Below are 57,671 nucleotides of genomic sequence, written 5' to 3'. Positions count from 1 at the left end.
TAATTCGACCCCACATGCGCGAACGGACGGTGTTCATCAGTCAACCCAGGCGCCGTGGCTCCCTGAACGCAAAAGATCAGCATGAAGTCGAATTTGAAACGTTTTGCCCAAGCAACTGCGATCCCCTCGCTCTGGACGGTAACCGCTACGTCGGCGAACGAAGGGATGTGATCACAGGGCAGGCAAACCCTTCCTGTAGAAGCGCAGCCCGGTCCGAACTGAACTATGGTGGCAAGGAGCAAGAACACGTACAGCGCCTGCTGCCCGACATTGCCGGGAAGATGTGGTCTGTGGTTGGACCGCTCCCAAGCTGATCGACCTCGCCGCATCGGCAAAGACGCCGACACGATTTACGCCGCGACTGAAGGAGGCCTGTCGGTCAGTAGGAACGGAGGCCTGATCTGGGAAACGGTCGTCGATGGCGCGCCCGTCAATCTCGGAGCTGACGGCCGACGGTTCCGTCTAGGCCCTCCGTGCCCTTATCGCCGATGATATAATGGAGACCTTCGACCACGTCCGATCCGAGGAGGTCTTCAAACTGTTTGGTGAGATGGCATGTGCCGGTCAGGTGATCTACCTGACGCATCACCGACACCTGTGCGAGATCGCCAAGGCAGCTATTCCCAGCGTGACGATCCATGAGCTCGGACAGTTGTGCTCGTTTTCCGTTGGTGCAAATGACCGCCTTGGGGTCGTTCCAAGCGTATCAGCAGAAATGGCCGCCAAGCCTACGGTAACAGTTGTGACGTCTGGTGCGAAGAAGCAAACCTCGCGATCGAGAAGACAAAGGCTGAACCGCACGGGATCAAAAGCAGCCTGGAGCGATACACAGCTACGCGTGGACCGAAGACTCTGCAGCAGGTCTCTCGACCGAAGCGCCTTAACTCGCTGCTCCAAATTGCTCCGGACACCGAGGTCAACCTGTAGCGGTCTCGAGCAGCGCCATCGAATCTTTCTGTCGCCTTTGTCGTGTCCGCTACACGGGCTTGTTCCGACAAGCACTGTTTGCCCTCAGGCTAAATAGCTGAAAAGCAACATCAAAATTTTTCTTGTGTTCGATCAAGCCAATTGGCACGCATCTTGAGACCCTTTGGGTGTGAGGCGGCGAGAGCTGCCGACCGGCATGTCGCGGGCAGCCGCGATGGATGGAACGAAGGAAGGAAAGCTACATGTCAGGTCTGCGTCAGATCGCATTCTACGGCAAGGGGGGCATAGGCAAGTCCACCACCTCCCAAAATACGCTCGCCGCACTTGTCGACCTTGGGCAGAAGATCCTCATCGTCGGCTGCGACCCCAAAGCCGACTCCACCCGCCTGATCCTGAACTCGAAGGCGCAGGATACGGTCCTGCACCTCGCGGCAGAGCAAGGTTCGGTCGAAGACCTCGAACTCCAGGACGTGCTCAAGGTCGGCTATAAAGGCATCAAGTGCGTGGAATCCGGCGGTCCCGAGCCGGGTGTCGGCTGCGCCGGGCGCGGCGTCATCACCTCGATCAACTTCCTCGAGGAGAACGGCGCCTATGACGATGTCGACTATGTCTCCTACGACGTGCTCGGGGACGTGGTGTGCGGCGGCTTCGCGATGCCGATCCGCGAGGGCAAGGCCCAGGAAATCTACATTGTCATGTCCGGCGAGATGATGGCGCTCTATGCCGCCAACAACATCGCCAAGGGCATTCTGAAATATGCCCATTCGGGCGGCGTGCGGCTCGGCGGCCTGATTTGCAACGAGCGTCAAACCGACCGCGAGCTCGACCTCGCCGAAGCACTGGCTTCCAGGCTCAATTCCAAGCTCATCCATTTCGTGCCGCGCGACAACATCGTCCAGCACGCCGAGCTCAGGAAGATGTCGGTTATCCAGTATGCGCCGGACTCCAAGCAGGCGGGGGAATACCGCGCGCTGGCGGAGAAGATCCATGGCAATTCGGGGCAGGGCACCGTGCCGACCCCGATCACCATGGAGGAGCTCGAGGACATGCTGCTCGACTTCGGCATCATGAAGACCGACGAGCAGATGCTTGCCGAGCTTCAGGCCAAGGAAACGACGAAAGCGGCCGCCCAGTAACGAGCGCTGCCGCCACGAGGCGCCGCGTTGAGCTGACGCGCCTTTCAAAGAACGGCGCCTCGTCGGTGAGGCGCCACTCGAACCTTTAAAGGGGTCCCATGAGCCTGGATTACGAGAATGACGGCACTCTCCATGCGAAGCTTATCGAGGAGGTGCTGTCGCAATATCCCGACAAGGCGGCGAAGCGCCGCAAAAAGCACCTCAGCGTCGCAAAGAGTGGGGACGAGGCTGGCGAGGAAGGCGAGGTCGTCTCCGAATGCGACGTCAAATCGAACATCAAGTCCATTCCGGGCGTGATGACGATTCGTGGCTGCGCTTATGCCGGCTCTAAGGGCGTGGTGTGGGGTCCAATCAAGGATATGGTCCATATCTCGCACGGCCCGGTCGGCTGCGGGCAATATTCCTGGTCGCAGCGCCGCAACTACTATGTAGGCACGACGGGCATCGACACGTTCGGGACAATGCAGTTCACCTCCGATTTCCAGGAGAAGGACATTGTTTTCGGCGGTGACAAGAAGCTGGAACAGATCATCGACGAGATTGAGGGACTGTTTCCCCTCAACAACGGCATGAGCGTGCAATCCGAATGCCCGATCGGCCTGATTGGCGACGACACCGAAGCAGTATCCCGCAACAAGGCCAAGGAGCACGGAAAGACGATCGTGCCGGTGCGCTGCGAGGGCTTCCGCGGCGTCTCGCAATCGCTCGGCCACCACATCGCCAACGACGCGATCCGCGACTGGGTCTTCGAGAAGAAGGACGTGGAGTTCGAGGCCGGCCCGTACGACGTCAACGTGATCGGTGACTACAATATCGGCGGCGACGCCTGGGCCTCGCGCATCCTGCTTGAGGAGATAGGGCTGCGCGTGGTCGGCAACTGGTCGGGCGACGCCACGCTCGCCGAAATCGAGCGCGCGCCGAAGGCCAAGCTCAATCTCATCCATTGCTACAGGTCGATGAACTACATCTGCCGGCACATGGAGGAAAAGTATGGCGTCGCCTGGATGGAGTACAATTTCTTCGGCCCCTCCCAGATCGAAGCCTCCCTGCGCAAGATAGCCAAGCATTTTGGCCCTGAAATCGAGGAGAAGACCGAGAAGGTCATCGCCAAGTACAGACCGCTTGTTGATGCCGTCATTGCCAAGTACCGGCCGCGCCTCGAAGGCAATACTGTGATGCTCTACGTCGGCGGCCTGCGCCCCCGCCACGTCATCACAGCCTACGAGGACCTCGGCATGGTGATCGTCGGCACAGGCTACGAGTTCGCCCACAACGACGACTATCAGCGCACAGGCCATTACGTCAGGAACGGCACGCTGATCTATGATGACGTGACCGGTTACGAGTTGGAGAAGTTCATCGAGGGGGTTCGCCCCAATCTCGTTGGCTCGGGCATCAAGGAAAAATACCCCGTGCAGAAGATGGGCATACCGTTTCGTCAGATGCACTCCTGGGATTATTCGGGACCGTATCACGGCTATGACGGCTTTGCCATTTTCGCCCGCGACGTGGATCTTGCCATCAACAACCCGGTCTGGGGCCTTTACGACGCCCCTTGGAAAAAAAGCCCGAGCCGTGGGCGGGCGATGGCTGCCGAATAACACCCGGCCTTAGCCTGGTCTCCTCAAGGGAGACGACGAACGCCCGCGGCCCCGTGGCCCGCGGGACACCTGAAACGTCTCGACGTCCCTGAGCTGCCTTATGGGGCGGCCAGATGAAAAGAGGTAATCACCAATGCCGCAGTCGGCTGAAAAAATTCTCGACCACGCTCCCCTGTTCCGCGAGCCGGAATACAGGCAGATGCTCGCGGAGAAGAAGCTGAATTTCGAATGTCCGCACCCGGATCAGATCGTTACCGATCAACGCGAATTCACCAAGACGTGGGAATACCGCGAAAAGAACCTCGCCCGCGAAGCGCTTGTGGTAAACCCCGCCAAGGCCTGCCAGCCGCTCGGCGCGGTGTTCGCGGCCGCCGGCTTCGAACGAACCATGTCCTTCGTTCACGGCAGCCAGGGCTGCGTGGCCTATTACCGCTCACACCTGTCGCGCCATTTCAAGGAGCCTGCTTCGGCGGTTTCCTCCTCGATGACCGAGGATGCGGCAGTATTCGGCGGCCTGAAGAACATGGTCGACGGGCTCGCCAACACCTACCAGCTCTACGATCCGAAGATGATCGCCGTCTCGACGACTTGCATGGCGGAGGTCATTGGTGACGACCTGCACAGCTTCATCGAGAACGCCAAGGACGAAAACTCGGTCCCGCGCGACTTCGACGTGCCCTTCGCCCACACGCCCGCCTTCGTCGGCAGCCATGTCGATGGCTATGACGTAATGGTCAAGGGCATTTTGGAGCACTTCTGGAAAGGCCAGGAGCGCACGGAAGCCGGGGGAACCATCAACGTCATTCCCGGTTTCGACGGCTTCTGCGTTGGAAACAACCGGGAACTCAAGCGCCTGCTCGATCTGATGAGCGTATCCTACACCTTCATCCAGGACGCCTCCGACCAGTTCGACACGCCATCGGACGGTGAATACCGCATGTATGATGGCGGTACGAAGATCGAAGACGTGAAGGAGGCACTCAACGCCGAGGCGACACTTTCGCTGCAGCATTACAACACCCGAAAAACGCTGGACTATTGCGAGCAAGTCGGGCAGGCGACGGCCTCGTTCCATTATCCGCTCGGCGTCCAGGCGACGGACGAATTCCTGATGAAGGTCTCGGCGCTTTCCGGCAAGGAGATCCCCGAGACAATCCGCCTTGAGCGCGGCCGACTGGTTGATGCCATGGCCGACAGCCAGTCCTGGCTGCACGGCAAGAAATACGCGATCTACGGCGATCCGGACTTCGTCTACGCCATGGCCCGCTTCGTCATGGAGACCGGCGGCGAGCCGACCCATTGCCTCGCCACCAACGGCAGCTCGGCATGGGCAGCCGAGATGAAGGAACTGCTTGCATCCTCGCCCTTCGGCAAGGACGCCCAGGTCTGGGCGGGCAAGGACCTTTGGGCGATGCGCTCGCTGCTCTTCACCGAGCCGGTGGACCTGTTGATCGGCAATTCCTATGGCAAGTATCTGGAGCGCGACACCGGCACGCCGCTGATCCGGCTGATGTTCCCGATCTTCGACCGGCACCATCACCATCGCTTTGCGCTCATGGGCTACCAAGGTGGGCTGCGCGTCCTGACGACGATCCTCGACAAGATCTTCGACAAGCTCGATCGCGAGACCAGCGAGACGGGTGTGACGGACTATTCTTATGACCTCACCCGCTAGCAGCGGCGGCCGGTTTTTCGCCGAGGCTGGCCGCCTTCCAATGCACTTTTGGAGACCGACGCAATGTCCTCGCTCAGCGCCAAAATCCAGGATGTCTTCAACGAGCCCGCCTGCGATAGAAACCGCGGCAAGGATGCCAAGGCGCGCAAAGAGGGCTGCTCGAAGCCGCTGACCCCTGGGGCGGCAGCCGGTGGCTGCGCCTTTGACGGCGCCAAGATCGTGCTGCAGCCGATCACCGACGTCGCGCACCTGGTCCATGCGCCGCTGGCCTGCGAGGGCAATTCCTGGGACAACCGCGGAGCGGCTTCGTCCGGGGCAACGCTTTGGCGCACAAGCTTCACAACCGATCTGACCGAACTCGACGTGGTGATGGGGCAGGGCGAGCGCAAGCTTTTCAAGGCGATCCGCGAGATTAGGGAAGCATATGCGCCGCCAGCGATCTTCGTCTATTCGACCTGCGTGACGGCGTTGATCGGCGACGACATCGAGGCCGTGTGCAAGCGTGCGGGGGAAAAATTCGGCTTGGCCGTGGTGCCGGTCAATGCGCCGGGCTTGGCCGGCTCCAAGAACCTCGGCAACAAGCTCGCCGCCGAGGCGTTGCTCGATCACGTCATCGGGACGGTGGAACCCGACGACGCCGGGCCGTACGACATCAACATCCTTGGCGAATTCAACCTCTCCGGCGAGTTCTGGCTGGTGAAGCCGCTGCTTGATCGGCTGGGCATCCGGGTGCGCGCCTGCATTCCGGGCGACGCGCGCTACCTTGACGTTGCTTCCGCGCACCGCGCCCGGGCGGCTATCGTCGTGTGCTCGACGGCACTCATCAATCTTGCCCGCAAGATGGAGGAGCGCTGGGACATCCCGTTCTTCGAAGGCTCCTTCTACGGCATTACCGACACCTCGGAAGCACTTCGCAACATTGCTGAGCTGCTCGTGAGGAAGGGTGCCGATCGCGAGATCCTCAACCGCACACAGACGCTGATCGCAGTGGAAGAGGCGATTGCGTGGAGGAAGCTCGAAGCCTACCGGCGGCGGCTTCAAGGCAAGCGCGTGCTGCTCAATACAGGCGGCGTGAAGTCCTGGTCGATCGTCCACGCGCTGATGGAGATCGGCATGGAGATCGTCGGCACCTCGGTCAAGAAATCCACAGTCGAAGACAAGGAGCGCATCAAGCAGATCCTGAAGGACGACAACCACATGTTCGAGCAGATGGCAGCGCGCGAGCTTTACGCCATGCTCTCAGAACACAAGGCCGATATCATGCTGTCGGGCGGGCGCACGCAATTCATCGCGCTCAAGGCCAAGACACCCTGGCTCGATATCAACCAGGAGCGCCAACACCCTTATGCGGGCTATGACGGCATGGTGGAACTCGTACGCCAGATCGACCTCGCCATTCATAACCCGATCTGGTCCCAGGTGCGCGTGCCGGCACCGTGGGATTGCCAGCCTGCGGTCGAGGACGAACTGCCGGGCACGAAGAGCGAGACCGCGACGTTGCACGCTGTCCAGGAATTTGCCGGCACGACGGCCGACGATTGCGGCGAGCGTTGAGGAAGCCTATGGCCCGCATTCTTTCCCAGACCAAATCGGCAGCCGTCAATCCGCTGAAGTCGTCACAGCCGCTGGGTGCGGCCTTGGCCTTTCTTGGGGTCAAGGGCGCGATGCCACTGTTCCACGGCAGCCAGGGCTGCACCAGCTTCGCGCTCGTGCTCTTCGTGCGGCATTTCAAGGAAGCGATCCCCTTGCAGACCACCGCGATGGACGAAGTGACGACGATCCTCGGCGGGGCGGACAATCTGGAAGAGGCGATCCTCAACCTCAAGGTCCGCACAAAGCCAAAGCTGATCGGGGTCTGCACGACGGCGCTGGTGGAAACCCGTGGCGAAGATTGCGCAGGCGATATCGCCAGCATCAGGCTGAAGCACGCGCAAGAAATCGCCGGCACGGAGATCGTGCTGGCCAACACGCCGGATTTCGACGGCGCGATCGAAGAGGGCTGGGCCAAGGCTGTCACGGCGATGATCGAAGGCATTACACGGCCCGGTGAACAGGCGCGGCAGTCAAAGAAGATCGCAATCCTGCCCGGTTGGAACCTCACTGTGGCTGACATCGAGCATTTGCGTGAGATGGTTGAAAGCTTTGGGCTGAAGCCGGTGATTTTGCCGGACGTTTCAGGCTCGCTCGACGGCACCGTGCCCGACCGCTGGGTCACGACCACCTATGGCGGCACCAGCGTCGAGGACATCCGCGAGCTTGGCACGGCCGAACACTGCATCGCCATCGGCGAGCATATGCGCCGCCCGGCGCAGGTGCTGCAGAAGTTGACCGGCGTGCCTTACGTGCTGTTCCAGTCGCTGACCGGATTGAAGGGCGCCGATCGGTTCGTCTCGCTGCTGTCCGCGATTTCGGGCGCGTCGGCGCCGGCCGGGGTGCGCCGTCGCCGGGGCCAATTGCAGGATGCGTTACTCGACGGACATTTCCATTTCGGAGGCAAGAAAATTGCGATCGCTGCTGAACCAGACCAACTCTATCAACTCGCGACTTTCTTCATCGGCATGGGCTCCGAAATCGCGGCGGCGGTCGCCACGACCGATATGTCGAAAATTCTGGAAAAAGTACCGGCGCAGTCCGTTCAGATCGGCGATCTCGGCGATTTGGAAGCTCTTGCCGCCGGCGCTGATCTTCTCGTCACCCATTCCCATGGCCGCCAGGCCGCGCAGCGCCTTTGCATTCCGCTCATGCGCGTCGGCTTCCCGGTCTTCGACCGGCTCGGCAGCCAGCACAAGCTCACAATCCTCTATCAGGGCACCCGCGACCTGATCTTCGAGGTTGCCAACATCTTCCAGGCCAACCAGCACGCGCCGACGCCTGAGGCACTTGATCCACTCCGTAAGCGAGAAATGCCAGATGAGCTCCGTTCGTCGCCTCTCACTCGTCACTGACGAGGTTCACGCACCGATGCCCGAAAGACGAGCAGGCGCATTGCGCGTGGCCATCGCCACGCAAGACATGAAGGACCTCAATGCCCATTTCGGGTCGGCCAAGCGCTTTGCTGTCTACGACGTGACGCGCGTGGAATGGAACCTCGTGGAAGCCGTGGCCTTCGATGACGTTTCCGACGAGAGCGGGGAGCATCGGAGCGAGGGCGATGACCGCATCACGCCGAAGGTGGAGGCGCTGAAGGGCTGTCATCTCCTGTTTTGTCTGGCGATCGGCGGGCCTTCGGCGGCCAAGGTAGTTTCGGCAAAAATCCATCCGATCAAGGTGCCGCACCCCCAACCCATCCAGGAGGTGCTGTTGCGCACGCAGATGATGCTCAGGACGTGTCCTCCCCCCTGGCTGCGCAAGGTGCTGGCGGAGGCAGGCGTCGCCGAGAAGAAACCGTCCTTCGAGGACGACTGAAATGAGGAGAAGGCGAAATGTCAGATACCGCGGCTAGCACTGCTGTCGCCGAGGACGAGGCGGCGCTTGCCACCCCGTTCGTCAAATGCCTCGTGCGGCTGATCCGTGCTCAGGATTCCTACGGGTCATGGGAAGGCAAACCGGATGCCGAGCTTCTGGGCGACTTCATCATCACCAGGGAACAGCGCCGTGCGATCCCGATCATCGGCGATCCCGATCCGGACGTGCTGTGGAGGCTCGATAAGTTCTATGCCGCCGTCGGGCTTGCGATCGAGGAGCGCTGCGGCCTGATGGCATCGCCGATGATGGAGATGAGCCATGAGGGCTTTGGGCGCGTGCTCTTCACGGCCGGACGGCTGGTCGTGCTTTCGAAGACCCTGCGCGACGTCCACCGGTTCGGCTTCGAGACGTTCCGGAAGCTCGCTCAGGCCGGCACGAAACTGGTCGGCGACGCAATCGCTACCATCGAGACCTATCCCGAGGTGGCGCGTGCGTGATGAAGCGGATCTTCGAGCAAGGGGGCCATGACAATCTTGAGCGAGCGCGATAGCCAGCCCACGGAAGCCGAGGCGGGCCAGGTCGATGAGGGGGCTCTTGGGGTAGCGCCGATGAAGCCACTCGTTTTGATCTGTTCGCAAGATGCGGAGTTCTATCTGAATTATAGCCACATTCTGGAGGCGGACCGCTTCGCGAGTGAGCAGGCAGGCTGCGCGAAGGAAGCATTTGTATTGGCCGAACAACGGGAGTTCCACGCCGTCGTGCTGGACTGCGTGCCAGCAAGCGCGACGGGAGCCACAATCTGCGCCCGCCTCAAGGAGGAGCCGCGGACGGCCGACCTGCCCGTTATTGCCCTGATCGCGCGCGGCGCCGATGACCAGCACCTCGATCTCCTGAAAGCTGGCATTGACGAGATCTTTGTGCGGCCGATCGACCCGGCCAAGCTGCTCGACTGTCTACGGGCGAGGCTGGCGCTGCCGAAGCGGGGCGCAAATGGTCTTGAAAACGGCGGCTGGCTCACCTGTGGCGGCCTCGAGATGAAGCTCGATGCCCGCCGGATTCGCGGCAATGGCCACGACATTCACCTCGGACTCATCGAGTTCAACGTGCTGCGGCTTATGATTGAAGCTCCCGGCAAGGTCTTCAGCCGGGAGGAGCTTATCGGCAGGGCCTGGGGGGACAACATCCATGTCGAACCACGCACCGTCGATGTCCATATCAGCCGGATCAGAAAAACCCTGAAGTCAGCTTCGCCCGACAGCGACATTCGCACCGTCAGGTCGGCCGGCTACTCGCTCGAGAAGCCGGCCGACTGAATCAAGTGCCGGGTGTGGTGGCACTCCCACCCTCGCCGTGAGCCGGTCTTGCGGCCTGAAACGCCCCTAAACGCATACTCAGGAAGAAGCAGGCAAATGGGTTTTAAAACCGTACTCTGTGTGACCGGCGCCGACCATTCCGATCAGGACATCAGAACTGCTGCCGGCTTGTGTGCCGAAGTCGGCGCGCACCTTTCCGTACGGATTATACCGGCTCCGATGCTCGCTATGTCATATCCGCCGATCGGAGATGGTATCCCCGAGTGGCCTACGGGACGTGGACAGACAATTGCCAGATTGAACAATCGGTTTCGGCAAATCGACAGGTTTTCACAGGAGGTGGCCAGACAGGAAAAGCGCTCCAAGGATATCCAGAAGCTGCTGAGAGCCTTGTGCCTTTCCTATGACGTCGATACCGATTATTGCGATGCGACCGGCGTGGGTGAGGTTGTGCGACAGCGGGCGCTCTGCGCCGACCTGACAATTGTTGGCCCCGCACTTCTCAACGACAGTATTCTCGGACCTCTTGTTATAAACGGCAGCTTATTCGATACGGGAAAGCCGGTGCTTATTGTGCCGAAGGGCGCTGAGGCGACCCTGTGGCCACGGCGCGTCCTGGTCGGTTGGGATTCACGACTCGAGGCGTCCCGTGCTGTTCGGGAAGCGCTGGGTCTCCTATGCGTTGCTGAGGAAGTTCGTGTCGCCCTGGTCGATCCGAAGGCGAACTACAACGGGAACGGCGCGGAGCCTGGAGCCGACATCGCTGCCTATCTCACTCGGCACGGTGCTCGGGTGTCGGTTGACCTACTGCCAAGTGCCGGCAAACCGGCGGCCACGGTGCTTGCGCAGCACGCAATCGACATTTCTGCCGACATGATAGTCATGGGCGTTTATGGCAGCCGCCGGCTGCGTGAGCGGCTCTTTGGCGGTGCGACGAGATGGATCTTTGAGAAGCCGACATTGCCGCTGTTTTTGGCTCGATGACTGGTTCGGGAGTTGCACCGATGCTGTTCAAAGCTCGACTCTCCTGGTCACCGATCCTGCTGCCAATTGGGAGAAGGGTCACGGCAAACGCGGGAAATTTCGCGAAGCTCCTCGGAGCCAATGTGCACGCGCCGTCGCCGAGAACATCCCGGACGTGTCTAGCGCGCGCTCGGGGGTTCTGCTCGCCCGAGGTGATCCGTACGCGGAGACCACCCGCCGCGCAGAGGTAGAGGCGCTCCTCAATAGAGCCAAAACAGCGGCTTCGCAGGTCGGCGTCAGGAGAGAAGGAGAGCCGTTTCAGCGGCAGGCCGAGTTCGGAGCCGTAACGGCATTGCATGCGCGCTATCGCGATCTCCTTCACTATTGGCTGGGAGCTGAACGACGCAAAGACCGTGCCGTGGCCGAGGCTCTCAACTTCAAGTCGAGACGGTTGTGCTCTTGGCCGTAGTCGGCGTGAATCGATGGCATCAATCACGTTGTCATCGCCTGGGAGGGTAGCCACTAGCGGCGAGGACGGCCGCATCTTCAGCGTTTTCAGCCGGTCCGGCCCGACCGCGTGGCGACTGAGCGGTCTTTGGGCTGGTCAATTCCGACAACGCTCACATCCGCATCAGGCGGTCCCTGTGGCGCCTGTGCACAGGCGCCACCGAAGATAACGACACGAAGCAGGAATCTCGGGGAGTTCACCGGCCGGCACATGCCGGCATTCATCCGCGCCTGTCGCCACGAGCATCATCGTCAATCTTACGATGGTGGCATTCGCGAGCCGCAGCTGGACCGGCTTGTTGTGAAGAACTCCTATGCCGCCAGCTAGGAATTCAATCGCAGGGCGGAAGAGGGCAGGAAACAGGCCGCGCTCGGATGAAGCGGCACCTTGCAATCGCAAATGGCGGGATGCGCTACCGCCTGAGGGACCCTAACGGCAAGAGCTCAGGCCAGGTGGCGTGAAGCGGACGATGATAAGAGCATGGCGGTAGCCCGCGCAGTCATGATGTCCATCTGCTCGTCCCTCAATCCGAATATATGTTGCGTCGTCCGAGGCCACGCTTTTTCCGGCGGCGCGAAGCGCGTGATGCGTGTCCAAAACCTGACAGCGGCAGAAAACATGTCGGGTTCAATACAACCGGACATCTTGGACATTTGGAGGTTTTTCAAAGCGCAATCATGGGCTTATTGCGCGCTGAGCGTGCTGGCACGGCCTTTGCGAATTGAGATGCGGCAACACTGAGTGAAGGCTGACTGCATGCAGACGAACAAGACGAGCGATGCTCTCCTTTCCTTGAACCTTCTGCCCCGTCTCTACCGGGGAAACAAGCTCGCGCATAAAGCGCGCAATCTTTGGCAATAGCTTTGGAGAACAACATGGTGTTGCGTATGGAGTCCCCGGCTCCTCCCATCAAAGTGGACGACTGGCTGCGTGGCGAGCCCCTCACGAACTTCCAGCCCGGCAAGGTGTACCTCCTAGAATTTTGGGCGACTGGGTGCGGACCCTGTGTGGCGGCGATGCCTCATCTGATGCAGCTGCAGGGAGAAATATCGAGACAGCGGATTTGAGGTCGTCGGAGTCGCAGCTAGCGAACAGGGCCCGACCGCGGAGGAGGCGCGGACCAGCTTGGATGCTTGGCTGACCGAGAGGTTCCCGAATCTGAACTATCGGATCGCGTTCGACTACACAGGCGAAATGAACAAGCTTTGGATGGAACCCAGCTTGTCTGTCGGGATTCCGGCCTCGTTCGTGGTCGACCGGGACGGCCACATCGCCTTTATCGGCCACCCGGCGGACCTCGAGGACGTTTTGCCGAAGGTTCTTAACGGCAGCTGGCGCAGCAGCGATGAAGCGAAAGCCGCCGATACACGGCGAGTCGCTAGTGACCAACGCACAGCGCGCGAACTATCGCTGACCATGCCGATATACGCCAAACTTCGGCCGGCGATGGAGGCCGAGGATTGGATGGCGGCACTCACGGCCATCGAAGAAGGCCTCGCCTTAATGCCAGATGATAGCGGGTTCCGGGAAACTCATGCGAATCTACTGCTTCACAAGCGGCGCGACATGCGGGCCGGCTTGCCAGCCATGCGCCAATTAGTCGAGGACGCGATCGACAAAAAATTCGTGGCCGTGTCTTGGATGGTCATGGCCCTGAACCAACTCTTCGATCCGGAAATGGACAACTCCCATCTCCCCCGTGCTGAGCGCTTTGCGATGGGCGACAAGCTCTCGGAACAGATCCTGACACTCAATCCTCCACAAGGCGACGGCCCCCTTAAATTCCGTTGGTACCTCCCGGTCGCTCAGTATTATTACGAGAGCGGCGACAAGGATCGCGCGATCGATTTGATCGAGGTGGCATTGAAATCTCTGGGTGATCCGGAGACAATGCCGGACCACATCAAACAGTACTACCTTAGCCCATTGCTCCAAGCCCTGGCCAACTACACGGGTGAAAACGCCTGTTACGCGGATCTTTGTGTGGTTCCGCAAAACAAGGCTCCTGACAATCAAACCGCAGTCGCCTCATGAGCAAAGATCGCAAAGGGATGACAATTGGAATTGAACCCTGGCCAATTCGTCCAGTTTCTGCGGCGGGCCCGCGGTAAGTATGTCCATTGCAGCACAGGGCGCATCGCTTGCCGCAGGTTGGAGTTCAAAACTTGCGATGCCCTCCGGCTGCATCGCGGGAGACGGGATACTCGACGCGATTCTGGCCGCGGTGGAAGACCCCGCAGTCGAGGACCTCTTCAAGATCGGCCAGCGGGACATAAATTGCGTGGAATCGGCCGCCCGGAGCCGGACGTCGGCTGCGCAAGTGTGCCCGAAGCAGGGGTCCCCGAAAACAGAAATCCTCCTTCGAGGACGAGGACTGAAATTGAGGAGAAGGTGAAATGTCTGATGCCGCGGTTAGCCCTGCTGTAAACGAGCACGAGGCGGCCCTTGCCACCCCGTTTGTCAAATGCCTCGTGCGGCTGATCCGTGCTCAAGACTTTGACGGCTCATGGCGAGGCAAGGCTGACACCGAGCTGCTGGCCGGCTTCATCATCACGAAGGAACAGCGCCGTGCCATCCCCATCATCGGCGATCCTGATCCGGACGTGCTGTGGAGGCTGGACATGTTTTACACCGCCGTCAGTCTTGCCATCGAGGAGCGCTCCGGCCTGATCACATCGCCAATGAAGGAGATGAAACCGATGGGGGCTTCGGGCGCCTGGTTTCCACGGCCGGGCGGTTGGTCGTTCTGTCGAGACGTCCACCGGTTTGGCTTCGAGACGTTCCGGAAACTCGCGGAGGCCGGTACGAAACTGGTCGACGATGCGACTGCAGCTATTGGCTTCCCGCCGTGGCGCGGCCGTGAAGAAACTGATTTCGAGGAAGGATTTATGTCAAACCTAGATGAGATGGGGAAGAAAGTCCGAAAGCTTCAGCTGCGTGCGGCAGTTGCGAAGATGAAATTGCGCGACCTTGCAGAGGATCTCCCGGTCCAATGGACTGAGATAGAGGAGGTTGCCGAGAAAGCGTACGCCGTTTTTGCCGAGTTGGATGATGCCAAGAGAGAGCTCGCTGCAATGAAGAATTTACGATGAGGAGCACATTCACCACCCGCGACGGCTCCATATGGCTGCCGGAATATCTGACCGCTATAGATGGCAGGACTTGTATCGGCTGCGGCCGCTGTTTCAAGGTCTGCTCGCGCGAGGTCATGCACCTTCACGGCGTCGATGACGCGGGTGAAATCCTCGGCGTCTGCGACGGCGAAGACGACGACTTCGATGGCGAGCTCAATCGCATGATCATGGTTGTCGATAATGCCGGCCGATGCATTGGCTGCGGAGCCTGCGCCCGCGTCTGCCCGAAGAACTGCCAGACCCATGTTGCGGCCGACCAGGTCGCAGCATGACTTGATGGGACAAACCAGGAGAACGGCGTTGCCCTTTAGAATCTTTTGTGGCGTGTTTGTGCTGGTCCTGTGCGGCAACGCTGTGGCTGTCTACTTCGCCTCGCATTCCATCCGTTTAGTGGTCGTCACGACGCTGGCTTGTTCGCTGCTCCTCCAGATAGCCTATTTCGCAAGCGTGCTCTTTCTGATCTGGCGGTCTGGCTGCGCTAGCAGAGCTGGCCAAAGGGCTGAACATTTCGGTAGTTGCAAGGAAGTTCGATCCCAACCGGCAGACCATGATGAGGTGAGGAATGAATCTTCAGATGTGCCTCAACTCGGCCCGGCATTTCCCTGCTGAAGCGTCGTGATCCATAGGAAATCTACGCCACTTTGGATCAACCAGGGACATCGAGCTGACCGTCCAAGCGACAGGTGTGCTTGAAATGGGCAGAGGTGACCGCATCCTGGCCCGTCTAGCAGCGTGAATCCAGCTGTTTGGGTTCGGTTGGCACATAATAGCCGTCGCAGCACGCCAGTATGCGGGTGGCTTTGTCTCGATGACGAACGCAGCGCTGGAAAGAAAAATGGGAGCCTTCTGCAACGTCCGACGACGCAGCTGGCTCCAAATCAAAAAGCCCGTGAGCGAGGGCGGAGCTGGTTCAGCTCAATCACCTGTTGCTGGAGAAAATATGCTGGAAAATTTCGAACGTTATCCGCTCACCTTTGGACCCACGCCCATCGAGAAGCTCGACCGCCTCGGCAAGCATCTGGGGGGAAAGGTGGAAATCTACGCCAAACGCGAGGACTGCAACTCGGGTCTCGCGTTCGGCGGAAACAAGCTGCGCAAGCTCGAATACATCATTCCCGACGCGATCGCGTCAGATGCCGATACGCTCGTCACCATCGGGGGCGTGCAGTCCAACCACACCCGCATGGTCGCCGCGGTCGCCGCCAAGATCGGCATGAAATGTCTCCTGGTTCAGGAGAGCTGGGTACCACATGAGGATGCCGTCTACGACCGGGTCGGCAACATTCTCTTGAGCCGCATCATGGGAGCAGAGGTGCGCCTGGTCGACGAGGGCTTTGACATCGGTATCCGCCGCAGTTGGGAAAAGGCGCTTTACGAGGTCAAGGCAAGGGGCGGCAGGCCCTATGCGATACCTGCCGGGGCGTCTGTTCACCCGAATGGAGGCCTCGGCTATGTGGGATTCGCGGAGGAAGTGCGGGCTCAGGAGAACCAGCTTGGGTTTGCCTTCGATTACATCGTCGTTTGCACGGTCACAGGTTCAACGCATGCTGGGATGCTCGTCGGATTCGCCGAGGACGGTCGACAGCGCAACGTGATCGGTATCGATGCCTCTGCCATCCCCGCTAAGACCAAGGCGCAGGTGCTCAGCATTGCCCAACATACAGCGATGCTCGTCGAGCTCGAAACGGAACTCGTCGAGGATGACGTGGTGTTGCTCGAGGAGTACGCGTACCCGAGTTATGGGATTCCGTCCGAGGGAACGAAGGAGGCGATCCGCCTGTGTGCGCGTCTCGAGGGTATGATTACCGATCCCGTCTACGAGGGCAAATCGATGCAAGGGATGATCGACCTCGTCCAGAAAGGCTTCTTTCCCGAGGGGTCGAGGGTCCTCTACGCGCATCTCGGCGGCGCGCCGGCGATCAACGGGTACGGTTACACCTTTCGCAACGGCTGACGCGGTTGCGCCTTCCTGCCGTGCCGACGATGCGCTCAAAGTTCGTTCGAGGCCGCTTAGCCGGCTCTCTGGCCCAGAGGATGCCAGCATTCTGAGGCGGTCGCGCGGCCGTCCCGTGCATGCGAAGGTACGCGTCGCTACGAGCGGAAGACTTCAGGGAGATCGTGAGGGGTGATCCACGGGGCCGCACGAAAGCCACGCCGATGATTCAGATCGCTGATCTTGGTACTTTATCCTATGGTGAAGGGTGGATACGATCCCTCGTACCGACCATATAAGGTGCTGTTGTGGGATTGTCTGATCGACCTTGTCTGCTTTACGAAGTTATCGAACTATCCTTCCCATGTCGCTCTTGCTGCTGGCTTGATGCACTAGATGCAGTGCGCCGATCTGCAGACGAGGCACCTGCTCCAACCATTTCAGCCATATCGTCTCGATCCCGGCTAGCTTCGGCGGAGACCGCTCTGACGCAAAGCGTTCCTTGAAAGACCCATCGAGGGCGACTGGCCATACCTGTGGATCGACGCCACCTACCTGAAGGTGCGCCGCGGCGGCCGCATCGTCTCGGTCGCCGTCATCATCGCCGTCGGCGTCAACGCGGACGGCCGGCGCGAGGTGCTGGGCATGGTCGGCACCTCGGAGGTCGAGCCGATCTGGACGGAGTTCCTGCGCAAGCTGACCCGCCGCGGCCTCAGGGGCGTCAAGCTCGTCGTCTCCGACGCGCACGAGGGCCTCAAGGCGGCCGTCACCAAGGTGCTGTGCGCGACATGGCAACGCTGCCGCGTCCACTTCATGAGGAACGTGCTGGCCCATGCCGGCAAGAGCGGGCGCCGTGTCGTCTCCGCCTTCATCGCCACCGCGTTTGCCCAGGAGACGCCAGAAGCCGCCAGCACCCAATGGCGTGCCGTCGCCGACCAGATCCGGCCGAAGGTGCCAAAGCTGGCGACAATCATGGACGACGCCGAGCCCGACGTGCTGGCCTACATGACCTTCCCCAGAGAGCACCGCGCCAAGCTGCATAGCACGGATCGAGCGCCTCAACGGCGAGATCAAGCGGCGCACCGAGGTCGTCGGCATCTTCCCCAACGATGACGCCATCGTCCGCCTCGTCGGCGCGCTCCTGCTCGAACAGAACGACGAATGGGCCGTGCAGCGCGCCAGATACATGACGCTTGTGTGGATGCCAGCCGTTTTGCAAGGAAGATTTTGAACCTTTGAACGCGTGATCGAGTGCGGTCTTGTGTCAGGCCTTGATTTGCGGCCATGACGTGCCGCGGGCCGGTATGGTGATACGCGGATCAGGTCCAAATCTAGAAAGCGAGCGCGAGGCTCGGTGCGTCATTCTGGTTTCCTGATCCCGATCTGATCGATCATTTGCCCATGCGGTTCAGGCCTTCCTCACATCCCCGACGGACCGGTTCAGGTGTGCTGCTGAATGCTCATGCAGGCACCGTTGCCGGATTCCGGTAATCCTCTTCCTTTGTCAGCATGGCCCAGATGCCACGCGCCATCTTGTTGGCCAGCGCAATGGCCACGAGCATGCGCGGCTTCTTCGGCATCATGCGCGCGAGCCAGGAGCCCTCGGGCGCGCCCTTCCGCGATGCCCATCGGACCACAGCCATGGCTCCAATGATGAGCAGGCGTCGAATATCGCATTGGCCCATCTTCGAGGTTTTTCCTAGTCGTTGCTTGCCGCCGGTCGATTTCTGCAACGGGACGAGCCCAAGCCAGGCGGCGAAGTCACGGCCGCATTTGAACGTCTCCATCGGGGGCGCGAAAGTTTCGATCGCCAGTGCGGCGATGGGGCCAACGCCGGGCATGGTTTGCAAGCGCCGAGATGCCTCAGCTTCCCTCGACAGAGCATCGATCTTCTTCTTCAGTGCGTCGATCCGGCCTGTTAGCTGGTAGATCCGGTCCAGCAGATCGCGGCAGATTTCGCGGGCCAGATCAGGCAAATTGGCTTTCTCGTCCTCAACGAAACATTCAAGTCGGTTCAGATACCGAATTCCCTGAGGCGCGATGTGGCCGAACTCAAAGGTGCGCACGCAATGCGTTGACCAACTCAGTGCGCTGATTGACCAGCTGTTCTCGGGTGCGAAACATTATGGACCGAGACTGCTGCTCCTCGGTTTTCGGTTCGACGAAGCGCATCGTTGGCCGTTGCGCTGCCTCGACGATCGCCTCCGCATCCGCTGCGTCGTTCTTCTGCCGCTTGACTAATCGCGAGGTCGCAGGAATGTGAAGGAACGCGTGAAATCCGCACAATTCTGCCGTTCGTCGAGGGATTTGCTCCGCATTATTTTCCGGCGAACCTCTGCGGTCTTTTGACCATCAGAGGAGCCATTGATGTCGAAATCCGATTGCGAACTGATTACCGAGCTCAAAGCCGTACTGATCAGCCAACAATACAGCCCCGTGGTGGTAGGAAACTATTGTGCTTATGCGCGCGGGTTCCTCGACCATCTTGCGCGGCGAAATATTCTGGTCACGGATGTGACCGAAGCCCAAGTGGAGCGATATCTGCGCGATTCGGTCGCCCTGTTCCGGCAGCGTCGTGGTCGACGTCCTGGTCCGCGCTGGCACCAGATTCCGTGCGCCGGCATTCACGCGCTGCTTCGGCTTGTGCAGGGGCAGTGGCCACCAGCCCCGAAAGCGACCTGCGCCGCCGATGCACTGCGATTTACAATCTGCAACGAATACGAGACCTGGCTTCACGAGGAGCGGGGCTTTGGCCGGCCCAGCATCGACGCGTTCTTGTGGGAGGCTCGACACTTCCTTGCCTGGCAACTCGAACGATGCGGTGTCGAAGGCCTGATGGACCTGAGCATCGGCGACATCGACCGCTATATGGACCTGCGAGCGTTGAAGCTGACGCGCTGCTCGCTGAAAGCTGTAGCGGAGCGGCTTCGCTCGTTGTTGCGTTATCTCCATAGGACAGGCCACATTGCGACCGACCAGTCACCACATATCATCGCGCCACTCCTCTACGCCTATGAAGGGGTGCCCTCGATCCTGGAGCGGGGCCAGATCGCCGCGGTGCTGGAAACCGCGAGGACGGACAAGACGCCGGCGGGGCTGCGGGACCATGCGATCTTGCAAATCCTTGCAACCTATGGACTGCGGGCTGGAGAAATCCGCAACCTGCGGATCGAGGACATCGATTGGCGGACCGAAGCCATCCGTGTCCGTCACAGTAAGACGCAAACCTGCTCGTTCCTGCCCCTGATGGATCCGGTGGGCGAGGCCGTGCTCGCTTATCTGCGTTCCGGACGGCCTGCGACCGATGCCAGGGAAATCTTCATCCGCACGCGCGCGCCCTATCGCAAGCTCGAGAAGCTATACAGCCTGGTCCGACGACGGCTCCGCCATGCCGGCATCAAGCCGCCAGGCAAATGTGGACCACACATCTTCCGTCATGCGCGTGCGGTCGAGATGCTGCGCGCGTCAGTTCCGCAAAAGGTCATCGGCGACCTGTTGGGGCATCGCTCAACCGCGTCGACGGTCCCCTACCTCAAGCTTGCCACCGAGGATCTCAGGGCCATCGCGCTTGATGTGCCGGGCGCGGAGGTGCCGGCATGACCGCTCGTTGGCCCGATCGCGATCGCACGACCATTGGCCGCTATCTCGCGAGCCTTGATCTACGCAGCATGAAAAGCCAAACCTGCTACCGTCAGGTCTTGAACGGCTTCCAGGATGTCGTTGAGCGCCACGGCAAACTCGATCAGCACGTGCTGGTCGCGTGGCTGCGGATATCGGCCGAATGCTGGGCAGCGACGACGCGGCTACACCGTACCCGCATCATTGACCGGTTCCTCGATCACCTTCTGAAAGTCGGGGCGATTGACCGCAACCCCATCACTGCCCTGCGCGAAGCGTGCAATATCAAGCAGTGCATGCCGGTCTGGCGCGCTCTGGCGTCGCGCAATCCGGAAAAGGCTTTTGCGGAGCTGCGCCGACCCCAGCCGTTCGGCAGCGTGCTGGGAGGGGTCATGGCTGAGCACGTCGCGCTGATGCGCAATCGGGGATACAAATACTCCTCGCAGTCGGAGAGATTGTTGAGGTTCGACCACTTCCTGCAGTGGAATCCGGCACTTCAGGATCAACCAATCGGGGTAATGCTCGAACATTGGGCAGCGGAGAAAGCCACGAGCAATCACGCTGTTGAATGTGAAAATCTCAGGCGTATCCTCACGAAAATCTTTCGCCACCGGGACCCATCGATCCCGCCGCGCCGACCGGACCCGAGACCGCAGAAGGAAGTAGTCAAGCATTGGCGTAAACCCCACATCTACTCGCCCGCCGACGTACGGCAGATACTCGACATCGCTCGTTCCTATCCGTCACCACGGGCACCGCTTCGCCCGCTGAGTATCTACACCATGCTGTTGCTGGCCTATTGCGCGGGCCTGCGGCGGGGCGAACTCGCCCGTCTCGATATTGGCGATGTCAATCTTCACAGTGATACGATCACGGTTCGGCAAACCAAGTTCTTCAAAACCAGGATCTTGCCATTGCCCGACAGCGTGATGATCGAGCTTCGGGCCTATATCCATGCACGGCGCCGTGCCGGCGCATCGCAGGATCCGCGCTCCGGCCTGTTCTGGCACGAGCCGGGCCGCACCCGCCGTTACACACCAGAAGCGATCACTTGGCTGTTCCTTGCCGTCATACGTCGCGCCGGGTTGAAACCACAGCACGGGCGAACCGGGCCACGCTTCCATGACCTGCGTCACTCGATGGTCGTGAACCGTATCCTGGAATGGTATCGGGTGGGCATCAACCCGCAGGGTCGTCTACCGTTCCTCGCGACCTACCTCGGCCATCGGGATATCAACTCGACCCTGGTCTACATCACTGTCACGCAGGATCTGCTGCATCTTGCCAACGAGCGGTTTAGGGCTGTGGGCGCACCATGCCTCAACCTGGCGCAGGAGGTGCGGTCATGAGCAAGGCCAACCCGTTCCCGAACCTGATGCGCGCGTTCTTCTATGAATGGCTTGTTGAGCAGCGTAACGCATCCGTCCACACGGTCCGATCCTACCGCGACACCTGGCGGCTGTTCCTGCGGTTCGTCGCACAGCGCGCGAAAAAGACGGTTGCGATGATCACGCTGGTCGATCTGACCGCCAGCGAAGTTGCTGCGTTCCTGAGGCACGCCGAACAAGAACGCGGCTGTACGATCGGCTCGAACTGTCGGCTTGCCGCGATCCGCAGCTTCTTCAACTTCGTGGCGACCAGGGATCCTGCATCGATCGCCCAGTGCGTGGAAATCCTCCACATCCCCAGCAAGCGGGCGCCGGTATCGGAACCCTGTTATCTGGATCCGGCGGAAGTGACGGCGATCCTTGCCCAGCCAGGCCGCTCGACCCTTGAAGGCATGCGCGATCACGCGCTGCTGTCGTTCCTCTACAACAGCGGGGCACGAATACAGGAAGCGCTCGATCTGTGTCCCGAGGCCATCCGGTTCGACAGCCCGGGTTGCGTGCGGCTCCTTGGCAAGGGCCGTAAGGAGCGCATCTGCCCACTCTGGCCAGAAACCGCGCTGCTGCTGAAAAAGCTGCTGGAGCGGCAGCCGCGAGCGCCAAACGAGCGGATGTTCGTTAATCGCTACGGCGAGCCGCTCAGCGCCTCGGGCGTCCAGTTCAAGCTTGTGGCTTATGTTAAAGCGGCAGCCGAAACTGTGCCATCACTGCGAGCCAAGCATGTGACGCCACACAGCTTCCGTCACGCCACCGCTGTGCACCTTGTCTCGGCGGGCGTCGACATCACGGTCATCCGCAGCTGGCTTGGCCACGTGAGCCTCGACACCACTAACCACTACGCGAAGGCCAATCTGGAAACGAAGCGAAGGGCCCTGGAACAGGTCGGCGTTCCGGCAACGGCAACTCATCCGCCATCATGGAAACGGGAAGCGAGCTTGCTCGCCTGGCTCGACAGCCCCTGAAATAATGCGAAGGAATGTGAGCGGAAAACGTTACAAATAAGCCAATCTGCACGCGTTCCTTCACATTCCTGCGACCTCACGATTAGTCAAGTTGGACTAACCCGCTCCGCGATCGCGGAGCGGCAAGGAAGGTGTGGGCCGCCGGCGTGGTGTTGATCGCGTCGTCTGTCGCGCTGGTCATGAGTCCACAAGAAGCTCTCGCTTTGTCAGCATGGAGTGGCTGCTTGCAGCCCATTCCATCAGACAAAGGAGGAGTTTGTCATGACCCAACTTCGCCAGCGCATGAGCGAGGACATGCAGGTGCGCAACTTCGCGCTCAACACCCAGCTGTCGTATCTGCAACAGGTGTCGCTGTTCGCTCGCCACTTCGGTAAGTCGCCGGACTTGCTCGGGCGCGAGGACATTCGGACCTATCAGGTCTATCTGGTCAACGAGAAGAAGCTGGCGCCCGGCTCGATCCACACCGCCATTGCGGCGCTGCGCTTTCTCTACACTGTGACGCTCGATCGGGACTGGGCGCCTGAAGAGGTCCTGCCGCTTCCCAAGAAGCCGCAGAAGCTGCCGATCGTCCTCAGTCCAGAGGAAGTTCAGCGGTTCCTCGGTTGCGTCCTCAGTGTAAGACATCACGCCATCCTGACCACGTGCTACGCGGCCGGCTTGCGCATCTCGGAAGCGGTGCAGCTGAAGCCCACGAACATCGACAGCCAGAGAATGGTCATCCGCATCGAGCAGGGCAAAGGTCAGAAGGACCGCTATGTGATGCTGTCGCCCAAGCTGCTGGAGATTCTGCGCGATTACTGGAAGATGCGGCGACCGAAGGAATGGCTCTTCCCCGGCGATCGTGCCGACCAGCCGATCACCAGGAGTGCGGTGGGACAAGCCTGCGCGAAAGCGCAGGACCTCTCCGGATTGTCCAAACCGGTCACGCCACACAGTTTGAGACACGCCTTCGCCGTCCATCTGCTGGAGGCCGGTGCCGACGTGCGCACCATTCAACTGCTGCTCGGTCACCGCAGCCTCGCGACCACCGCCCATTACCTGCGGATCGCCACCAACAAAGTCTGCGCCACATCGAGCCCCTTCGAGCTCTTGCCGCGTCCGGCGCCCACCGTGCCGCCGCCCGCCAAGCCGCAATACTTCTGAGCGGCGGCAATGGCTCGCTCGGGGCCGGAAGTGGCGGATATCTTCCGCTGCTACGGCGAAGCCTATCGCGCACAGCATGATGCGTCGCTGTCGACGGCCCAGCGCCGCGTCATGACGGCGATCGAATTGTGCCGGACCGCCGCACTCGGTGGGCACGTCGAAGCATGCGATCAATGCGGCCACCGGCGCATCGCGTTCAACAGCTGCCGCGACAGGCATTGCCCTCGCTGCCAATCGCTGGCCCGCGCACAATGGCTGGAGGATCGTCGCGCCGAGCTTCTCGACACCCAATACTTTCACGTCGTCTTCACGCTGCCGGAGCCCATTGCCGCCATTGCCTATCAGAACAAGGCACTCGTCTACGGCCTGCTCTTCCGCGCCACCGCCGAGACCCTGCGCATCATCGCCGCCGATCCCAAGCACCTGGGCGCCGAGATCGGCTTCTTCGCCGTGTTGCACACCTGGGGCCAAAACCTGCTCCATCATCCGCATCTGCATTGCGTCGTCCCAGGCGGCGGCCTTTCTGCCGACGGCGATCGATGGGTCGCATGCAAGCCCGGCTTTTTCCTGCCGGTCCGCGTGCTCTCACGCCTGTTTCGACGATTGTTTCTGGAGCACCTGGAGAAAGCCTTCGACGCCGGCCTGTTGAAGTTCTTCTCTGACTTGCAGGCGTTGAGCGAGCGCGATGCCTTCCGGGGCTATCTGGCGCCGCTACGAAAGGCCGAGTGGGTCATCTATGCCAAGCCGCCATTCGCCGGATCCGAACAGGTCCTCGACTACGTCGGCCGCTATACCCACCGCGTCGCCATTTCCAACAATCGCCTCGTCGCCATCGAGGACGGCAAAGTCGCCTTCCGCTGGAAGGACTATCGGCACGGCAGTCGGCAGAAGGTCATGACCGTCGCGTCTGACGAGTTCATTCGCCGCTTCCTGCTACACGTCCTGCCCGAGGGCTTTCATCGCATCCGCTACTACGGCTTCCTCGGCAATCGCTATCGCGCGCAAAAGCTCGCCCGCTGTCGGGACCTGCTCGGCATGCCGGTTCCCGAGCCGTCGGACAGCCGATCCGCAAAGGACTATCGCGACCGCTACGAGGCCCTCACCGGGCATTCCCTCAGGCAATGCCCGGCGTGCCATCGCGGGCAGATGATCATCATCGAAACATTCGACGGCGTCACCGGACGCCCGCCATACCAGGACACATCATGAAGCAGGGGCGTCGCCTTCCTTGTCATCAGCATAGCGCCGGCCCGCTCGGAAGCCAAACTGAGCCGGTCCCGCAAAAGTGTGCGCCGTCATCACCGGCAACCTCTCCCAGGCAGGGCGCGGCGCCGATCTCACATGCCGGAACCGATATCCGTGCCGCTTTCGGCGCATCCGACACCTGCAATCGCCCGCCCGCGTGGCACACACGGTCTCCTTTCATCGGTGGCGCTTCATTGAACGCCCATAGCGGACCACCGGTGCCGGCGGCTTAGTCCAACACGTTTTTAGCTAACCGCCGCGATCCACCGCAGTGCGCTCCTGCCACCCGCCTTTCAGTCGCGACGCCAAGCTAAAAACGCTCTGCAATATGGTCAGGTGAGCATATCTTCACGAACGCCTTGACATACCGAGGTGCAATCAGCTTCGGCTGATGGCCAAGCCGGACCATCTCGCGAGCCCAATAATGGGAACCGGCGCACGCCTCCATCGCCACTACACATGTTGGCTGACCCGCCATGAACTTACAAAACTGCAGGCGCGACAGTTTTTTGCGGAACACGACTGATCCGTCAGCCGCCGCGCCATGCAGCTGAAACACGTTCTTTGCCAGATCGACCCAATGATGGTAACCTTTTCCATGGATGCCTGCCTCTCCTTTGCGTGGCTCTAACACCACAAACTTGGCACATCGCGATGCCGCCGGGGAAGGCTGGCATCCACCCCATCTGGAAACCATCAGCCAAATGAGCGATGATCCTCTCATCAGCCTGCCAGCCGTGGCACGCTGATCATCCCGGCCCCATGCCGGAGAGCGCGGCGACCAAGCCGTCAGCTACACCACTCCCTGGGACACGATCACAGACGTTACGACACGTCTGGTGTAATATAGGTTATAATAAGTCAATAATCGAAACCAGCAGAACGATTTATAGTACAAGATTATCATTCGTCTTGATGGCATGACAGGTGCAGCGCTTTCTGTCAATTTCTGTTGCCAAAAGCGCCGCCATGATTCATCGTGGTTGCGATGATTCTGCGTCCCAAATCTTCGCCGCGCCACCACGGCACCCTTCCCGGGGTTGCGGCGGCCGCGCCGATGACGGCGGTGCCGGGTTGGCTGCGCCGTGCCGTTGCAGACATGAAAGAGCTTGCGGGAAAAGACCTTGAGGACATTGCAATCACGGCTGGCGCCGCCATCGGCGCGCTCGATGGGGTGGTCCGCCGGCAGGAGCGGTGGTCCGGCGCCTGGCGGCAGCGCCTGGCGCTTTCGGCGGCCGCGGCAACGGCGAAGCAGGCCGGCCGCGTCGAGGACGAAAGCGCGCTGCGCGACGCCGTGCTGCTTACACGCCCGGGCGATTTTTTGTCCGTCGGTCCCGCCGGATCGATGCTGTTGGCTTGGCGCCGGCTGGCCAGCACGCCTGCCGAGAATCTGCTGACCGAGGCCAGCATCGGCGCGGTGCTGGATGACCTCGGTCTCCGCCGCGACGACGAGGCGGTCCGCGACCTGGCGGACGATCTCCGACAGCTTTCCGCCGGCATCGGAATGGTCGGCATGCTGACCGGCGCGTTCATGACCGCCGAACGCCACGGCTTGGGGCGCGCCCTTGGGTTGGGCCCGCGCGTGCCGCTGCTCGGCGCCGAGGCAGCCTTGGGCCCAAGCGCCCGCCCGCGTCGATCGGTAGCCAGCTCTGTCGCGACAAGCATTGCGACAGATCCTGAGCGTGCCAAAGGTCTGCTTGCCGCGCAGGCGCGCGCTGCCCTGCGCGCCATTGATCTTTCCGCCGAGCTTGAGCGCCGCGCGGACCGGCTGCTTGCTGTTGCCCCGAAACTCAGGGCCAAGGCGTCGGACGCTGTTGTCGACAAGCTCCTGTCCGACGACGCGATCGCTGCCTCGGAAAACATCGCCGGCATGAGCGATCGCGGGCTGCGCCGCCTGTTCGACCGGCTGGTCGAGCTCCGCGCCGTCCGCGAGCTTTCCGGCCGCACCACGTTCCGGATGTACGGGCTCTGAGCGCGATGGTGGAAGCGGCGCGCAGACGAGGAAAGGATAGGCCAGATGACCGTCGATCAGCTGACCAGCTGTTTGACCGGGAGTTGGATCACCTGCCGCCGGAGGTGCGTTGGCGCGAATGGATGCATCGCGTCGAGGCGACGATTTTTGCCGCCAGCGAGCCGCTCGGCCGCGAGACACTGGCGCGGATCGTCGGGAAAAGCTGCAGCGTTGACCTTTTGATCGATGACATTCGCGAGGAGCTGCGTAGCCGCCCTTACGACGTGGTCGCCGTTGCCGGTGGCTGGAAGCACCTGACTCGGCCGGCCTATGCCGATGCCATCCGCGCCGCGGTCGGCGGTAACGAGCGCGCGGCAGAGCTGACGCAGTCAGAGGTGCTCGTGCTGATGTGCATCGGCTACTTCCAACCGATCACCCGCGGAGAACTGTCGTCGTTCTTCGGCAAGGAGATTTCGCGCGACCTGATCGGCCATCTTCGCGGCGCGAAGCTGATCGCTTCGGGCCCGCGCAGCCCAACACCGGGCGCGCCCTACACCTACGTTACGACAAAAGAATTCCTGCTGGAGTTCGGGCTCGACACGCTGCGCGACCTCCCGGATTTCGAGGCGCTCGAGGACGCTGGTCTGCTCAGCAAGGAGAAGCTACTCGCAGGTGATATCATGCCAGGATTATCCAACGACGAGGAAGAGCATGCGTAGCGTCGCCACTGATGAATAGCACGCTGCCTGGCCGGTGGCCGCAGTTCGCGGCGTCCTCAACGTGACCTCCGACTCGGGGTTCGCGAGATGACGTGAGGAGACGCTGTCGGGCGTGGGGCGTTTCCTAGAAAATGGTGGGGGAAATATGCCTGTAGCTCGTATTGAACGTGTCATTGGCGGTATGGTGACCGCGTGGGCTGAGCCCGGTTCCGATGGCTACTTTGCCTCCCATCACTTCGGATCCAACGTGCATCCAGCCTACCTCTCCAGTTTGGATGAGGTGGCGGATTTCCTACGTTCGCATCTCGGCAGCGGTGTTCGTATGAACCCCGGCTGGGTCAAGATTGTACGGAACATCCACATCGATGGGGTTTTGCTCCGCTGATCGGCGCGAGCCGTTCTGGAGAATCAAAACGCCGGTGGCGATTAGGCTGGTAGACTATAGAGGAACGGGGGGATTAGATGCCACCATATGATGCCGACGAGATGAGAGGGATGATCGCGGCGGATGCGGTGAAGGGTCAACGCCAGCCGTTCCGAGTCGCTGCGGTTCGCCTCCACATGGATGAGCGCGCTCTCCACTACGCACGCGCGTCCGGCTGTGGTCGGCGCGGTCACGGACGGCCCGCGCCAGTTCGGACAGCGACAGGTAGCGCTCGTCGGCCGGGAGCGAGAACCATTCCGAAGAGACGCGGCCGATTCGCTCGCCGCGACCGACATCCACTTTGTAGCCGCCGCTGGTGTCGCCGCGCGCCTCTAGAACTGAAACCTGGGTCATGGGACCAATCTCCATGACGGGCGCCGGAGACCTCTTCTCCAGCCCTCAACCCGTCACGGCAAAGCCGGTCCGTCCTCTTCGTCTCAAAGGGGCGTTGCGGGGCCTCCCGTAGAAGGGGTCGGCCGAGACGCAAGGCTCGGGCGCAGGGGAAGGCTTTCCCCTCCTGGCGGTCCCAAGGTTTCGGATGTTCTGTGCGAAGAAAGGGTGCGGACGAACAGGGGCTCAATCTGCTACGAGTAGCTTGAGCCATTCTGCGATGAAGGACGATTACTCTCGGCCCATCAGCTACACCAACGGCGGGGGAGGATTGTCATGGATTTCGAAGATCTCGTTACGGCGCTTTCGCCGCCGCCAAACCGGATCGGAAAATCAAACGGCGAGCACGAACACCATCTCTACGAAGGCGCGGTCATGGTCGCCTATGCCATGCACCTGTTGCGGACGCAGGATACCCAACACGTCCGTGTTCACCCCGATGGAGAGCACGGCAAGCAATTCGACTTCGCGGCCTGGCTGCTTCGACGCGATTTTATCAAGATCTCCAGCGTCGGCACCACCAGCTATGGCGGCACATACCGGAACTCCGCGGGCCAGGAGATCACCGTCAATCCGAAGTCGGGGTTGGGTGATGTGGTCGCAGAGGTCGGCAACCACGTCATCTCCGCCGAATGCAAGGGTGGGATCATCAACACGAGGCATTCGGGCCAGGTGTCTCGGCTCTACAAGGGTTTGTGCGAGACGGTCGGTATGTTGATGGCGACACCGTCGCAAGGACGGCAAGTGGCCGTCGTCCCTTTCACGGAAGGCACCTTGCGTCTGGCCGAACGATTGGCGCCGCGTTGCGCCTTGGCCGGCATTGAGATCGCCTTGGTAGGAAGCCGCGGCGAAGTCAGGGATGTGCGGCCTGTGCCGGCTGCGGGTTGAGATTGTAGGGCAAAGTCGCCGATCGACGCGACAGAAAGAATTGAGGGCAAGGGGGATGAGGCGAGTGCGAATGACCAGTGTCACTTATACCGGTGAGAAGATCGAAGGCGTCGAGATTGAGCACCTCGGGCCGTGCCAACCCGGGGTAAATCGGGCGGCGACTGCGGCACCGCTGTCGTTCTTGTGGAGCTGAGCTCGTGCGACAATCTGCAAGCTCATCCCGCAGCAAACGCGCGCCGTCCATCGAGCCCGCTTTGGGTTGGACCTATTTGTCCCGCGAGGCGCTGGCTCGCGCCAAAGCGCAAATGGATGAAGAATCCATGGGCGTGCGCGACGAGATCGGCTTCCTAACGATCCATCAGCGCTACGCCGATCGATTCTTTCCAGGCACTTCAGTGCTGCATACACGCGCCCGCTACGCGCTCTTCGTGCCCTGGCTGTTCGAAGATCTCGCCGGGATGACGGGACCAGCGGCGCAGCGGGCTCTGCGCGAGCGCGAACGGCAACTTGCCGGCCGACTAAGAGAGATGGGTGAATCCCAGGTCATCGGCGGACGCGTCTTCCCCAAACCGTCGAGCCAGCCGCCGTCAACCGTGTATTGGAATGCGCTTGCGGTGTGGGGAATCTTGCGTCCGCGATTGAATGAGCGGACCATTTCGCGCGCTCAGGCTCACAGGCTGCTCAGGACCACCGGCGCGGCAGCGGACGACGATGGTCATCCGCTTGTCAGTTTCGATCCGCCCTTCGTGCCGCTTCCAGGGCGTCCGGAAAATTGGCAGGGCGGCGACATCACTCTTCGGCTGACGGCTGAGGAAGCCGAGTTTCTGCGCGAGCGACTTGTTCAGTTGCGTCGCAACGTCGGCAACGAACTGTCTCTACTCGCGCGGCTGATTAGAACCGAGACGGAGGCGCCTGCCGGAATGTGGGCGGACGAGACGCAGGCGGTTGCTGGCCCCGACCAGGCTCCGCTCATGCGCGCGCAGCAGGCGGCAAGTCTCGCGGGCGTTGGTCGTGCGGTCTATGATGCATTGCTGGAGCGCGTTTTTGAGGTCGACGACAAACGGGAAATCGCGACCCGTCATCGCGATCATCTGGCTGCAATCATCACAACGCACGGTCGCCTCGCGGCCAAGCTCGATATCAGTGCGCTTGAGGCGGACATCGGTGCTCTGCCGACCAAATTACTTGCTGTCGTAACGGCGACCAAGGACTGGCTTGCTTCGAGATCGGGCAATCCCGCCGAGCTATTCGATGTCTATGCCGCAGCTGAAGCCCGCAAAGGGCCGCGCGCCCGGCTTGCTCCGACGCCCAATGGACGTGCTCGGCGCCTCGAATGGGCGAGCGACGAACATGGCTTGGCAAGCCCGCTCCATTATAGATGGGAGCAAGTCAGCACGCTTCTCAACGATCTGGCGGAGGCTGCATGAGCGGCGGGGTCGAAAGTTGGCCAGCACTCTCATTCCTGGAGGGCTTGCGTCCCGGTCCCGATGAATGCGTCGAACTGGCCCTGCTTGCGTCCTACTCGGCAGATCTGGGGACGATCGGTGCGACCTTGCTCGCCCTGGCGGGTAAGGACAGCGATGCGGGGCGTGGCAGTCCGTCCGACTTCGCCGATGCGGTCGAGCGGTTGCGGGGCAAGGTTCGGATCATCATCCAGCGCGGGCGTCTCGCGAAGATGCGGCGGACACCGCGCATTGCGGCGGTGCTGGATCAGTTCGTCCGCGAAGTGGATTTCGACGAGGCGACCCACAGCTGGCATCCCAAGGCCGCGTTGGTCCGAACCCGCAGTGAGGAAGGGGACATCGGCTGGCGCCTATGGATCGGGAGCCGGAATCTTACAGAGTGCGTCAATCGCGACATCGGGCTCCTGCTCACCTCCGGCGCGAAAGGCGGTGCTCCGATCCCCGGAGCAGCCGAACTGGCGCGTGCGCTGGCCGACCGGGCCGCACTCAAGGGGGTGCGCTCGGCTTCTCTTGCCACGACGATCGCGAAGGTGGCTTGGCGCCCGCCGGCGGGTGTCCGCGTCGAACGGATCCACTGGTCGGCGGGAAATGGAGATCAGACCGCGCCCATCCCGCCGACCGGAACCGATGAAGTCGTGATCGTGAGCCCCTTCGTCGACAAGACCTTCTTAGCGCGCCAAACGCCAAAGGGCGGGAAGCCAGTACGGCGTGTGCTGCTGACGACGATGCACGAGATTGAACGGATCGGACCGTCGCTGGCGTCGTTCGACGATCTGCTGGCGCTGGACGCACCGGATTTTCCTATCGGTGATCCCGAGCCCGATTCTGTCTCCTCGGCTTCCGCGGCCGACGTCGCCGTCGGCGACGAGGAAGAACAGATCGGCCGGGGCCTTCACGCAAAACTGCTGTTCTTCCGTGCCGGTCGCAACCGGATGCTATGGTTGGGAAGCGCGAATGCCACCATGCGCGCCTGGACCGGTCGCAACGCCGAGGTGACGGCCGAGCTGCTCATCACGGACGTGATTGAGAAAGGCCTGAAGGCACTCTTGGGGTCGGCCCGGCTCGTTCAAGCGCCCGATAGAGAATATGCGCCCGACGCGGCGATGCTGGAGGAAGAAGCGCTCGAACGGGCGCGAGCGCAGGTGGCGGCGCGCTGGGCCGCGACGCTCAGCATCGATGGAGATGAGGCATGTCTTACCCATCGCTCCGATCTCTATCCGGGCGGCCCGCATCCGGAGGAATCCGATATCGTGCTCGAAGTCGGGGCGCTTCATGGCGAACTCATAATCTGGCCCGGACGACAAGATGAGGTGAGGTTGGGGACTGTGGTTCCCGCTGAGCGCAGTGAGTTTGTGCGCTTGCGCGTCAGTCGCGGCGACAAGGGCCTCTCGTGGCTGCAACGGGCGCCGGCCGAACCGCCGTTCGGAGAGGATCGCGATCGCGCGGCCTTTGTGCGGTTTCTGGGAGCCAGAGGATTTCTTCTCTGGCTGGCAGGCTTGCTGGCCGGTGACGGTCGGCTCGGTGAAGGCGACTGGACGGATGAAAAGCGACAAGACCGGAAAGGCCTGGGAGCAAATCCAGCGCTCGATCTCTCACTGCCAACCCTGGAAGAAATGTTGGCGGCGTGGGCGCGCGACCGGGACAAGTTCCGCGAGATCGAGCGAAGAGTCTCCGATTACCTTCCTGCCGTGCTTGAATTAGCCGCTGACGAGGACCCGCAGACAGCAGCGATGTTGCGACGTTTTGACGATCTGTGGAGCAAGCTTCGCATCGGTCTCGGCGCTGACGTCAGGGGCAAACATCCGTGAGCGTACCTAAGCCGTTTCAGGAAGCAGCGGTCGATGCGGCGCTATCGGCTTTCGCGAACCAAGCGGGGCGGCGGCGCTTTCTGGTGGCCGATGAGGTTGGTCTAGGCAAGACCGTCGTTGCGAAGGAAGTGGCGCGCCGCATGGCGGACGATGGTCGCCGGCCCCTGGTGATCTATTACGTGGCCAACGGCCATGCAGTGTCCCATCAGAACAAAGGCCGTATCGTCAGTTTCCTTGACGATGGGCAGCTGGAGAAGGCGACCAAAACGCCTGATCGGCTTTCGTTGATCGCGGTTGCGAAGCGACCGGACAACCCGGTTCTGATCTATGCGCTGACTCCCGTGACCTCCTTCCCCGACGCGCGCGCGCGCCTAACCGGCGGACGCAAGGAAGAGCGCGCGTTCCTGAAAGTGCTGCTCGAGCGGGCCTATCCCGCATTCGCACGAGATCTCGATCCGGACATCTTGCGGCTGAGTGCGCGGGGGTCTTGGGACTGGGCCGTCAAGGACGCGGAGACGAAATTCGAGACTTCGCCCGCCCATCTCACGCAGCGGTTTCGCGAAGCCCTTGCGGCGGAGTTCGGAGAGCCGGTGCGCGCGAAGCTGGAGCTGGCGCTGCTGGGCGATGCCGAGAAGAAGATCAAGCCGTTGAAGCCGACCACCTTCGTTGGCCATCTCCGTCGTGCGCTGGCGCTGGCGACGCTGCGCCATCAGCCGCCCGATCTTGTCATTCTCGACGAGTTCCAGCGTTACCGCCAGATTCTGGTGGAGAAAGACGCCGACCCACTTCTGAAGGCGCTTCTTGAACCAGCAAACTCGACCGTTCCGCCCGCAATCTTATTGCTGAGCGCCACACCTTACCGGCTTTTGAGCACTCGGTGGGAGGAGACCAAGGGTGCGCTCGCTCATGCGGAGCTCCTTGAATTGATCGAGTTCCTTGCCGGCCACGGGGTTCGCGACCGCGCGAAGACGCTCTTTTCCGAGTTCGGCGACAAGCTGCGTGACATCGTGGCAAATGCTGATGCGAAGCGTCCCGATTTAGCGGACGATGTGGCGGAGGCCGCCAAGCTCAGAGACGAGCTCCGCAGCCTGCTGACCCCAGTGATGTCGCGAACAGAGCGGGACAGTGTAGCGTCGACCGATCCGCTGGCCGGAACGCAATTCCTCGACGCAGACCCGGAGCCCGAGGATTTTCAGGTCTATCGGCATCTGGTCGATAGCTTCACCGAAGATGTGCGCTACGAGGCGTTGCACTATTGGTCGTCGGTTCCGTTGCCGGCCCAATCCCTGGGCCCGCGCTATGCGGCGTGGAAGCGCGCAAAGATCAAGGCCGCGCCCAAACTCACACGGATGACGCGCGAGCGCCGGAACAAACTCAGCGCGCCCGCGGCCTGGCCGGATGCGAAGCTTCGGGCGCTCAGCGGCGTCGCGCCGCCCAGGCTCCTTTCGCTGCCGTGGGTCGCGCCATCATTGCCGTGGTGGCCACTTGGGGGCGGCTGGAAAAGCGCAGCGGTGGACCCCAAACTGTTGATGTTCAGCCGGTTTCGCGCAACGCCGCCAAGCGTCGCCGCACTTCTGAGCTTTGGCGTCGAAGCGCATTGTCTTCCAAAAAACAAAGGCGGCTACGAGAAAGCCTATAAGCGGCGGCGCTTTAAATTGGCGGCGGTGCCCGGCCCAGTCATGGCTGCGTTTCATCCATCGCCATGGTTGATCCGTCACACCGACCCGCTTGAGAAAGCCGGGGAGCCGCTTAGCGTCATTCGTAAGCTCGTGCGGCGACAGATCCTCGCGGTCTTGCCCAAAGGGATTGTCGAACGGGACACATTGAAGGCGCGGCGGCGGCATCGATCCATCGGACAGGTCATAGCCGCGATCGAACGACGGGCCGGCATGGGGGAACAGTCGGCCGCGGGTTGGAGCAGTGCAATCGGCGATGATCGCGCCGCTCGGTCGGCCGTCCAGAAGTGGCGGCAGGTACCGCCGATCGAGAAGCTCTCCCCGATCGAACTTGAGGACCTCGTCGACTATGCGATCGGAGCGCCGGGCGTGGCGCTTGGCCGGGCGTTGCTCCGGCATGATCCGACGATCCTGGTTCCGGCCCGCTATCCTGCCCTTGTCCACCTCAGTTGGCAGGGGCTGCGCGCCTATCTCGACAATCCGGTGATCCTGTCCTCCCTGCCGGGCAAGACGGCGGTCGAACAGGTCACGAGCGCGGTCGTGGATGGTGGCTTTGAAAGCGTCTTGGACGAGCATTTCTGGCTGCGCGCGCAGAATTTGCCTGAGGGCGCTGCAGGTCTGGCCAAGGATTTGGAATCCTCACTCGGGCTGCGGGCCGGTAGCTTCAGCTTTCACGGGATCGGCGGTCAGCCGCACAAGATACCAGTGCGCTGCCATGTCGCCGTACCGTTCGGGGATGCCGAGACCGAGCCTGCCGTCAAAGTGGAGGGCGGCGTTGCGCAGACTGCTCCAGCTCGACCCGACGAGATTCGCCGAAGCTTCAACACGCCCTTTTGGCCGCATGTGCTAACCACGACATCTGTCGGCCAAGAGGGATTGGATTTCCACCCCTGGTGTTCGCATGTGGTCCATTGGGATCTCTCGTCGAACCCTCTTGACCTCGAACAGCGCGAGGGCCGCATCCAACGCTATGCTGGACTGGCTGTCAGGCGCCGGCTCTCGGCGATGTTGCGCGACGAGGTGCTGAGAGACGTCATCGCCGCAGAGGGTTCACCGTGGCAATGCTTGCAACGCCATGCGGAGCGTTTCGGCGATACCAGTGGCCTCCGTCCCTGGTGGGTGCTCGAAAGGGCGGAAATCAGCCGGCACGTTTTCGAGCGACCTTTCGGCCGGGATGTGGTGCGGTTTGCTCAACTTCGCGAGCAGCGCATGATCTATCGACTGGCGCTTGGCCAGCCCAATCAGGAGGACTTTATCGACGTGCTGTCCCGGGGAGGCGAGGCGATGCGCGCCCTCCTGCAACCCCTCGTTCTAGACCTGTCCGCCATGGGGCTTCGGTCGACCATGCCACCCACGCTGACGTAGTGCGTGATCGATTCCTGTCTCCAACTGCTTTGAGCCTTGAACCAGGGCGACAGCCTCTTCGAATCGGGCACCTTTCCTCGCCATACGAGGAATGATACAAATCCTCGGATAATAGGTCCTATGTTCCGGGTTTCCGTATCGTGCCGCCATCCATGTCCCAACGCCAGATTGCCCATACCGTGCTGACCGCGCGCGGAATTTCGCGTCTGGCAGAGCTGCGCGAGGCGGGCGTAACAGCCGCCACCATGAGTCGCATGGAACGCGACGGCGAGGTGCTTCGGCTCGCGCGAGGACTTTATCAACTTTCCGATGCGCCCCTCGACGTTCACCACAGTCTCGCAGAGGCCGCCAAACGGGTTCCCAAAGGCGTGGTTTGCCTCGTTTCGGCCCTGGCTTTCCATGGTCTGACTGATCAGCTCCCGAGGCAGGTTTGGCTCGCCGTGGGCCAGAAGGACTGGCCTCCCAAACCCGACGGCACACCCATTCGCATCGTGCGTTTTACCGAACGTCTGCTCAACGACAGCGTCGAAACTCATGTCATCGAAGGCGTGCCCATAAAGGTTTTTGGCGTCATCAAAACTGTCGCGGACTGCTTCCGATATCGCAACAAGATCGGCCTTTCGGTGGCGATCGAGGGTCTCCAGGAAGCACTCCGCCAGCGCAAGGCCACGCCCGGCGAAATTGCCAGGCAGGCCGAGCATGGAGGTGTCTCTACGGTGATCCGGCCGTATCTTGAGGCACTCACCGCCAATGGCTAAGGAGATCAAGAACATCGGCGCCTCGGTGCGCGCACGCCTGCTGCAACTCGCCAAGGCAAGTGGCCAGAGCTTCGACCTGGTTCTGACACGCTTCGCGCTGGAGCGGCTGCTCTTCCGGCTCAGCCAGTCACGGCATGCCGACCGCTTCGTGCTGAAGGGCGCGATGCTGATGATGAGCTGGTTCGATGATCCGCACCGCGGCACCCGCGACCTTGACCTGCTGGGTTTTGGCGATCCGAGCGCGGAGCCGATGCTGGCGACGTTTCGGGAGATCCTGGCGCAGGACGCCGGCGATGGCGTCGAGTTCGACGCTGACGCACTTCGCGTCGACCGCATTCGCGAGGAGCTGGAATATGGCGGGCTGCGACGGAGGACGACGGCCTCGATCAGCGGCGCCCGGATCAGCCTGACGATCGACATCGGCTTTGGCGATGCGCTGGAGCCTGGAACTGAGGATCTGGACTATCCGTCCATGCTGGACTTTCCCATGCCCCGGCTGCGGGGCTATGCGCGGGAAACCGTCATTGCCGAGAAATTCCAGGCGATGGTGGCGCTGGGGCGGGCGAATAGCCGGATGAAGGACTTCTACGACATCTGGATTCTCAGTCGCTCGTTCACCTTCGACGACGACAGGCTGCCACGAGCGATTTCCGCCACCTTCGCGCGACGCGGAACAGCAATACCTCAAGACCTGCCCGATGCGCTGACACCAGCCTTTGCCGAGGATGCGCAAAAGCAGCGACAGTGGCGTGCGTTTGTCGGAGATGTCGCCCACGATCCGGGTGATCTGGGAAACGTCACTAGAGATATAGCGGCATTCCTCATGCGCCACGCGGTCTCAGCAGCGAGCTTGGGTAAATGAGCAGTTTGATTTCCACTGTTGGGTTGTGGCGGGCCATGGAGTGGTTCAGTCTCCCAGGATATATCCGCTATCAAATGGCTAGCAGAGCTGGCTGCCAGGCGTGCCGTAGTCTAAAGAGAAAGAAAATGCTCTGTGAACACAGGCTTAAGATTTGGGGGAGGCAATAAGCCCGTGGACGTATTTTCGCTGAACAATAGCCTATTGGCTCAATATACTGGATTTGCCCGTTCCTTTACGCGGATACGTTCGTCAGAAATTTTGGAGAAGGTAACCGATCTCTACGCTGGGCGTCGTTTCTGGCCTGAACCCATGCTTCAGCTGAATCCGCACTACGAAGGTGGCGGCTCGGTCCAAAGCCTTGTCGGCCCAAAAGGGCTGATCGATGATTGCGCTCAGATATTTCGAGACTCGCGCGCCGCTGCCGACGCCTCCGACAAGACTCTGAAGTTGCGTCGCCACCAAGAGCAGGCAATCGGCCTTGCCCTGGACGGAAAAAGCTTCGTCGTCACGACCGGCACTGGATCGGGCAAGTCCCTTTGTTTCTTTATCCCGATTGTTGATGCCGTTGTTAAGGCGAAGCGGGCTGGCGAGGCAGCGCGGACCCGAGCGGTAATCATCTATCCGATGAATGCCTTGGCTAATAGCCAGCTTGAGGAATTGAAGAAATTTCTCGCAGATCAGAACCATGCAGTGCCCGTGACCTTCGCACGATACACTGGTCAGGAGAATTCCGAGGAACGCGAGCGGATAAAAAACAATCCGCCAGACATATTGCTTACCAATTTTATGATGCTCGAACTTCTGATGACGCGGCAGTCGGATCTTGACCGACGTGTCGTGGAGAATTGTAGCGGCCTTCGGTTTATTGTTCTTGATGAACTACATACGTATCGAGGGCGTCAAGGAGCAGATGTTGCGATGCTGATGCGCCGTCTGCGGGCGCGTGTGGGCGATCCCCAGCATCCGCCGATTTGCATTGGCACCTCGGCCACGATGGCCAGTGAAGGCGGCGAAGAAGATCGCAATCAGGTTGTTGCTGATGTCGCGTCTCGCTTATTTGGGACGAACATCGGTCGAGACGCGATCGTTACAGAAACCTTGCGCCGCGCGACGGACCCAGATCGATCCGCTGACAGAGGGCTATCTCGACTGAGTGACGCTGTGGTCAGCGCCGCTTCAGGTACGCCTTATGACGGTAAATCAAATGGTGAGATCGCTCGTGATGATCTTGCCATCTGGGTAGAGACTAGGCTCGGCCTTCGAGATGTAGACCAGAAGCCGCGGCGGGCGCGCTCGCTGTCGCTGAAGACAGCGGCGGTCCTACTATCTGGTGAATCCGGCGAAACGGTCGAGACGTGCGAGCTGGCATTAAAAAACGCGCTGCTGGCGTTTAGCTTACCGGAGAAACTCCGAGGCTATAGCGGCGGCGGTGACGAGCCTCTTTTCGCGTTTAAGCTACATCAATTTATTTCAGGCGCAGGTCGTCTGTACACGACCCTCGATCCCTCGGGTTCGCGCAGGGTCACATTTGATGGACAAATCTTCGATCCGGAAAATCCGGCAAAAAGGCTATATAGCGCTCATTTCTGCCGGCGGTGTGGGCAGGAAAACCACCCCGTCACGCTGATCGACGACAATGGCGTAAAGTCATTTGAGAAGCGTGAGATCGATGATGTCCCCCTCAACGACGATGAAGAGCCTGAGGGCATTGTTGAACGCTGGGGTTTTCTCATGCCCGAGCCTGTCGACGGCGAGTTCGCGTTCCAGGGTCGGGACGAGGACTATCCCGAGGCTTGGCTTGAAGAAACAAAATCGGGGGAATTGCGGTTAAAGGCGACGTACCGCAAGACGAGGGCTGAGCTTGTATCGGTGCTTCCGGATGGCAGCTGCAGCAATGGCGGCCGACGAGCTTGGTTCATGCCGGGTAAGTTCAAATTTTGTCCGGCATGCGGTGAGCACCATAGCGATTCAACTCGCGACATTAACCGGCTCGCCGCCTTGAGTGCCGAGGGGCGCAGTTCGGCGACAACGATTATCATCGCGGCCATCCTGCGTTGGATGAGCGATACGGAAAACTCTATCTCTGCGACGACACGCAAGCTCTTGGCCTTCACCGACAACCGGCAGGATGCTGCCCTGCAGGCCGGCCATTTCAACGACTTTCTATTCGTCACGCTGCTGCGAGGCGCGATCCTGGCAGCAGTTTCCGAAGCCGGTGACGAAGGGTTGCAAGAGGACGAGGTCGGGAAGGCGATCCAACGCATGCTGGGCTTCGTGGCATCCAATGTATCGCGGCGAACCGAATGGTTGGTGGAGCCGGATCTTAAGGGGGCCAATCTGCTGGCCGCCGAAAAGGTGATCCGTGAATCGCTGACACATAGATTCTGGATCGATCAACGGCGAGGTTGGCGTTACACGAATCCCAACCTCGAGCAGCTGGGGTTGATCGAGGCGCGTTACATTTCCCTCGATGACCTCGCACACGACGACAAGGAATTTGAAAACTACCCGTTGTTGCGCGCTGCTTCAGCTCTGGAGCGTCGGGCGGCACTCCGGGTGCTGCTGGACGTGATGCGCAAGGGCTTGGCGGTCGAATGTGATGCGCTGGATCGACTGAAGATCGAAAGCCTCGCCGGTCGAATGCGTAGCGTAATCAAGGCCCCATGGATATTGGAAGAGGAGCGCTTTTTGGCGGCTCCGGTGTTCATGCCGAAGCCGCCAACCCGCCGCGAAATGTCCCCGAAAGACGAAGAGCTGATACTTCGGGGTAGCCCGACCAGCACGATCGGCCGGCAATTTCGATCGATGACATTCGGTGGCAGACGGCCAACGGGCAAGCAGATCACGGAAATCGTCGATGGCTTGTTGAAAGCGGCAGGTCGTTTTGGGCTGGCGACACAGGTCGTCTCTCCTGTTGGCGGAGATGGTTGGCGTCTTGTGCCGTCATCGATCGCCTTTGCGCTTTCAGCAAATCAAGCTCCGGATCGAGACAATCCATTTTTCCGCGGTCTGTACGCACATATCGCGACGCTACTGGCCGATGGCGGCGAGGCTATCTTTGGTTTCGAAGGCCGTGAGCATACGGCACAGGTTGAGGGGGATCTACGAGAGATCCGCGAGGCTCGCTTTCGTTATGGTGTAGACGACCGGAAACTTCTGATCGACCAAGCCGAACGACTGAAGGAGCTTCGAGAGGATAGCCGTTTCCTGCCAACCCTGTTTTGCTCGCCAACCATGGAGCTCGGCGTCGATATCTCCTCAATGAACGTCGTTTACATGCGGAATGTGCCCCCAACGCCAGCGAACTACGCTCAGCGCGGTGGGCGTGCAGGCCGCAGCGGTCAGGCAGCCTTGATTGTCACGTATTGCGCGGCACAAAGCCCACATGACCAATACTTCTTCCAGCGTCCAAGCGCGATGGTCGATGGCGTGGTGCTCCCACCGTCTATCGATCTGAAAAATCCCGAACTTGTCGAAAGCCATCTCCACGCAGAGTGGCTGGCTGCCAGCGGAGCGGCATTGTCGGCTTCGATCGCCGATAATCTCGACATGACGGTTGCCGGCAAGCCTCTCTTGCCGCATCACTGGAACCGGGTGTCTGCTGACGACGCAAAGAGTGCCGGTGCAAAGCGCGTTGCGGCTGTTCTGTCAGCTGTCGCTGATGACTATGGTGCCACGCCGCCGGATTGGTTTGTTGGCGTTGATGCCAATACAAACAGCGTCGTTGCCGCCGCGCCTCAACGCCTTGCCGATACCTTTAACCGGTGGAGGGATTTGTTGGCTGCCGCCGAACGGCAGGTAGAAGATGCGGCACGTACTTTAAAGGACTATTCGATCTCACCGCAGGAACGCCGTGCCGCTGAAACACGGCAAGCGGCTGGAAACACCCAGATCAAGCTTTTGCTGCGAGGGGCCGAGGGCCAAGGCTCTGATTTCTACGTGTACCGGTATCTGGCAACGGAAGGCTTCCTGCCTGGCTATAATTTCCCGCGTCTCCCCATCATGGCGTTCGTGCCAGGTGATCAGGGCGGAAAAGGTCAGCGCTATATTCAGCGTGCACGTTTTCTGGCGATCGCCGAGTTTGGGCCAGGCAGCCTTGTTTACCACGAGGGGCGTGCCTATCGGGTCGATCGCGCCCTGTTGAAGGAGGTTGGTGGCGGGCAAGATGGATTGCTTCCGACATTCAGCACAGCAATTTGCGCGGCTTGCGGTGCCGCCCATGACGGAGAGCCGCCAGAACGCTGCCACGTATGTAACAGCGCGCTGGGTACATCGAACATAACTAAGCAGCTTCATCGGATCGAGAATGTTGGTACGCGCCAGGTGGAGCGGATAACTGCCAATGACGAAGAGCGTCGTCGTCAAGGCTATGAACTCCAGACGACCTTCTCGTTTCGAGATGCGAGCGACGTCAGATCCCGTGTGTTTGAAGATTCAGAGGGGCACATATTCGCGGCGGATTTTGCGCCTGCCGCACAGGTTCGTCGTATCAACCGGGGACTCCGTCGCCGCAAGGACATCAGCAAGATCGGCTTTTTGATCGATCCGAAGAGCGGCTATTGGGCAAGTGACAACCGAGCGCAAGACGCGGAAGAAGGATCGCCGATCAATAGCCGGCAACCCATCACCCCGGTTGTTGAGGACCGGAAGAACGCGTTGCTCATCCGGTTTCCTGCTCCTTGGTTGGCTGCTGCTGGAGACGAGGCGGAGGCACTAGTTGCCACGATCCAGCATGCTTTTGCCCGTGGCATCGAGGCCATTTACCAACTGGAAGAAGGCGAAATCCAGGGAGAGCCGACGCCCTCACGAAAGGATCGCCGAGCATTATTGTTTTACGAAGCTGCCGAGGGTGGCGCTGGGGTCTTGTCCAGGTTGGTTGAGGATGGCGGTGCCTTTCGTGCCGTCGCGAAGAAGGCGCTGGAGATAATGCACTATGCTCCCGGTAGCCTCTCAGCGGCCGCGATCAATGGACCGAAGGCGCTTAAAAATGTCGAGGACTCTCACTGCGTAGCGGGCTGCTATCGCTGTTTATTGTCCTACTTCAATCAGCCCGATCATGAATTGATCGATCGTCGGCGTGAATCTGTACTGCAGATGCTCATCCGACTTTCTTTCGCGGAAATGCGCCATTCCACCCCAACATCACAATTTCAAACGCCTCTGGAAGGCTGCCCCCCGCCGGACGCAGAGCCCATCGAGATTGGCGGCTACCAGCTCACATTGATCTGGCGCGCGGCGAGAATCGCCGCTGCCGAACAGGCGAGCGCGCCCGCCACGCTCGGCGACAATCTTGCCGGAAAAGGGATCGAACTCATCCTTCTGCCGGCCGACATCACCGCTCGCCGGGAATCGATTTCCAAGCTTGCCATTGTGCTTGGAGGCAAGCCGTCATGAGTACCGCAACCAATTTCTCACCGGGTGAACTGGTCCATGCGCGAGGGCGAGAATGGATTGTCCTGAGCAGCGGTGACTCATTGCGGATCCGCCCTCTCACCGGATCGGAACATGAGGCTGAAACGGTAATCCCGGAGCTCGAGGCGGAGCCGATCCGGTACGCATCTTTCGACGCCCCCGAAATTGGGCATGTGGGCGGACGCGAAGCAGCGCAGCTCATGCGGGACGCTCTCAGACTTTCGCTGCGTCGTGGAGCAGGGCCGTTTCGTGGCGCTGGCCGGATAAACTTCGAACCGCGAGCCTATCAGCTAGCGCCGTTGATGATGGCGCTGCGGCAGGAGACGGCGCGCCTCTTGATCGCCGATGATGTTGGCGTCGGCAAGACCATCGAGGCCGGCCTTATCCTTCGCGAATATATTGATCGGGGCGAGATCGACCGCTTCTCAATTCTCTGCCCTCCACACCTTGTCGATCAGTGGACTACAGAGCTTGAGACCAAGTTCGCACTCTCCGTGACGGCAGTGACCGCGGCGGCGGCGGCGCGCCTCGAACGGGATCTGCCTAACACAATCAGCGTCTTTGAAGCTTACCCGTTCACGGTGGTCAGCTTGGATTTCATCAAGAGCCAGCGCCGCTTCAATGACTTTCTGCGGGCCTGTCCCGAAATGGTCGTCGTCGATGAAGCGCATGCCGCGGTGACCGGGAATAAAGCTCGCCACCAGCGATTTGAACTCCTCCAGAAGCTTGCCGCCGACAAGTCCCGGCACCTCTTGCTGCTGACCGCCACCCCCCATTCTGGCGACGAAGACGCGTTTCATAACCTTCTCGGACTGCTCGACGCCGATTTCACACGCCTGCGCGACGTATCGGGCGACGAGTCTCGGGTCCTCCGGGAGCGACTGGCAGGCTATTTCATCCAGCGCCGGCGACGTGACATCGACGCGTGGCGCGAGCCAGGCCTTTTCCCGCAGCGCGAGGTTACGGAGCTCAAGTATCGCCTGTCTGGCGCCTACGAGCGCTTCTATGGCGCTATCCTCGACTATTGCGCTGAAGTGGTGGCGGCCGAAGAAGGCGAACTGCGGCAGCGGCTCGCGTTCTGGGGAACGCTTGCGTTGATGCGTTGCGTGGGATCAAGCCCATCGGCAGCGGCCCGAGCGCTTCGAACGCGTGCTGTCCTTGATGCCGACGAGGCAGAAGCCGATTTGATCACGGCGCGGGCCATCGACGACGAGGACGTGAGCGAGGATGATTTAGAACCCGGTGCAGCCATCGAGGACAATCGCCTTCTCGATCTTATTTCTCAGGCGGACACGCTGGCGGCGAATCCGCTGCGAGACCCGAAGTTCTTGATCCTAAAATCGGCGATCCAGAGCCTCGTGAAAGATGGATTTTCGCCGGTGGTATTTTGCCGCTTTATCGCTACTGCAGAAGCGGTCGGGACGGCTTTGGCAACCGCCTTCAAGGATCACACGGTCGAGGTCGTGACGGGTTCCCTTCCGCCCGAAGAGCGTGAAGACCGTGTCGGAACTCTTGGCGAGTTCGAGAAACGCCTACTTGTCGCCACCGACTGCCTCTCGGAGGGCATCAATCTTCAAGGACATTTCGACGCCGTCGTCCATTACGATCTTTCCTGGAATCCCACGCGCCACCAACAACGCGAGGGCCGCGTTGATCGGTTTGGCCAAAAGCGTGAGACCGTCAGAACGATCTTGATCTATGGCGAAAACAATCCCGTCGACGGGGCCGTTCTCGACGTGATCCTGCGAAAGGCACGCGCCATCGAGAAGCAGACGGGCGTCCGGGTCCCCATGCCGGATGAGGGCGGGAGTCTCACCAAGGCATTGATGTCTGCGGTTCTACTGCGCGCGCGCGAACGCAGCCAGTTGTCGTTCGATTTTGACATGGCGAACACTCAGGAGGCGCAAGACATCGATATCGCTTGGTCAAATGCGTCGGAGAAGGAGAGAAAATCCCGCACCATTTTTGCGCAGAACAGCCTTAAGCCGGAAGAGGTCGCGTCTGAATGGGAGGCAACTCAACGTGCGCTGGGCGGCTTCGCGGACGCTGAGCGTTTTGTATCGCGAGCAATGATGCGTCTCGGTGCTCCCTTGGTGTCCCAGCCCCGCGGCGGATTCGCCGCGCCCCTGCATTTGGCGCCCGACGCCCTGAAGGAGCGGTTCCAAATGGAAGGGCTGCTCGACGATTCGACCTCACCAAAGCCGCTAAGGGTTGCCTTTGAAGCTCGTCCCCGATCGGGATTTCTCTCTGTTCATCGCGCGCATCCTTTGCCTGGTGTGCTTGCGGAGAGCTTCCTTGAGAAGGCGCTAGACAACCGGGGCACACAGGACGACCCATCAACTCTGCCCCGTTGCGGGGTCTGGGAATCTGAAGCCGTCGAAAGCGTTGTCACGCTGTTGCTCCTTCGCATTCGGCACCGCATCGATTCCCGTGGGCGACTGGGGCCGCAATTCGCGATGGCTGAAGAAGCTGCCGCCATCGCGTTCGATGTGTTGAAAGGCAACCGCGTCAGTGCTGAAGAGGAGGCATTCTCCCTTCTTGAGGCAGCGAGCTCGAATGTTCCCGATCGCGTGCGTGACTTGCAACTCAATCGAGCCAAGCTCCAGCTGACATCGCTTGAACCGTCCCTTAAGGCGTATGCCTCGGAACGCGCAATGGCGCTTGCGGCTGACCACAGTCGCGTGCGCCAGGCGTTGGGTTCAAGAGCTGGCGTCCGGGTCGAGGCGGTGACGCCGGTCGACATCATCGGGCTTTATGTTTTGATGCCCCGGATCTGAGGACGGATGATGGCTCGTAAAATCACCCGCACTCACCAGTCCCGTCGTGCCCCACGGCATGAGTTCGCCGGAATAGAAGTCGTCGGTGCGCTTCTGACGCCTGACATGTTGGGTCGCATTGCTGCTTTCGATGCGAACGATCAGTCTGATGACGGCTATGGAATACCGGTGGGGCTCAAGCTCCGTGACGAGGTTGCTCGTTACTACCGGATAGGCGAAGCGCTGTGGTCTCGCTTTACTGCCGCTAAAAGTCAGAGCGTCGGGGCCTCAGAACGGTTTGTCCTGGAATTGCTCCGTCAGTGCTTCGGGTTCGATTCAATCAAGCCACAAGCGACCACTTTGGTCGGTGAGCGGGAGTTTCCGGTTCGGCATGTGGCGCTGAATGGTCGCGTACCGATCGTGATCGCGCCTGCTCCGATCGATGGGGCTCGACGCTCTGGGTTAGAGGAGAGCTTTGTCCAGCTCGGTGACGGATCAAGACGGCGATCCGCGACGCTACTTCTCCAAGAATATCTCAATTCTATGGAGGACGCCTGCTGGGGGCTGGCCAGCGACGGCGTCAGCCTGCGCCTCCTGCGGGACAATATCAGCCTCACGCGCCCGGCTTGGATTGAGGCGAACTTCGCAAAAATCTTCTCGGAAGGGCTGTTTCCGGATTTCTCTGCACTGTGGATGCTGATCCATCAGAGCCGTTTCGGAATCAACCAAACCGCCGTTGTAGACTGCTCCTTGGAGCGCTGGCGCGACCGTGGACGGATCGAGGGCGTGGCGGCTCGTGACAAACTTCGTCAAGGCGTCGAAGCGGCTTTGCTCGAACTCGGCAAAGGCTTCATCGAAAATCCGCAGAATGACTTGCTCCGGCAAGCGCTGCGTGACGGATCGCTAACCCGGCAGAGCTTCTTCGAGGAGCTCCTGCGCCTTGTCTACCGTCTGATTTTCCTGTTTGCGGCGGAAGATCGGGACCTGCTCCATACCCCCGACGCAACCCGCGAAGCCAAACGATTCTATGTGGAAGGCTATTCGCTCGGTCGGCTGCGGGAGCGCTGCATGCGACGGGTCGCTTGGGATCGCCACGTCGATACGTGGGAAGGCTTGAAGGTGACGTTCACGGCTCTTTCCCGCGGTGAGGCAAGGCTTGGCCTACCTGCACTCGGGGGACTATTCGCTGGCGGCGTGGTTGCGAACCTCGATGGAGCCCGGATCGAGAACCGGCGCTTTCTGGCAGCGGTATGGCGGCTCGCCTGGTTACGCCCCTTGTGTCAGCCGCTAACGCGAGTCAATTGGCGCGACATGGAGACCGAGGAACTGGGTTCGGTCTACGAGAGTCTTCTGGAACTTACTCCGCTCGCCAGCGCAGACACGCGCACTTTCGAGTTCGCAGAAGGTGATGAGACCAAGGGCAACGCTCGCAAGATATCGGGCAGTTATTACACGCCCGATCCGCTGGTAAAGCTGCTTCTCGATTCGACGCTCGATCCAATACTGGACGCCGCCGAGGCGCGGGGCGGGGATGATCCGGCAGGCGAAATCCTGAAGCTCTCGATTATTGACCCTGCTTGCGGCTCCGGACACTTTCTTCTTGGCGCTGCGCGCCGCGCTGCAGCAAGGATCGCCAAGCTGAGAAGTCCTGGCGCACCCAGCCAGACGGAGTTCCAGCATGCTTTGCGCGAAGTTGTCTCGCATTGCATCTACGGCGTTGATCGCAATCCCATGGCGGTTGAGCTCTGCAAGGTCGCGATGTGGATCGAGGCGCTCGAACCCGGAAAGCCGCTGACCTTCCTTGATGCTCAAATCCGTTGCGGCGATAGTCTAATCGGCGTTTTCGACCGTTCGATGCTGGAGCGCGGAATTCCTGATGAAGCGTACAAGCCGCTCACTGGCGACGACAAGGAGATGGCAAAGACATATGCCCGCTACAACAAGCAGCAGCGTGACGGGAAAGGTGCGACAGGTTTTCTCGCTGAATTGCGACCGCCAGCTAGTCTCACGCGCGCGGATTGTCTGTTGGCGGAGATGCCACAGGAGACACTAGAGCAAGTAAGCGAGAAGACCCGCAGTTTTGGCGATATCCGCAAACAGGATGAATGGGTTCGCCTCAAGTCCTCGAGCGATCTTTATGTTTCCGCCTATTTGTATACGGCGGCATTCTTTTCCCCGAAGCCGGCACCTCACGCGGTTCCCGGCGTCGACGATTCAAAAATGCCGCTGACGGAGCATGTGTGGAAAGCTGCTGGTGGGAATGCGGTTCCGCTGAACCTGCTTGAGGGAGCCAAGAGAACGTCCGATGCGGTTGCAGCCTTTCACTGGCATATCGAATTCCCTCGTATATTTGACTCCGGTGGCTTTGACGTCGTGATCGGTAATCCCCCTTGGGAGCGGATCAAACTTCAAGAACAAGAGTTTTTCGCTACGCGTTCGCCGAAGATCGCCACGGCTGCCAACAAAGCCGAACGGGCAAAACTGATCAAAGAGCTGGAGAAAGCCGAACTAGACAGCCCCGACGGGCGACTATGGACAGAATTTCAATTTGCCAAACGCACTGCTGAGGCGGCGAGCGAATTTGTCCGTAGCTCCGGGCGCTACCCGTTGACTGCGAAAGGAGACGTAAATACCTACGCGCTGTTTGCGGAGCATTTCGCCAGACTGACAAAATTAGAAGGTCGTGCCGGCGTCATAATACCCACCGGGATTGCGACTGACAGCTCAACATCTGGCTTCTTTGGGGACCTAATATCCCGAAAATTTATCCGCAAGTTGTATAGCTTTTACGAGATCCGGAGATGGTTCAAAGCAACTGATGATCGAAAAGCTTTTTGCATTCTATGTATGGGGCAGGCGGATTCCCCAGCTGAATTCTGCTTCGACATAGATACAATTGATGACTTAAAGAACCCGGAGCGCCGGTTCGATCTGACAGCAACCGAGATAGCCCGAATTAATCCGAACACCCTGACGGCACCCGTGTTCCGTTCGCGTGCGGATGCGGAGCTTACGGCCAAGCTATACGCGGATGTCCCGGTGCTAATCGAGGAGCGCCCCCAAGAAGATGGCGGCGCCGTGAATCCCTGGGGCATTAAGTTCCAAACGATGTTCCATATGTCCGGCACTTCTGGCTTGTTCCGCACTCAAGAACAACTGGAAGCTGAGAGCTGGACGCGTGAGGGGGCCGATTGGCTCCGTGGGACCGACAACGGCTTCGAGCGCCGCGTCCCGCTGTTCGAAGCTAAGATGGTCCATCATTTTGATCACCGCTGGGCGACATTTGATACAGGATCATCCGACGATGACGACGGGGCTCGTGACAGTGTCCTGTCGGAAAAGCAAAGCCCAGCCTTCGAACCTTCGCCTCGCTATTGGGTGCCAGAGTCTGAACTGGCCATGCGGGCCGCGCGCGTGCCCGCAAGCTTGAAGCGGGCCGTGCGTGAGGACTCCGCCGAACGTGTCCTCAAGAGTCTCGCTGAATGGCTTGTCGGCTTTTTTGCTTGTGAGGGGCGCGTAATGCGGGAGGGCGATCTTACCCGCATCTTTAATGGGAATCATCCATGGCGGTCGGTGCTCGGCACATCGCCTGACCGTTTCCTGCTCGATAGCAAAACGCGCGCGACAGGCGCGATAATGCAGCGAGAAACGCCGCTTGTTGCTGATGATATCAATCTTCTAATCGGCGAGTCTGGCGACCCGCTCAATTTGGCCAATTCCCTTATCGAACAAAAGCAGCCTCGCTGGCTGATGGGTTGGCGCAGAAACGCGAGGACTACCGACGAGAGAACTTTGATTGCCAGCGTGCTCCCTAAAGTGGGTATCGGCGATAGTGTCTTTCTGTGGACCTGCGCGGATGTCAGTGCCCAGCACTCCGCAGCCTTCATAGGTCTATTCTCATCGCTCGTTGCCGACTTCGCTGCAAGACAGAAGGTTGGAGGTACAAACTTAAGTTTCTATTTCATAGAGCAATTCCCAGTGCCTCCGCCCTCGACTTTTCTTCCTTCTGATCTCGCCTTCATTGTGCCGCGTGTACTAGAGCTAAGTTATACTAGCCATGCCATGCGTCTTTGGGCGGAGGACCTCGGCTATTACGGCGCACCCTACGCATGGGATGAGGTTCGGCGTGCGGTGCTCCGCGCCGAACTCGATGCCTGCTTTGCGAGAAAATATGGGCTGAGCCGCGACGAGTTGCGCTACATCCTCGACCCCACAGACTCAAAGGGGCCAGATTACCCCTCTGAGACGTTCCGTGTGCTGAAGAACAAAGAACAGGCCCGTTACCACGAATATCGCACTGGGAAGTTGGTTCTTGCCGCATGGGATCGGCTTGCCGCCACTAATATCGGCACAACGCCTATCGAGGTGCGCGCTCAAAGTGTCGCGCCATCGATGCTCCGAGACGGCGCGTGGGCACGTCCGCTGCCAGCTGGACCTGGCGATGCCGGCGCCATGCTTGCGGCAATCCTCAAGACCATGAATGGACCATTGCCAGCGCGTCAGGTGCGCCTTGCGGCTATATTAGGACTCGAACCGCGACTGCTGCTGCCCCACCTGGACGCTAGTCAGATAGTTCAGTGGCAGCGGCTCGTCGGCGCAGAAGCAGCTCCACTCACGGGCAATGCCACGTCATTTGTACCGCGGGTCGATCGGAATTGGGGCGCGGCCGTAATAGCTCATCGTGGCAACGGACGGTTGGTCGAAAACCTGACGATCGGCACATGGGCACCTGGCCCAGGCCTCGGCCTAATCAATACCGCGGGTTGGCCGGATGGACGCGCTCGATTGGTGATGGGCGTGCTGTCGCAGATCTCTACGGACACTTTGGTCTCGGCCATGCCAGAGGAAATCAGGGGGTGGGTTGATGCCGAGGCAGCCTGAGCTTCTTGAACCTCCGTCACTTTCAGTGCAGCCCTCGCAAGGGCAGAATGGTCCTCGCCTCTGGGTCAAACGTCTGGCCATATGGGATGAGCCCGGTGGAGAAAAAATTCGGGACATTGCGTTTCGTCCGGGGCTCAACATCATCTGGTCCCCCGACAGCGGCGATGCGCTCTCTTCGGAGTCGCCGGCCGGCGCGATTGGACATGGCAGTGGGAAGACGCTGTTCTGCCGGCTTCTACGATATTGTCTCGGGGAGGATCGTTATGCATCCGAAAACCAGCGCGCACGCGTTGGCGCCGCATTCCTGAACGGAATCGTAGGCGCAGAGATCATGTTGGACGGGATATGCTGGGCCATTGTCCGACCGCTGGGAATTCGTCGTCGCCACATGGCCGTGGCCGGTGGCGATCTCGACGAAATCGCGGCAGGAGAAGGGATCTCGACCGGGCTAGAGCCTTTTCTCGACGCGATCGAGCAGGGCATTCTGACCACAGGGCTGGCGGCACTTATTTCGGGGCAGCATTCCGACCGCCAAAGTTGGCCGATTGCGTTGGCGTGGCTAACGCGAGACCAAGAGTGCCGGTTCGACGACGTGTTGGATTGGCGCTCCACTGTGTCGGACTCCGACTCGCCGGTGCGAGGTATGACGCAAACGGAGAAACTTGATGCACTCCGCGCCTTTGTTGTCGCGATCACGCCGGAGGAACACGCCAAACGTTCTGAAGTGGCCAGCCTCGACGATCGGCGTCGAACAATGGATCAGGAGATCGGCCACCGCCGTTGGGAAATTGAGAGAAGCCAGAACCGGCTGACTGTGGCTCTCGGCTTAACCGTTGAGGAGGTGACCGCAGGCCCGTTTGCCATCGAGCAAATGCGCAAGAAAGCTCAAGATCACCTCGCAACGGCGGCAAAACTTCCCCAAGGTCAGCCTGGGGCCGGTGTCGAAATCGCTCGACAGGAACACGAAAAAGCTCAGGCAGAGTGGACGCGCCTGGATGGAGAACGCATCCGTATCCAGGCCACAATACCGCTCGTAGAGAAGCTTCACAGTCAGATTCAGGGCGAGTTGCCAGGAATTTCTTTCTCTAGGAGTGAGGCGGAGAGTCCCGTTTGTCCGATTTGCGAGGTGCCTATCGACCGCACGTTGGCCGAAGGCTGCGGGCTTTCCCATAAGCTTCCCGACCTAGAGGCATGTGTGCAGCGCTGGGAGCAGCGCAAGAAGAGTTTCGATGATGAGACAGAGAAGCTTGTCGGGTTGCGATCTGAGCAAACGCAAACATTACAGAAGCTTGCTCTGGCCAAACAGCACGCGGATCAATTGGGCGACCGCGTCGCGGCTCTTGAGCAGGCCCGCGACACCCGTGAAGGAGCTTGGTACGCTGCCCAGCGGCTTGCCGATGATGTCGAGCGTTTTGCGGAGTTGTTTGGCGCACAGGAAAACGCGACGAAGGCGTTGCGGGAGGTCGTTTCGAAGCTTGAGACAGAAAGAAGTCTACTGGGCGTTTTCCGCGACAAGCAGGCTCGCGTTTTCGGTCGGATAAGCGAGAAATTTGATCCTATTGTCCGGCGCCTAGTGGGAGCCGACGCCAAGGGACACGTTGCGCTGAGTGGCAATGGGCTTGAGCCCAATGTGAATATGGGTGGAGATCGATCGACCGCGGCAATCGATTCACTAAAGGTGTTGGCCTTCGATCTAGCCATATTGTGCCTGAGCATTGAGGGTTCAACGCGTGTTCCCGCGTTTCTCGTTCACGACAGCCCACGCGAAGCCGACTTGGGGCTAAGCATCTACCATCGGCTGTTTCGGTTGGTGACGGAGATCGAAGCATTCGGCGAGGCACCCCAGTTTCAGTACATTGTAACGACGACTACGCGCCCACCCGAGGATTTGGCTGTTGAACCTTGGATTCGCCTGACGCTTCGGGGATCGCCAGGCACAGAACGCCTCCTACGTCGTGATTTGTGAGGGGGAGTTCATGTCGCTATCTCAACTCGAACGCATCCGCCTCGATAAGGCCGCCGTAGATGAGGGCTTCGGCCTCCGACGGGCAGATGAGGGCAACTGGGTCTGCTATGATAGCCTGGGCGCCCCAGCTTCAATACGCCTGACCTGTGCGGACGGAGAATATGTGGTTGCGGTCAACCATGCCGGTGTTGCCACCGACTTACATACGCGATGGGAAAGGTGGCAAGGACTCAACAATTCTCAGCCGTTAGGTTTCGCAGCGTTCAGTGTCTCAGATACGATGCCACTGCATCGATTGGTACGCGAGATATGGCAATTGGCACGCGCACTGCCCATCGAACCATTGCGCGTGTTCGAGGCGGAGACTCGCAATCTACCTCGAACGACTGAGATTGAACGTCTCGTGATTCAACGTGTCGGCCAGAATATCTTTCGCGATGCATTGTTTGCATATTGGGGCGGTGTCTGCGCTGTGACGGGCGTATCCGAGCCACGCCTCCTTCGTGCCAGTCATATAAAGCCGTGGGCGCAATGCGAGACGGACGCGGAGCGTTTGGACGTCTACAATGGGCTGCTGCTGGCCGCTCACTTGGATGCTGCTTTTGACGCAGGTTTGATAGCGTTCAAAGACAACGGAGAGATATTGATCTCAGATAATCTAACCGAAAGCGATCGACGGGCGATGAATATCAATAGCAGCCTGGTACTTCGTCAGGTGGGAATTAGCCATTATGAAAATCTCAGTTGGCACCGTCGAAATCTATTTGCTTCAGCGGTGTAAACTAGCAGTTGATGTTAGTATTCATTTGTCTTGTCTGAAATACTGTCGTCGCGATCGGATTTGGGCCGATAAAGGGAAGCCGCGTACGCGGCCTTTATCAACCAAAGACAGCTACGGCTGATTTGATGATGATGCCGCCATACGGGCTTCGGCGCATCTGACGACCCGTGGCTGTGCGAAAAACATATGTCAATTGCAGCGCAGGCGGCACGCGCGACCACAGGCGAGATTGTTAGCGCAGTATGCGACACGCCAGAGTGCCAAGGGAGGACAGTTGACTAGAGGGGATGAAATTGTTGAAGCGTTAGACGCGGCGCTCGATCGCCTACGACGCATTGGCTATGGTCCCTATGCCAGGGCAGATGTGTCCTCAGTGATAGATCCTTTGGGATCCCGAATCGAAACATTCTTGCGGTCGGTTGCCTTCCCATGTCGTCACGCACGGACAACTTCTTCACGCTGATCGAACAATTTAAGTCGACGTCACTTCATGGGGATCGCGTGCCACCGCTGCATGCAATGCGCGACCTTTACAATCGTTCGAAGCATAAACCTCAAGAACCCCTAGCTCTCGGAGAAGCGATTCGGACCGTGCAAAACACCGTCGTCACATTGAATGATGTTTGCGCGCTTGGGATCGGAGCTGTCGGGACACCGTTCGAACGAGAGTTAATGTATCACCTTTGGATTGCGTTTTGGGATAACTACGCAAACGGCGTCACCGAGGCAGCCATCATGCTTCCCAGCGACCATTGGACCTACGTCGGAACGGTCGACACGTTGCATATGGACATCCAATCATGGGATGCCCTGAAGGCCAAATTGCTGGCCCATCCCCGGTTTCGAATGGGAAAGGATCATTTCGAGCCAAAGGTTTGGGAAGGCTTTCATGCCGAGGGCGATTTTCTAAACGCGGGTGTTTGGGACGGCGACTATGGGGAACTGGTCCGACTCGTTGCGCCGTTCGATGATAGCAGCATCGGCGAAAGAATGCTCCCAGGCCTAGCTCGCCACGACAGTTTGACGTCGATCGGCACGGCCCTAATCGCGGCCATGATTGACATTGTCCGCAGCTCCTCGGAGCCAATGTCGAGAGATGAACTGGCCGAAGCCATCAAGACCAGGGCGAATTCTGAGTATGCTATGCCGCGCGATAAAGGGAGCGTCGCGGAAGCTGCGGCGCAAATTGCCACTTTGGTCGACACCGTTCCCCTGGATCAGCGGCAGCGTCTGGCGGGACCGGTTCTTGTTCTTCGGCGGGGTCCCAAGAAACCTACAATGTTGGCTGGGCCGCCTTGGCTCGATCTCGACGGGAATGCCGTTGTTCTAGGTTTCAGCGATGGCATCAGCATTAATGTATCGATGCCCGCCACTCGCACTTAGGCCGCGCGTTTGGCGGAGGCTAGTCCCACGCCGATGTCCCCCTTCCCGCCATCGATATATGGCGCCTGCTGAACCACCGCGGGGTCACCCCGAGCTGTGCAGGCTCGGCGCTGATTGCGAGAGAGGGAAGTTGCCCGACGGGGCATCAGCGACAGCACATCGATAGTCTGCATGGCTCATATCGTGGACGTCGCGGATTTCTTGCGTTTCGCCAAGTCGCGCGCCAATCCGTTGTACAGGACGATTCGATTATTGGATCGCGGCTGTTCCCGATCGGCCCCGTTACGTCGTACTCTGCAACTTCAAAGAGTTCTGGACTACGACTTCGACAAGCAACTGGGCGAACCGGTCGACAAGGTGACGCTCGAGGATCCTCCCAATGTCCCGCTGCATTTAAAGGTGAGACCTCTCGCCTAATGATATCAAGCCCTTAGCCTTGTATTTAAATTGAGAATTTGTATTTAATTTGAGATTCGCGCTTGGCTCGCTGCAGTTAATGTGAGATTTAGACGGTCTAACGTTAGCTTGAATTGTTCGCAGGCGGCATGGGCGACGACACCAATGATGATTACGGAGAGCGAGCGCGTTGGAACGAGGCGTGCCGGCGCGAAGAGGCACTCCGCAAGCTCGTGGAGCGCTATCCAAAAGGTCTGAGCGGGCAGGCTGTAGCGGATCTGGCGTGGGAACTGGACCTCAGCCGGGCCACTCTCTACAGGATGATAAAGCTGTTTCGAGCAGGTGGCACTGTAAGTTCACTGATGGACCGCAAGCGCGGTCGGCGCGAAGGACATCGCGCCCTCGACAAGGATCGAGAAGCCCTCGTGCGACGAACGATTGAAGGCTTTTATCTCAGGCCGACACGCCCGTCCTTCGCGCAGTTGGTTCGCCAGGTCCAAATCGCCTGCGCAGCGGCCGGCCTTGCTCCACCAAACTGGCGCACCATCAAATCCCGTGTTGAAGAGGTCGATCTGCGGGTGAGGGGGCGTAAGCGCGGCGAGAGCGAGGTCGTCAAGGCCACAACGGCCACGCCGGGTGCCCTTTCGGCGTCGCGGCCGCTTGAGCTTGTGCAAATCGATCACACCAAAGTTGACGTTTTCGTAGTCGACGAAGACACGCGTCTGCCGCTCGGACGGCCTTGGCTGACGCTAGCGTTGGACGTCTTTTCTCGGATGGTGACGGGCCTCTATTTGACCATGGAGGCGCCCTCGCGACTATCAACAAGCCTCTGCGTACTGCACTCGGTATTCGATAAGACGCCATGGTTGCAGGAGAGGGGTATCCATGAAGCGTGGCCAGTGGCCGGTTTGCCGGGAACGATACATGTCGACAACGGCGCGGATTTTCGTAGTCATGCATTCGAACGTGCTTGCCGGGACAACGGCATACAGATCGATTGGCGTCCGCCGGGGACGCCCCATTTCGGCGGCCACATCGAACGGTTGATTGGCACGCAGATGGGCGCTGTTCACCTGCTGCCGGGATCGACCTCGAGCAACATCGAGGAACGGCGCGAGTACGATGCCAAACGCCATGCGACACTGACGCTTCGAGAGCTTGAGCGCTACATCGCACTTGAGATCGTTGGGCAATACCATCATGCTATCCATGGCGCGCTCCGTCGGCCACCGATTGCGGTCTGGCGGCAGCAGGAGAGCGAGTTGGTGTTGCGCCTGCCGAACGATCGTATGCAATTCTGGATCTCCTTCCTGCCGGAGGCAGAGAGAACGTTGCGCCCGACCGGCATCCATCTTTTCAACATTCGCTACTGGTCTCCCGCCCTGGCCGCCGATATCGGACGGGACAAGGGCCGCCTGATTGTGAAATACGACCCCCGGGATTTGTCGCGCGTTTTTGTTAGGCGTCACTCCGGCAGCTTTGTTGAGGCTCGCTATGCCGATGTGACACTCGCGCCCATTACGCTGTGGGAGGCGCAGGCTGCCCGGCGCAAACTCAACGCTCAGGGCAAACGCGAAATTGACATGCACGTCCTTGTTCGTACCGCGCTTTCGCAGCGCGAACTGATCGAAGAGGCGAAACACAAGACACAAGGGCGTCTGCGGCTTGCGAAAACGAATGTGGATGACGATGAAGTGGGCTCGCTTCGGGGCGTCGATTCAAGCAAACCTGTCCCCTCCGTTGAAGATCTGGATTGAGCCCCTTTGAGCACGGATAACGTCCACCTGACGCAGGCGGCCAAAGACCTCCTAGGCGAGCCTGATATTGTGCGAGTTCGCGCAATTCAGGCTCGCCGCTGGATTTTTTATCCGCGCGCCAAGCAGGCGCTCGATCGTCTCAACCTGCTGGTCGACCATCCTCGCGGCACGCGCATGCCCTCGGTGGCCATCTACGGCGACAGTGGTATGGGCAAGACTATGATCCTGGAAAAATTCTGCGACAACAACCCGTCCCGTTTTGATCCGACGACCGGCGTACAGGCGATACCGGTCCTGGCAATCGAGATGACCGGGAAGCCAGGTGAGCGCCGTTTATATGCCGGGATCCTGGCTGCACTTGGCGCGCCACAGGCACCCCGAGCCGACATCGTGCAGATGGAGCAAGCGGCGTTGCGGCTTCTGAAAACGGTCGGCGTCCACGTTCTTGTGATCGATGAAGTACATAACATTCTCGCCGGCTCGTACCGCGAACAGCGGGTCGTGCTGAACACGCAGCGATTTCTCAGCAATCGGCTTCAGATCTCCCTCGTTTGCTTCGGCGTAGTCGAAGCGCGCGAAGCGATAAGTGGCGACGTGCAGCTTGCCCGCCGATTCGGCGAACTGACCTTGAATAGGTGGGCGGCCAACGAACTGTTCGAAGCACTAGTTTCGTCCATTTTGCGGAATATGCCGCTGCGCCGACCGACGGTGCTGACGCCGAAATCTCTACGCCGAATTCTGCAGATCAGCGGCGGCATCACTGCAAACATTTTCCAGGCGGTCACGAGCCTGGCAGCCGAGTCGATCGAGAGCGGCTTAGAGCATATAACCGATGAAGCAGTGGAAAGTTGGCGCCCGCCAGTTAGCGCCGAAACAGCGTACGCATGATCCGAGAGCTTAGCGGCACAAGGCCGCTTTCAGTCATTCTCAAACCCGTCCCAGATGAGCTCCTGTCGTCGTGGATCACGCGCCATGCCGATTTCTATGGCGTCCCACCGCTCACGATGCTTCGCCATGCCATTCCGGAGGCAACATCTTTGTGGCAAGCCGATACAAACCTTAGGCCAACCGCCGCCGTTCACATTGC

General features: G+C 60.1%; 38 protein-coding genes and 5 pseudogenes (2 of these 43 cut by a window edge). 39 read left to right on the top strand and 4 right to left on the bottom strand.

Annotated elements, in window-relative coordinates:
• The 16 genes and pseudogenes from DBIPINDM_RS00475 to DBIPINDM_RS00400 all read left to right on the top strand — a co-directional run.
• A protein-coding gene (locus DBIPINDM_RS00475; protein ID WP_258580986.1) for a C48 family peptidase crosses the window boundary here: on the top strand, positions 1-85 show its final stretch. The gene continues 1,643 nt to the left of window position 1, outside the view; 85 of the gene's 1,728 nt are visible here — the last part of the coding sequence; its start codon lies beyond the left edge, outside the window; it ends in the stop codon at positions 83-85.
• Positions 86-1,169: 1,084 nt separating this feature from the next.
• Positions 1,170-2,063, top strand: a complete 894-nt coding sequence (gene nifH, locus DBIPINDM_RS00470) for a nitrogenase iron protein (protein ID WP_258580985.1) — start codon at positions 1,170-1,172, stop codon at positions 2,061-2,063.
• A 98-nt stretch (positions 2,064-2,161) separates the two neighbouring features.
• Complete coding sequence (gene nifD / locus DBIPINDM_RS00465) at positions 2,162-3,664, top strand: nitrogenase molybdenum-iron protein alpha chain (protein WP_258580984.1); 1,503 nt, start codon at positions 2,162-2,164, stop codon at positions 3,662-3,664.
• 133 nt (positions 3,665-3,797) lie between these two features.
• On the top strand, positions 3,798-5,339 hold the full coding sequence (nifK, locus tag DBIPINDM_RS00460) for a nitrogenase molybdenum-iron protein subunit beta (RefSeq protein WP_258580983.1): 1,542 nt from the start codon (positions 3,798-3,800) through the stop codon (positions 5,337-5,339).
• 63 nt (positions 5,340-5,402) lie between these two features.
• A complete protein-coding gene (gene nifE / locus DBIPINDM_RS00455; RefSeq protein WP_258580982.1) occupies positions 5,403-6,893 on the top strand; it encodes a nitrogenase iron-molybdenum cofactor biosynthesis protein NifE in 1,491 nt (496 codons plus the stop codon).
• Between the two features lie 8 nt (positions 6,894-6,901).
• A complete protein-coding gene (nifN, locus tag DBIPINDM_RS00450; RefSeq protein ID WP_258580981.1) occupies positions 6,902-8,284 on the top strand; it encodes a nitrogenase iron-molybdenum cofactor biosynthesis protein NifN in 1,383 nt (460 codons plus the stop codon).
• The gene (gene nifX / locus DBIPINDM_RS00445) at positions 8,250-8,744 is read left to right on the top strand and encodes a nitrogen fixation protein NifX (protein WP_258580980.1); all 495 of its coding nucleotides are present in this window, start codon (positions 8,250-8,252) and stop codon (positions 8,742-8,744) included. The genes nifN and nifX overlap by 35 nt, the downstream gene beginning before the upstream one ends.
• Positions 8,745-8,761: 17 nt before the next feature.
• On the top strand, positions 8,762-9,241 hold the full coding sequence (locus DBIPINDM_RS00440) for a NifX-associated nitrogen fixation protein (RefSeq protein WP_258580979.1): 480 nt from the start codon (positions 8,762-8,764) through the stop codon (positions 9,239-9,241).
• Between the two features lie 27 nt (positions 9,242-9,268).
• Positions 9,269-10,057, top strand: coding sequence for a winged helix-turn-helix domain-containing protein (locus DBIPINDM_RS00435; RefSeq protein ID WP_258580978.1), 789 nt, complete (start codon positions 9,269-9,271; stop codon positions 10,055-10,057).
• Between the two features lie 96 nt (positions 10,058-10,153).
• Positions 10,154-11,041 (top strand): universal stress protein, encoded by an 888-nt coding sequence (locus DBIPINDM_RS00430; RefSeq protein ID WP_258580977.1) that lies wholly within the window; start codon positions 10,154-10,156, stop codon positions 11,039-11,041.
• Positions 11,042-12,653: 1,612 nt separating this feature from the next.
• Entirely contained in the window at positions 12,654-13,562 is a 909-nt protein-coding gene (locus DBIPINDM_RS00425; RefSeq protein ID WP_318036879.1) for a TlpA family protein disulfide reductase, read from the top strand.
• A gap of 362 nt (positions 13,563-13,924) precedes the next feature.
• Positions 13,925-14,620, top strand: a complete 696-nt coding sequence (locus DBIPINDM_RS00420; RefSeq protein WP_258580976.1) for a NifX-associated nitrogen fixation protein — start codon at positions 13,925-13,927, stop codon at positions 14,618-14,620.
• Entirely contained in the window at positions 14,617-14,934 is a 318-nt protein-coding gene (gene fdxB, locus DBIPINDM_RS00415) for a ferredoxin III, nif-specific (protein WP_258580975.1), read from the top strand. Before DBIPINDM_RS00420 ends, fdxB begins: the two co-directional genes overlap by 4 nt.
• Complete coding sequence (locus DBIPINDM_RS00410) at positions 14,843-15,271, top strand: exopolysaccharide production repressor protein (protein WP_318036878.1); 429 nt, start codon at positions 14,843-14,845, stop codon at positions 15,269-15,271. The genes fdxB and DBIPINDM_RS00410 overlap by 92 nt, the downstream gene beginning before the upstream one ends.
• A 331-nt stretch (positions 15,272-15,602) precedes the next feature.
• The gene (locus tag DBIPINDM_RS00405) at positions 15,603-16,616 is read left to right on the top strand and encodes a 1-aminocyclopropane-1-carboxylate deaminase (protein WP_258581226.1); all 1,014 of its coding nucleotides are present in this window, start codon (positions 15,603-15,605) and stop codon (positions 16,614-16,616) included.
• Positions 16,617-17,090: 474 nt separating this feature from the next.
• Positions 17,091-17,826, top strand: a pseudogene (locus tag DBIPINDM_RS00400) (IS256 family transposase); the annotation flags it as partial.
• A 229-nt stretch (positions 17,827-18,055) separates the two neighbouring features.
• Here DBIPINDM_RS00400 and DBIPINDM_RS00395 read toward each other — a convergent pair.
• Positions 18,056-18,836: pseudogene (locus DBIPINDM_RS00395) on the bottom strand (IS110 family transposase); the annotation flags it as partial.
• A 126-nt stretch (positions 18,837-18,962) separates the two neighbouring features.
• Between DBIPINDM_RS00395 and DBIPINDM_RS00390 the strand changes: the two are divergent.
• The 5 genes from DBIPINDM_RS00390 (at position 18,963) to DBIPINDM_RS00370 (ending at position 24,912) form a co-directional block, all read left to right on the top strand.
• Entirely contained in the window at positions 18,963-20,195 is a 1,233-nt protein-coding gene (locus DBIPINDM_RS00390) for a site-specific integrase (RefSeq protein WP_258580973.1), read from the top strand.
• Positions 20,192-21,562 carry a tyrosine-type recombinase/integrase gene (locus DBIPINDM_RS00385; RefSeq protein WP_258580972.1) on the top strand — a complete coding sequence of 457 codons (1,371 nt, stop codon included), beginning with the start codon at positions 20,192-20,194 and terminating at the stop codon, positions 21,560-21,562. Before DBIPINDM_RS00390 ends, DBIPINDM_RS00385 begins: the two co-directional genes overlap by 4 nt.
• Complete coding sequence (locus DBIPINDM_RS00380; RefSeq protein WP_258580971.1) at positions 21,559-22,560, top strand: site-specific integrase; 1,002 nt, start codon at positions 21,559-21,561, stop codon at positions 22,558-22,560. The genes DBIPINDM_RS00385 and DBIPINDM_RS00380 overlap by 4 nt, the downstream gene beginning before the upstream one ends.
• Before the next feature lie 261 nt (positions 22,561-22,821).
• Positions 22,822-23,703 carry a tyrosine-type recombinase/integrase gene (locus tag DBIPINDM_RS00375; protein WP_258580910.1) on the top strand — a complete coding sequence of 294 codons (882 nt, stop codon included), beginning with the start codon at positions 22,822-22,824 and terminating at the stop codon, positions 23,701-23,703.
• A gap of 9 nt (positions 23,704-23,712) precedes the next feature.
• On the top strand, positions 23,713-24,912 hold the full coding sequence (locus tag DBIPINDM_RS00370; protein ID WP_258580911.1) for an IS91 family transposase: 1,200 nt from the start codon (positions 23,713-23,715) through the stop codon (positions 24,910-24,912).
• Between the two features lie 382 nt (positions 24,913-25,294).
• Here the strand turns inward: DBIPINDM_RS00370 and DBIPINDM_RS00365 are convergent.
• A pseudogene (locus DBIPINDM_RS00365) lies at positions 25,295-25,552 on the bottom strand (hypothetical protein); the annotation flags it as partial.
• Between the two features lie 453 nt (positions 25,553-26,005).
• Between DBIPINDM_RS00365 and DBIPINDM_RS00360 the strand changes: the two are divergent.
• Entirely contained in the window at positions 26,006-26,920 is a 915-nt protein-coding gene (locus DBIPINDM_RS00360) for a DUF1403 family protein (RefSeq protein WP_258580970.1), read from the top strand.
• Positions 26,921-26,925: 5 nt separating this feature from the next.
• The gene (gene scpB, locus DBIPINDM_RS00355) at positions 26,926-27,618 is read left to right on the top strand and encodes an SMC-Scp complex subunit ScpB (protein WP_258580969.1); all 693 of its coding nucleotides are present in this window, start codon (positions 26,926-26,928) and stop codon (positions 27,616-27,618) included.
• A 516-nt stretch (positions 27,619-28,134) separates the two neighbouring features.
• Here the strand turns inward: scpB and DBIPINDM_RS00350 are convergent.
• Positions 28,135-28,396 (bottom strand): annotated as a pseudogene (locus DBIPINDM_RS00350) (DUF932 domain-containing protein); the annotation flags it as partial.
• 312 nt (positions 28,397-28,708) lie between these two features.
• On the opposite strand from DBIPINDM_RS00350, the gene DBIPINDM_RS00345 reads away from it, so the two are divergent.
• The 11 genes from DBIPINDM_RS00345 (at position 28,709) to DBIPINDM_RS00295 (ending at position 53,048) form a co-directional block, all read left to right on the top strand.
• On the top strand, positions 28,709-29,320 hold the full coding sequence (locus DBIPINDM_RS00345; protein ID WP_258580968.1) for a hypothetical protein: 612 nt from the start codon (positions 28,709-28,711) through the stop codon (positions 29,318-29,320).
• 254 nt (positions 29,321-29,574) lie between these two features.
• Positions 29,575-30,747, top strand: coding sequence for a DUF6361 family protein (locus DBIPINDM_RS00340; protein WP_258580967.1), 1,173 nt, complete (start codon positions 29,575-29,577; stop codon positions 30,745-30,747).
• On the top strand, positions 30,744-32,591 hold the full coding sequence (locus tag DBIPINDM_RS00335; protein ID WP_258580966.1) for a phospholipase D family protein: 1,848 nt from the start codon (positions 30,744-30,746) through the stop codon (positions 32,589-32,591). The genes DBIPINDM_RS00340 and DBIPINDM_RS00335 overlap by 4 nt, the downstream gene beginning before the upstream one ends.
• A complete protein-coding gene (locus DBIPINDM_RS00330) occupies positions 32,588-35,632 on the top strand; it encodes a DEAD/DEAH box helicase (RefSeq protein WP_258580965.1) in 3,045 nt (1,014 codons plus the stop codon). Before DBIPINDM_RS00335 ends, DBIPINDM_RS00330 begins: the two co-directional genes overlap by 4 nt.
• Before the next feature lie 152 nt (positions 35,633-35,784).
• Complete coding sequence (locus tag DBIPINDM_RS00325) at positions 35,785-36,390, top strand: type IV toxin-antitoxin system AbiEi family antitoxin domain-containing protein (RefSeq protein WP_258580964.1); 606 nt, start codon at positions 35,785-35,787, stop codon at positions 36,388-36,390.
• The gene (locus DBIPINDM_RS00320) at positions 36,383-37,252 is read left to right on the top strand and encodes a nucleotidyl transferase AbiEii/AbiGii toxin family protein (protein WP_258580963.1); all 870 of its coding nucleotides are present in this window, start codon (positions 36,383-36,385) and stop codon (positions 37,250-37,252) included. The genes DBIPINDM_RS00325 and DBIPINDM_RS00320 overlap by 8 nt, the downstream gene beginning before the upstream one ends.
• A gap of 171 nt (positions 37,253-37,423) precedes the next feature.
• Positions 37,424-42,646: a DEAD/DEAH box helicase gene (locus DBIPINDM_RS00315; protein WP_258580962.1), complete on the top strand. Its 5,223-nt coding sequence runs from the start codon at positions 37,424-37,426 to the stop codon at positions 42,644-42,646.
• Positions 42,643-45,441, top strand: coding sequence for a DEAD/DEAH box helicase (locus DBIPINDM_RS00310; protein ID WP_258580961.1), 2,799 nt, complete (start codon positions 42,643-42,645; stop codon positions 45,439-45,441). The genes DBIPINDM_RS00315 and DBIPINDM_RS00310 overlap by 4 nt, the downstream gene beginning before the upstream one ends.
• A 9-nt stretch (positions 45,442-45,450) precedes the next feature.
• Entirely contained in the window at positions 45,451-50,301 is a 4,851-nt protein-coding gene (locus DBIPINDM_RS00305; protein WP_258580960.1) for an Eco57I restriction-modification methylase domain-containing protein, read from the top strand.
• The gene (locus DBIPINDM_RS00300; protein WP_258580959.1) at positions 50,285-52,267 is read left to right on the top strand and encodes a chromosome segregation protein SMC; all 1,983 of its coding nucleotides are present in this window, start codon (positions 50,285-50,287) and stop codon (positions 52,265-52,267) included. Before DBIPINDM_RS00305 ends, DBIPINDM_RS00300 begins: the two co-directional genes overlap by 17 nt.
• 10 nt (positions 52,268-52,277) lie before the next feature.
• The gene (locus tag DBIPINDM_RS00295) at positions 52,278-53,048 is read left to right on the top strand and encodes an HNH endonuclease (RefSeq protein ID WP_258580958.1); all 771 of its coding nucleotides are present in this window, start codon (positions 52,278-52,280) and stop codon (positions 53,046-53,048) included.
• Positions 53,049-53,145: 97 nt separating this feature from the next.
• Here the strand turns inward: DBIPINDM_RS00295 and DBIPINDM_RS00290 are convergent.
• Positions 53,146-53,271, bottom strand: a pseudogene (locus tag DBIPINDM_RS00290) (IS1595 family transposase); the annotation flags it as partial.
• Positions 53,272-53,477: 206 nt separating this feature from the next.
• Between DBIPINDM_RS00290 and DBIPINDM_RS00285 the strand changes: the two are divergent.
• The 5 genes from DBIPINDM_RS00285 to DBIPINDM_RS43500 form a co-directional block, all read left to right on the top strand.
• Positions 53,478-54,431 (top strand): hypothetical protein, encoded by a 954-nt coding sequence (locus tag DBIPINDM_RS00285; RefSeq protein WP_258580957.1) that lies wholly within the window; start codon positions 53,478-53,480, stop codon positions 54,429-54,431.
• A gap of 171 nt (positions 54,432-54,602) precedes the next feature.
• Entirely contained in the window at positions 54,603-54,848 is a 246-nt protein-coding gene (locus DBIPINDM_RS00280; protein WP_258580956.1) for a hypothetical protein, read from the top strand.
• Positions 54,849-54,976: 128 nt separating this feature from the next.
• A complete protein-coding gene (locus tag DBIPINDM_RS00275; RefSeq protein WP_258580955.1) occupies positions 54,977-56,584 on the top strand; it encodes a Mu transposase C-terminal domain-containing protein in 1,608 nt (535 codons plus the stop codon).
• 6 nt (positions 56,585-56,590) lie between these two features.
• Positions 56,591-57,472, top strand: a complete 882-nt coding sequence (locus tag DBIPINDM_RS00270) for a TniB family NTP-binding protein (protein ID WP_258580954.1) — start codon at positions 56,591-56,593, stop codon at positions 57,470-57,472.
• On the top strand, positions 57,469-57,671 hold the start of the coding sequence (locus DBIPINDM_RS43500) for a TniQ family protein (protein ID WP_416361688.1). It continues 661 nt past the right edge of the window; only the first 203 of its 864 coding nucleotides appear in the window; it begins with the start codon at positions 57,469-57,471; its stop codon lies off the right edge, out of view. Before DBIPINDM_RS00270 ends, DBIPINDM_RS43500 begins: the two co-directional genes overlap by 4 nt.

It is taken from the genome of Mesorhizobium sp. AR02 (assembly GCF_024746835.1).
Lineage (GTDB): Bacteria > Pseudomonadota > Alphaproteobacteria > Rhizobiales > Rhizobiaceae > Mesorhizobium.
The sequence above is the reverse complement of the archived record's forward strand: the minus strand, read 5'-3'. Positions and strand labels throughout refer to the sequence as shown.

Coding starts and splice junctions, on each gene's coding strand:
- DBIPINDM_RS00305 (WP_258580960.1), top strand. CDS start 45,451: ATGGCTCGTAAAATCACCCGCACTCACCAGTCCCGTCGTGCCCCACGG.
- DBIPINDM_RS00295 (WP_258580958.1), top strand. CDS start 52,278: ATGTCGCTATCTCAACTCGAACGCATCCGCCTCGATAAGGCCGCCGTA.
- nifX (WP_258580980.1), top strand. CDS start 8,250: ATGAGCTCCGTTCGTCGCCTCTCACTCGTCACTGACGAGGTTCACGCA.
- DBIPINDM_RS00345 (WP_258580968.1), top strand. CDS start 28,709: ATGGATTTCGAAGATCTCGTTACGGCGCTTTCGCCGCCGCCAAACCGG.
- DBIPINDM_RS00375 (WP_258580910.1), top strand. CDS start 22,822: ATGACCCAACTTCGCCAGCGCATGAGCGAGGACATGCAGGTGCGCAAC.
- DBIPINDM_RS00280 (WP_258580956.1), top strand. CDS start 54,603: ATGGCTCATATCGTGGACGTCGCGGATTTCTTGCGTTTCGCCAAGTCG.
- DBIPINDM_RS00325 (WP_258580964.1), top strand. CDS start 35,785: ATGTCCCAACGCCAGATTGCCCATACCGTGCTGACCGCGCGCGGAATT.
- DBIPINDM_RS00435 (WP_258580978.1), top strand. CDS start 9,269: ATGACAATCTTGAGCGAGCGCGATAGCCAGCCCACGGAAGCCGAGGCG.
- nifD (WP_258580984.1), top strand. CDS start 2,162: ATGAGCCTGGATTACGAGAATGACGGCACTCTCCATGCGAAGCTTATC.
- fdxB (WP_258580975.1), top strand. CDS start 14,617: ATGAGGAGCACATTCACCACCCGCGACGGCTCCATATGGCTGCCGGAA.
- nifK (WP_258580983.1), top strand. CDS start 3,798: ATGCCGCAGTCGGCTGAAAAAATTCTCGACCACGCTCCCCTGTTCCGC.
- DBIPINDM_RS00380 (WP_258580971.1), top strand. CDS start 21,559: ATGAGCAAGGCCAACCCGTTCCCGAACCTGATGCGCGCGTTCTTCTAT.
- DBIPINDM_RS00440 (WP_258580979.1), top strand. CDS start 8,762: ATGTCAGATACCGCGGCTAGCACTGCTGTCGCCGAGGACGAGGCGGCG.
- DBIPINDM_RS00410 (WP_318036878.1), top strand. CDS start 14,843: ATGCCGGCCGATGCATTGGCTGCGGAGCCTGCGCCCGCGTCTGCCCGA.
- DBIPINDM_RS00390 (WP_258580973.1), top strand. CDS start 18,963: ATGTCGAAATCCGATTGCGAACTGATTACCGAGCTCAAAGCCGTACTG.
- DBIPINDM_RS00370 (WP_258580911.1), top strand. CDS start 23,713: ATGGCTCGCTCGGGGCCGGAAGTGGCGGATATCTTCCGCTGCTACGGC.
- DBIPINDM_RS00310 (WP_258580961.1), top strand. CDS start 42,643: ATGAGTACCGCAACCAATTTCTCACCGGGTGAACTGGTCCATGCGCGA.
- DBIPINDM_RS00300 (WP_258580959.1), top strand. CDS start 50,285: ATGCCGAGGCAGCCTGAGCTTCTTGAACCTCCGTCACTTTCAGTGCAG.
- DBIPINDM_RS00420 (WP_258580976.1), top strand. CDS start 13,925: ATGTCTGATGCCGCGGTTAGCCCTGCTGTAAACGAGCACGAGGCGGCC.
- DBIPINDM_RS00430 (WP_258580977.1), top strand. CDS start 10,154: ATGGGTTTTAAAACCGTACTCTGTGTGACCGGCGCCGACCATTCCGAT.
- nifE (WP_258580982.1), top strand. CDS start 5,403: ATGTCCTCGCTCAGCGCCAAAATCCAGGATGTCTTCAACGAGCCCGCC.
- DBIPINDM_RS00360 (WP_258580970.1), top strand. CDS start 26,006: ATGACGGCGGTGCCGGGTTGGCTGCGCCGTGCCGTTGCAGACATGAAA.
- DBIPINDM_RS00320 (WP_258580963.1), top strand. CDS start 36,383: ATGGCTAAGGAGATCAAGAACATCGGCGCCTCGGTGCGCGCACGCCTG.
- DBIPINDM_RS00285 (WP_258580957.1), top strand. CDS start 53,478: ATGTCGTCACGCACGGACAACTTCTTCACGCTGATCGAACAATTTAAG.
- DBIPINDM_RS00405 (WP_258581226.1), top strand. CDS start 15,603: ATGCTGGAAAATTTCGAACGTTATCCGCTCACCTTTGGACCCACGCCC.
- nifN (WP_258580981.1), top strand. CDS start 6,902: ATGGCCCGCATTCTTTCCCAGACCAAATCGGCAGCCGTCAATCCGCTG.
- nifH (WP_258580985.1), top strand. CDS start 1,170: ATGTCAGGTCTGCGTCAGATCGCATTCTACGGCAAGGGGGGCATAGGC.
- DBIPINDM_RS00335 (WP_258580966.1), top strand. CDS start 30,744: ATGAGCGGCGGGGTCGAAAGTTGGCCAGCACTCTCATTCCTGGAGGGC.
- scpB (WP_258580969.1), top strand. CDS start 26,926: ATGGTGGAAGCGGCGCGCAGACGAGGAAAGGATAGGCCAGATGACCGT.
- DBIPINDM_RS00275 (WP_258580955.1), top strand. CDS start 54,977: ATGGGCGACGACACCAATGATGATTACGGAGAGCGAGCGCGTTGGAAC.
- DBIPINDM_RS00385 (WP_258580972.1), top strand. CDS start 20,192: ATGACCGCTCGTTGGCCCGATCGCGATCGCACGACCATTGGCCGCTAT.